The sequence below is a fragment of the Hyalangium sp. genome, from assembly GCF_045802625.1.
Taxonomy (GTDB): Bacteria; Myxococcota; Myxococcia; order Myxococcales; family Myxococcaceae; genus Hyalangium.
Genome location: NZ_JBJMQP010000169.1, coordinates 1 through 48,236, shown reverse-complemented (window position 1 = coordinate 48,236; position 48,236 = coordinate 1). Strand labels below are relative to the sequence as shown.

Below are 48,236 nucleotides of genomic sequence, written 5' to 3'. Positions count from 1 at the left end.
TCTCGGAGCCTGCATCGAGGGCGGCACGGGGATCCGCATCGGCGGAGTCGGGATGCTCGCCTGGGACTGCGGCATCGAGGGCGGCACGGGGATCCGCATCGGCGGAGTGGGCGCCGTCGGAGACAGGAACGGCTGCCGCTGCGCCGGAGTCATGGCGGGAGGCGTCGCCTGGGCCGCGGGCATCGGAGGCGGCACTGGGAGCCGCTGCGCCGGAGCCATGGCCGGAGGCCGCGGGGCCGCACTGGCCTGGGAAGGCATCGGGCTCGGCGGGGGCGGGGGCGGCGCGGCCACACGGGCCGGCGGCTGCGCCGGAGCCACCGCGGGAGTCGGACGCGCGGGCGTCATCCCCGGAGGCGAGGCGGGGCGCGCCAGATCCGAGAAGCTGGGCACCGCGGGCCCGGGGACCGCCGGGGTGCGCTCCGGCGTCTGCCGGCGGTCGATCTGGATGTCCTTGTCGAGCATGCTGGGCACGGCGGGGGGGGCCGGCTTGCTCGCGGCGACGGCGACGGCGGCGCAGGCAGGACACTCGCCCACGGGCGGCAGTTCAGCTCCGCACTTCAGGCACTTGGACAACGGTTCCTCCAGGCAGCGACGGCGGGTGCTACATGTAAGGACGTCCTTGCGCCTGGGGCAAGAAAAGCGCGAGCCCCCGGCGGCTCCTTGGTTGAGGAACCGTCAGGGGCTCACCCCCCTCCGCCACCTGTCCGTTCGGGACAGGACGTGTGGGGCACCTCACACTCAGGCATGGATGCGGCGCCGGCCCGCTGCCCCCACCAGCAGGAGGACGACGATGGCACCAATGACGGACATGATCAGGCCGGACGGGCGCAGATCGAAGAGGCGGCCATCCCTCTCGAAGAGCGAGCCGACGAGGCCGCCCACGAGCGAGCCCACCATGCCCAGCAGCGTGGTGGCGACCAGGCCCATGCTCTGGCGGCCCGGCAGGATGGCGCGAGCGATGAGACCCGCGATGAGACCAATGATGATGAACGCAATGATACCCATGTAGAGGTTCTCCTGTTCGCGGGGGCCGTGTCTGGCCCCGGACGCAGGAAACGTAGGAATGCGGATAGAGGGAGGCACCCTGCGCAAGGCGAGCGCTGGCTCTCCTGGCTGCTATCCGAGTTCTCCATCCAGGTGGGCCATCACCGCGAGCGCGGCCAGGGCCGCCGTCTCCGTGCGGAGGATTCGCGCTCCCAGGCTGACCCCGCGCGCCCCCAGCGCCACGAGCGCCGCCACCTCCTCTCGTGCCAGCCCGCCCTCGGGGCCCACCACCAGCGCCACGGGCGCTTGGGGCGAGCAGGCGCGGAAGGCCTCGCCCAGGGGCACCGCGGTCTCCTCCTCATCCAACACCAGCAGGGTGGTGCCCGGCGCGAGCGCTCGCGCGGCCTCCAGCAGGGGCTGGGGCGTGTGCACCGGGGGCACGTCATTGCGCCGGCACTGGCGCGCGGCCTCCTCGACAATCTTCGTCCACCGCGCGGTGCGCTCCTCGGCGCGCCGGGGCTCCAGCTTCACCACGCTGCGCGCGGTGGCCACGGGGTAGAAGGCGGCGGCGCCCAGCTCGGTGCCCTTCTGCAGCACCCACTCGAGCTTGTCGCCCTTGGGCAGCCCCTGCAGCACACTCACCGCGCGGCGCGGCGGCGCGCTCCGGGCAGGCCCCAGCGAGAGGCGCACCTCCTGCGCGTCCACGCGGGCCACGCGGGCCTCGAAGGCGCGGCCCGTGCCGTCGAACACCTCCAGCAAGGCGCCCTCCGCGAGCCGCAGGACATGCAGCAGGTAGTGGCGGCGATCGCCGGTGAGCACCACCTCGGCGGGAGGAGTCTCCGGGACTGGGGCGAAGAGGCGGACCACGGGGCTTCCCTTCCGGGCAGGCAGGCTGGCTGGTCCCCGAGTTCAGCAGGAAGCCACCGCTCCCACCAGCGTCTCCTCTGGGCCTCCCGCTATGGTAGAGCCCCAGGCCTCATGTCCCTGCTCACCATCGAGTCCACCCGCTCCGGCTTCGTCGAATCCGTCCACCGCGTGTCGGTGGCCGTCACCGACATGGAGGGGAAGCTGGTGGCCTCGGCGGGAGAGCCCGGGCTGGTCACCTTCTGGCGCTCGTCGGCCAAGCCCTTCCAGGCGCTGCCGCTGGTGATGGATGGCGCGGCGGACCGCTGGAGCTTCGGCACCCGGGAGCTGGCGCTGGCGTGTGCCTCGCACTCGAGCGAGCCCGGCCACCGCGAGCTGGCCGAGGCCATGCTGCGCGCCTGCGGCTGCGAGGAGGGGCAGCTGGCCTGCGGGCCGCACCCGCCGCTCAACCCGGCGGTGGCCGAGGAGGTGGCGCGCGGCGGGGTGAAGCTGACGCCGAAGTGGAGCAACTGCTCGGGCAAGCACACGGGGATGTTGGCGCTGGCGCGGCACCACGGCTGGCCCACGGAGGGCTACTCGCGCCTGGACCACCCGGTGCAGGAGCGCATCCTCCAGGAGGTGTGCCGGTGGACGGGCGTGGCTCGTGGCGAGCTGCGCCTGGGCGTGGATGGCTGCACGGCGGTGTGCTTCGGCCTGCCGCTGGCGGCCATGGCCACGGCGTACGCGCGGCTGGGCACCTCGCAGGAGCCGGCGGCGCGGCGGCTGCGCGAGGCCCTGTGGGCGCACCCGGCGCTGGTGGCGGGCACGGGCCGGCTGTGCACGGAGTTGATGACGGCGTGCCGAGGCACGGTGCTGGCCAAGGTGGGCGCCGAGGGTGTCTACAGCGCGGCGCTCCCCACGCTGGGGCTGGGAGTGACGCTCAAGGTGGAGGATGGGGACGGGCGCTGCTCGCCGCCCGCGCTGCTGGCGGTGCTGCGGCAGGTGCTGGCGCGCGCCGGGCAGCCGCTGCCGGTGGAGGGGCTGACGCACCACGTGGAGCCAGTGCTACGCAACACGCGTGGGGAAGTCATCGGTTCCCTCCGCGCCGCGGGCGAGCTGCGGTTCCACTGAGAGCCCCGGGAGCGAGACGATGATCCAGCGCATTTGGACGAGCCGGAAGCCCGGCACTGGGACGACGGTGGCCCGCTTCGAGGCGGCCGCCCGCGACAACGAAGAGCAGGTGCTCGCCGTGGGAGCGCTCCGAGGCGAGCGCCGCGTGGGGTGGGTGCGGCTGGCGCTGATTGGACTGCTGGCGCTGAGCCAGACGGGGATCACCCGCCTGTTCGGCGAGGCGATGATCCTCGATCCCATTCGGATGTGGGTGGGGCGCGTCTACATGGCCTTCGCGGTGGCCACGTTCATCTATCTCATCCGGCAGAAGCCCACCCCGCGGCGCTCCTTCTGGTGGCCGTTCTTCACCATGACGGTGGACATCTGCTTCCTGGTGGCCATGTCCTGGCGCTCGTACCAGCTCAACGGCGTGTTCGATGGGGCCATGTTCACCGCCTGCAGCGCGGTGCTGGTGACCTTCTCGGTGATGCGCTACAGCCGGCTCCACGTGCTGGTGTCCACGATGCTCGGCGCGGCGGGGTACATGCTGCTGTGCTGGGTGACGGGGAATCACTCGGCCGGGCGGGTGAGCTTCGTGCTCGGGTGCTTCATCGCGCTGGGGCTGCTGCTGGCGGAGACGAACCGGGCCGTGCGCGGCATGTTCCTGGAGCTGCGAGGGCTGGACAACCTCTCGCGCTTCCTGCCGCGTCAGGTGGCCGACCGCATCGTCAAGAACGGCGAGACCTCGCTCATGCCGGTGCAGCGCGAGGTGACCATCCTCTTCAGCGATATTCGAGACTTCACCACGCTGAGCGAGACGCTGCCGCCGCAGGTGGTGCTCGCGCTGCTGGATGACTACTTCGGCCACATGACGCACATCGTGCTGGAGCGCCAGGGCATGGTGAACAAGTTCCTCGGGGACGGGATGATGGCGTGCTGGGGCGTGCCGGAGCACACCGAGGACCACGCGGAGCAGGCGATGCGGGCGGCGCTCGACATGCGGGCGAAGCTGGTGGAGCTCAACGCCTGGCGCCGGCAGCGAGGCGAGCCGGAGCTGCGCATCGGCATCGGGCTGCACACGGGCGTGGTGGCGGCGGGGATGCTGGGCGGCACGCGGCAGCACGAGTACACCGTCATCGGCGACGCGGTGAACGTGGCCTCGCGAGTGGAGGGGCTGACGAAGGTGGTGGGGACGGACATCCTCGTCAGCGAGAGCACCTGGAAGCGCTCGGGCGGGCGCTTCCAGGGCGAGCGCGTGGGCGAGGAGCGGGTGAAGGGGCGCCAGGAGGCGGTGGTGCTCTACACGCTGAAGGGCCGGGAGCCGGCGCCCTCGACGGTGTTTCAGGCCGAGCCGACGGGCACCTGAGCCACGTCCACCTCGCGCAGCAGCTCGCGCTTGAAGCCGAGCGCGAACAGCCCGAGGGTGAAGAGGTAGACGGGTTCGACGAAGAAGAGGACCGGGCCGCCGAGGGACAGGCCATGCGTCTTCTTCTCGAAGAGCACGTGGCTGCCGACGACGATGGCGAAGCGGAAGGCCATCACGCCGAAGGCGACGCCGAGCGCGGTGCCGGTGGGAAGCAGGGACACGGCCTGGGCGGCGGCGAACGCCGGCACGAGCAGCAGCGAGGCGAGGAGCCCAGCGGTCCACTCCAGGGTGAGGGAGTAGACGGCGACGGCGAGCACCAGGGCCTGGGCCGCGCTGAGCGACAGCCCGCCCACGTCGAGCCGGGCCCAGGACAGGGGCACGAGCAGGGCGAAGACGAAGAGGTAGCCGCCGAGCAGGTGGGCGGCGCGGCAGACGCCGTTCTCATGGAGCGGCATCCAGGCGCGCATCTTCAGGGCGAAGCTCATGGCAGGGGCTCCCAGCGGCTCAGGCGCGCGAGGCGGAGGGATCGATCTGCGCGGGCTTGACGGAGTAGTCGCCCGTGAGGATGGCGACGAAGAACAGAGGACCCACGAGCGCGTGCACGAGGTTGGTGAAGAACGAGGGAGACTTCTTCTCCCAGACGGCGTGGCCGGCGAGCTGGATAAGCCACCCGCCCGCGGCGATGGCGATGACACCCCACATGGGGATCATGCGGCCGATGGGGAAGCACAGCGCGGCGGCGGCCGAGACGATGAGCCCCAGCTTCAGGTCCGCGCGCAGGTACCAGAGGGTGGCGAGCACCCAGGCGACGATGCCGAGCGTGAGGACGCCGCCGGGGATGAGGGGGACGGAGACGAGCCGGACCCAGTCGAGCATCGCCACGACGTGCAGGACGATGACGGGGATGGCGATCTTGTGGGTGAGGCGGTTGGTGGGGTGGCGGTGGGAGGAGGCGTAGTCGTCGAAGAGGGCCTGGAGGCGGGGATTGAGCATGGCGGGGTCCTCGAAGGAGCCGGTGCGGCGGAAGGAGTGGATGAGACAAAGGTAGGGCAAACCGGGGAGGATTTCCTGGCCGGAGGCGCCAAATTGCTGGCGGAAGACGCCAGGGTTCAGCCGCGGAACTCGCGAGGAGTCATCCCGGTCCAGCGCTTGAAGGCGCGGTCGAAGGTGCTGATCTCGGAGTAGCCGAGGAGGAAGGCCACCTCGCTGATGCCCAGGTGCGGGTCTCTCAGGTACTGGCGAGCCAGCTCGCTACGCACCGCGTCAGCGGCATCCTGGAAGGAGGTGTGGTGCTCGGCGAGGCGGCGCTGGAGGGTGCGAGCGCTGACATGGAGCTGCTTGGCGACGGTCTCCATCTTGGGAGCGCCGTCGCGGAGCGAGGCGCGGATGGCCTCGTGCACGCGCTGGACGAAGCCGGGCGGAGCGGAGTCTCGCGGAGGCGGAGTCCCGGCGGCGCGCTCGAGGACGGAGAGCAGGACGGGGTCCGCGGAGGTCACAGGCAGGTCCAGCGTGGAGGCAGCGAGGGTGAGGACGTTCATGCCGCCGCCGAAGGAGGGGACGACGCCGAAGTGAGCGGTGAGGGGAGCGCAGTCGCGCGGAGCCGGATGGGCGAAGGTGACGGAGAGGGGATTCCACGGCTGCCCGGCGAGCTGGCGGCCGACATGGACGAAGAGGGCGAGGCCGAACTCATTGGCATGGCGGCCATAGGAGAGGGGCTCGCCGGGGACGCCATAGGTGAAGGTGCCGGTGGAGGCGGTCTCCTGGAAGGAGGCGACCATGCGGTCATTGAGGAGCGCCATGTACCGGGCGATCCGATGGAACGTCTCCCGGAGGGTGGAGGAGGCCCGAGCGATGTACTCGACGAGCCCGTAGGTACCGCGCTTGAAGGCCTGGGCGACATGGAGGCCAATGAACGGATCTCCCGAGCGCAGCTCGGCGGCCTCCAGGAAGGCGCGGAGGGTGGAGAGCGGGAGACTGATCTCCGGGACGGACTCGACGTCGGCGGGCAGGGAGAACTCGCGGAGGAGGGGGCTCGGGTCCTGGCCATGAGCGCGCAGCCAGGAGAGGAACGGGCCCACGAGCTGGGTCCGCACGTCCTGGGAGGACTGTCCACCGTTCTGAGAAGTCGACTTCTCCAAGCGAGGACGAGAAGCTACCCGGGAAGGACCTCTGCTAGAAGGCGGGTATGTTCACCTCCGCCATCATCGAGAACTTTCGGGGCGTGGATGCACGAGTCTGGGGGCTGCTGCTCATACTCAGCACGGGCTGCGCCACCACCCTCCGGCAGGCTGTCTTGCAGGATGTGGACGCGAATGCTCACCAGAAGGGTACAGTGGTCGTGCCCGACGGAGTCGCAGCAGATGACGAGCCATCTGTGCGCTGTCCTCCCGGCAAGATCGTGCGCGAAGACTGTCGAGTCACTCCATGCAAGATAACGTGCGAGGAGCCAGGCGATACCAAACGGTAGCGTTGGCCCTTCTCGTAGGGCTCTTGCTGCTCCCCTTGCTACTGCTCCTTTGGAGCGCTCTGCGCCCAATCCCATATCTCGGACAGGGGGCCAGACCCTTCCTCCCGCTCGATCAAGCGCGCGGTCTCCCTACCTACGGGCGGGGCTGCTTGAGACCCGAAGACTGTGATTCCTCGCTGGGATGTCTCGAACTGGAAGGGAAGATGGGGCGTGGCATCTGCCTCAACACGGAGTGCGAGACGGATTCGCAGTGTGGGGCAGGGAAATACTGTCGGACCTTGCGGATTATGGGTGAAGGTCCACCGCTGCGCAGATGCGATGACCAGCAAGGCGGCGCGCGCGCCGAGGGAGAGGTGTGCGCGGTGGGGCTCGGCCTGGAGCCTGATCGATGCGCGACAGGCCTGCTATGTAACAGAGGGTGGTGCGGTCGCCCTTGTCGCATCCAGGGGGCATCGAACTGCCCAGAGGGCTTTTTCTGCCAACAGGGGCTCGATGGCCCCTCGTGCGTCCCTACCTGCGAGAGCCGTGGGTGCCCCGAGGGATTGCAATGCGCTCGTGAGGCCGGGGGAATCTCCGTCTGTGCGCACGTTCGAGGGAACGACTGTCCGGACACGTCATGCCCCGAGGGCTCGCGCTGTACCTTCACCCACCGGCGCTTCACGGCTCGTAGCCTGAGCCTTCGCTTGGAGTGCATCGCCCCTTGCGGTGAGGGATTGCCAGCCTGCCCCTCGGGCCAGGTCTGCGTCGCCGACCGCTGCCATCGTACTTGTGATCCTCAGGGACCCAACACCTGCCATCCCGAGGAGCAGTGCGTCCACCGGGTGGACCTGGGCGTGACGCTGTGCAGCCAGGTCCCTTGAGCCTTCCGGCGTGCATATACTCCAGCCCCTCTTCCCCTTCACGAGCGCTCCTTGATCGAGACCGAGACGGCCCCCCCTGCCACCCAGACGGATGCGCGTTGGTCCTCGCCTCCGCTGTTCGGCCTCCTCGAAATCCAGTTCGGTGCCGCCGTCGGCTTCCTCCAGGTGGCCGTGCCCTACTGGCTGGCCAAGGACGGCATGCCGCTCGCGGACATTGGCGTGCTGTCCGGCACCGCCTTCTCTCCTCATGCGTGGAAGCTGCTCTGGGTGCCGCTCATTGATCTCGGCCCCTGGCGGCGCATCTGGTACGGCGTCTCCACCCTGCTCACCGCGCTGCTCCTCCTGGCGTGCGCGCTCCTTCCCGAGCCCTCCCGGCACCTGGGCGTCTACACCCTGCTGCTCACCCTCTTGCAGGCCGCCGCCACCACCGCACACGCGGCGCTCAATGGCCTCATGGCCACCACCACCCGCCTCGAGGACAAGGGCCGCGCGGGCGGATGGCAGATGGCCGGCAACGTGGGCTCCACCAGCTTGATCGGCGCGCTCGCCATCTGGCTCGCCAGCCAGTTCTCCCGGCAAGTCACGGGCATCGTCCTGGCCACCCTCGTGCTCGCCAGCGGCGTCGGCATCTTCTGGGTCATCGAGCACAAGGGAGAGAAGGTCGAGAACGCCGCTCCCGTGCTGCACATCGCGTGGGCGCGCGTGAAGAGCATCGTGGTGGATCTCTTCCGTACGGCCTTCAGCCGTGATGGCCTCGTCATGCTCGTGCTCTGCCTCATGCCGGTGAGCTGCGGCGCGCTCACCAACCTCTTCAGCGCGATGGCGGGCGCCTACGACGCCCCCGAGAACGTGGTGGAGCTGGTGAATGGCTTGGGCTCGGGCGTGGCCGGGGCCCTCGGCTCGCTGCTGGGCGGATGGATCTCGGACCGGATGAACCGCAAGCTCAACTACGCCCTCATGGGCGGCGCCACGGGGCTGTGCGCCCTCGCCATGGCCGCCGCGCCGATGACTTCGACGACGTATATCTGGGGCGCGCTCGCCTACAGCTTCGTCAACGGCGCGGGCTTCGCGGCCTTCGCTGGCATGGTGCTGGAGATGGTCAGCTCCGGGGTGGCCGTCACCACCAAGTACACGCTCTTCGTCGCGGCCTCGAACTTCGCCATCAGCTATGTCACCGCGCTCGATGGCAACGCCTCGCACTTCTGGCGCGGAGGAGGCGCCCGCGCCAGCATCGAGTTCGATGGCGTCATCACCTTCGCCGGCATCCTGGGCATGGCGCTGCTCTTCCTGATCTTCCTGCGCCGCAAGCCCCAGCCCGCGGCCGCCTGAGCCCGCTCAGCGGTGGAAGTCCAGCCGCACCCACTCGCCCTGCGCCGCGCCGGCCTCGGGGACGAGCCCCTGGGCGCGGTAGGCCGCCTCCACCTCCGCCTTCTGGTGCGCGAGCACCCCCGCCAGCACCAGCCGCTCCTTCACCTTGGGCGCAATCAGCGGCGCCAGGGCGATCAGCGTGTTGGCCAGGATGTTGGCCACCACGAGCTCGAACGGCCCCTTCACCTGGGTCAGCTCCTTGCCGGACAGCTCCAGCTCGGGCGTGCCGTTCACGGCGGCGTTCTCGTGGGCCAACTCCACGGACATCGGATCATTGTCCGTGCCCACCACACGCCCCGCGCCCAGCTTCTTCGCCGCGATGGCGAGCACCCCCGTGCCCGTGCCCACGTCCAGCACGCTCGCGCCCGGGTGCGAGCCCAGGTATGCGTCAATCGCCGCCAGGCACAGCGAGGTGGTGGGGTGGTCCCCAGTGCCGAACGCCATCTTCGGCTCGATGACGATGCGCACCTTGTCCTTGGGCGCCGAGTCCGCCTCCCACGGTGGCCCCACCCACAGCCGTCCCACCTGCACCGACTTGATGAGCGCCTTCCACTCGTTGCTCCAGTCCTGCTGGGGCTTCTCCTCCAGCAGCAGCCGGGCGCCCGGGAAGTCCCCGGCGACCTGCTCCCGAGCCGCCTCGGCGGTGTCCTGCTCCTCGAAGTAGGCGATGACGATGGCCTCGCCGGGGTTGGGGCCTCGCACTCCCGGCATGGGAGGGGCCTCCCGGTCTCGCACCTCGAGGCCCATGGCGCCCGTCTCGTGGAGCAGATCCTGTACAGCCTCCGACTGATCCTCGGGCAACTCGACGGTGAGCGACAGATAGGTCTGGGACATGCGCGCCCTTTAACCCCGGGCGGACTATGGTGGAAGGGCCATGAGACTCCTTGCCCTCGGACCCCTGGCCTGGGTGTTTGCCTGCTCCGGGCCGGCCGCGCCGGACGCCGCGCTCTGTCAGGACGTCATCACCCGCATGTGCCTTGCCCGGCCGTGTCCGGGCGTGAACGAACAGCTGGCCCTCGGGAACAATGACTGCCAGTCCACGCTGCTGGCGCGCACCGGGTGTGGCGCGGAGGAGTTCGCCTTCTCGGAGCCCTCCCGCGATCGCATCCTGAGCTGCCGCCTGCCGCTGGTGCGCCAGAGCACGGATCCGAACCGGGCGCCCGCATGCGAGGACGTGGCCGAGGTGCTGCAGAGCTGTCCGGACGTGATCAACTTCCTGGGAGGGCGCCAGCCATGAGGTGGAAGCAATGGATGGCCGGGGGCCTGGCGCTGGCGGTGGGCTGCGCGCCGATGCAGTCGGAGCGCCGCACGGAGCGAGGCCCGCTGCTGCGCACCTACTCCAAGGAGGTGACGCTCGGGGACCGGACGCTGGCAGCGCAGGTGGAGGCGCGGTGGCCGAAGCTGCTGCTGCACTTCACCACCTCGGAGGTGTGCCGCACCGAGCAGCACGAGGAGTACGTGGAGAACGTCATCACCGAGCGCTACGACTCCTCGGCTGGGCCGGCGATCAGCGCGGGCGCGGCGAACACGGCGGTGGGCGCGGGCCTGCTGCTGGCGCGCCCGCTCTTCTCGGATGCGCCGAAGAGCAAGGAGATCGATCGCAACGGCCACTACGGCGCGTCCTCGCGGGACGCGGCGACGGTGTGGGGCGTGGTGCTGCTGTCGCTCGGGACTCCGGCGCTGGTGATGGGCCTCATCCAGACGCTGCGGGGGGGCGAGGAGAAGCAGACGCGCAAGGCGGACTCGGTGGTGAGCCTGCGCGAGGCGCCCTGCCGTCCCCAGCCGGCCAGCGGCACGGTGGAGTTCGCCGGAGGGCCCGGCGCGCCGCCGGAGCCTCGTCCTCTCACGAATGGCACGTTGGAGCTCACGGCGGACGACGTGCGAGGCATGAGCTTCACGGGAGTGCTTGTGGGCGGCGAGCCGGCGGCCATGAGCGATGAGGATCAGGAGCGGCTGGCGACGTTCAAGCTGTGCAGCCGGGCGCTGGCGGAGCCGCTGGAGCCCGCGGCGCTGGCGAGCGAGGAGCCGGAGCACCTCCAGGCGCTGCGCAGGCGGGTGGCGGCGTGCAAGGTCATCCCGGACGCTCCGGTGGACGAGCGGCTGAAGGTGCTGGATGCGGCGCTGAGCGCGCGAGGCGAGCAGCTGGAGCCCGCCGACACGCCGAGCGTGAACTCGTTCGAGGAGGCGGTGGCGGCCTACAAGCCAACGCTCACGCTCGCGGCGGACAGCCCGGACCTGGACAAGCTCCAGGAGCCCGAGTCGTTGGTGGGGCGGGCGGTGCTGCTGCGCGGAGTGCTGGAGCGGCGCGAGGAGCAGAACATCGCCGTGGTGCAGGTGGGCGACACGCGCGTGCTGGTGTTCGTGGCGCCGGACAGGCTGTGGGCGCAGGACTTCCCGAGAGGCTCGCGCGTGGAGCTGGTGGGCGTGGTGATGGGGCGGCAGAAGCTCGGGGCGCTGGAGGCGCCGCTGGTACGCGCCGTGTGGATGCGCACCGCGCTCTGAACTCCGCGGCCTGGCTCAGCGGGCCCTGGCCACGGTCAGCTCCGCGGCCTGCTCACCGGCCTTCATGGGCAGCTCCAGCGTGAAGGTGGCGCCCTGCCCGGGACCGGGGCTGACGCAGGACAGCCGCCCCTTCAGCTCCGTGGCGGCCAGGGCGCTGCTGTGCAGGCCAAAGCCGTGCCCATCCTTCTTGGTAGTAAAGCCCTGGCTGAAGATGCGCGGCAGGTGCTCCGGGGCAATGCCGGCGCCGTTGTCCGCCACCTCGATGATCAGGCGCTGGCTGTCAGGCGTCGCGCGGACGCGGATGCTCAGGCGCTTGTCCTCCCGGCCCGCCTCGAGCAGGGCGTACCGGGCATTGCTCAGCAGGTTCACGAGGATCTGCAGCAGCTTGTGCCGGTCCACGAGGATGGGAAGGGCCTGGGCGTAGTCGCGCTCGATGTGGATGCCCGCCCCCTCGATGGAGTGGGAGTGCAGGCGCAGCGCCTCGTCGATGAGCTGGGGCACGGGCAGCCGCTCCACGGTGCCCACGGTGCGCGCGTGCTCCTGCTGCATGTTGACGATGGACTTGATGTGCTCGATGCCCTTGTTGAGCGACTGCATCTCCTGGAGCAGCGCCTGCTGCTCCTCCCCCATCTGCTGGGAGAGGACCTTGAGGTAGGCCAGGAGCTGGCAGCCCTTGGAGTCCGAGGCGAGGAAGGCGCCGAGGTTCGGGCCTTGCTGCTCCATCAGCTCGACGGTCTGGACGAGCCGGGCCACCCGCGGCTTGCGCAGCGTGTCGGCGATGAGCTGGGCCGAGACGTTCACGCTGTTGAGGGTATTGCCCACGTTGTGGAGCACGCCGGTGGCCACCTCGGCCATGCCGGCCTGACGGGAGATGTCCACCAGGGTGCGGTGCAGCTCCGCCAGCCGGGTCTCGGCCTCTTTGCGCGCGGTGATGTCGCGGGAGAAGATCGTCACCCCGGTGATGCGGCCGTCCGCGCCGCGGATGGGGTTGAAGCTGGTCTCCATGGTGGCGTTCTTGTCACTGAACCGGAGCTCCTCCTCGAAGCGCAGGCGCCCTCCGGCGAGGATGCTGGCGAAGCGCTCGTCCCAGATCTTCCTGCGCTCGGGGGTCGTGCTTCGGAAAAAGGATTGCCCGGGGGCGATCTCCTGGCCGAAGAGCCTGAAGAAGGCATGCTTCGCCGCGGTGTTCGAGGTCACCAGCCGCCCCTCCAGATCGAGCGAGCACACCAGATCATCCGTGCTCTCGATGAGGCTGAGCAGCTTGCCCTCGCTCTCGCTCAGGCTGCGCAACGTCTGCCGGTGGGCGGCCTCGGACTCAGCGTGCGCGGTGCTGTAGAGCGCGCCCAGCGCCCAGCTCCCCAGCACACAGAGGGCGGCGAAGCCGTTCAGCATCCAGTAATGCGCGGCGGGGTAGGGCAGGGCCTCGGGGGTGGCGGCGGGGTGGAGGAGGGGCACGGCCACGCCCAGCACGGCGCTCAGGAAGAGCGCGAACGGCAGGCTCCGCCGAGGCCCCAGCAGATAGAGCGCGAGCAAGGGGCTCAGCATGATCGCCGCATGCGGGGTGCGGGTGGGCTCGTTGCGGAAGAGGGAGATGACGAGCTCCAGCGTCAACACCGAGCAGAGGAGCCAGGCGGGCAGGGAGGACGAGCTCGCCCGGCGCAGCAACACCAGCGTGGCCAGCAGCGCTCCAACCATGACGAGACTCATCAGGTCCGTCAGCAAGGGGCGCGCCATCATCCGGCCATAGGCGAGATCCAGCAGGCTGAGCAGCAGCAGGAAGAGGGTGGCGCCCATGAGCACCCGGTAGCGGGCGAGCTCCGCGGAGGCGTTCTGAGGCAGTTGCTTCGAGAGCAGCGAGTCGAGCCACGCCAGGAGCCAGGGGCCGAGCCAGGGAGAAGGGGGAGAGGGCTCTTGCTGCGCCTGGATGCCAGGATGTTCCAACACCGCGGCTCGAACTGACATGACGGCCCCCCCGACGGAGTGCGTGTCATCCTAACGGGGCTGAGACACCCACCCTGCGGCCCCGCGGGGCAGGTGAAGTGCCTGCCAATCAACCTTCGGTGGTATGGCTCCCGGGCACGATGGCAAGGAAGAGGCAGCAGTCAGAGGAGGGCTTCACGGGTGGGATGGATACGTTCCTGCGCTCGGTGACGCTCCTGCGCGAGGGCGTGCCGGACCTGGGGAAGTACCCGTTCAGCATCCCGGCGGTCCGAGGGCTGGAGACCCTGGAGCTGCACCCTCGAGTGACATTCTTCGTGGGCGAGAACGGGAGCGGGAAGTCCACGCTGGTGGAGGGCATCGCGGTGGCGGCGGGCTTCAACGCGGAGGGCGGGAGCCGGAACTTCAACTTCGCCACGAGGAGATCCGAGTCCGAGCTGCACAAGCACCTGCGGCTCTCGCGAGGGACGCGCCGGCCGAAGACGGGCTACTTCCTGAGGGCCGAGAGCTTCTTCAACGTCGCGACGGAGATCGAGAACAACCCGGACGCGATGTCGAGTCATGGGGGCATCCACCACCACGAGGTGTCGCACGGCGAGGCCTTCCTGGCGCTGGTGCAGAACCGCTTCTGGGCCAATGGGCTCTACATCCTGGACGAGCCGGAGGCAGCGCTCTCGCCGCAGCGCCAGCTCGCGCTGCTGCGCGCGATTCATGATCTGGTGCGGAGCTCCTGCCAGTTCGTGATCTCGACGCACTCGCCGCTGCTGCTGGCCTATCCGAACGCGCGCATCTACCACCTCTCGGAGCAGGGGCTCACGGAGGTGGCCTACGAGCAGACGGAGCACTACTCGCTCACGCGGGACTTCCTGCTGAACCGGGAGGCCTACCTCCGCCGGCTGCTGGAGGAGTAGCTTGGACTGCGCTCGATCAATTTCCGGGCTCGTGCCAGCACTGTGTCGATCTGCTGCTGCAATCCAGGATGGATCTTCTTGCCACGCATCTTGCGCTCGAAGTCTGCAATGAGTGCAGCGGTCTTGCGCACTCCTGCGAGAGAACCCTTGCTGGCCTGCGCTGACCAGGCACAGACCAACCCTGCTTTTCGAACGCGGTCTGGGCCTCTTGGAGGATGCACTTCTCGAGCTGCTTGTACGCCTGGACCTTTTCAGGAATGGCTGCCTCCAGGAGCGAGAGGGTAAGCTGATCACGCTCCTGGACACAGCGCATGAATCACTGTTCCGAGTCCTTCGTTAGAGCCCGGGGCATGGCATCGGGGTTAGGCGTCGGGGAACCCGTGAGGACCCAGGGAGCCCCAGCGCTGGCGGGCCAGCTCCAGAACTCGGCGGTTCTCGGGAACTTGCTGCAGGAAGTGCTGGCGGGCCATGGGCTCGGAGATATCCTCGGCGCGCACGCGCAGGTATCGCAGGCATTCGCGGAGAGCCGCGTCGCCCTCTGAGGCGTCATCGACAGCGAAGCAGGCCTCGGCCAGCGCCAGGTGCAGGGCCACCCCGCAGGCACCGCTGCCACCCAGCTGCTCCAACTCCTGCACTCCGAGCCGTGCTACCTCCCGCGCCTCTGTGGCTCGCCCTTGCGCGAGCAGCGCGGCCACAAGGCAGGGGCGAGTAAACACCTTGTAGGGAAGGAAAGTGGACAGCAGCTCACACGCCTCACGTGCCCGGGCTTCGGCTTCGGCCACACTGCCGCTGGCCAGACTCAACTGGGCCAGCGCCGTATACGCTTGGCCTCGTTGCAGATGAGAGAAGATCGCGGAGGCAGGCCACTCGAGCGCGAGCGTACGCGCCTCCTCCTGCAGGGCAGGCTCCGGGCTGGCCGCCAGCGCCAGGAGCAGATGGACCTGGGCAAAGATGATGGGGAAGCGTTCGCCGATTTGCTGGGCGGTGGCCAAGCTCTCGCGTAGCTTCGAGACGCCGAGCGCCATCTCTCCCAGCACCACATGGAGCATCCCCACCATGGTCTGAGCGCCAATCCAGGTGCGCGAGCCGATCTCTTCGAAGGCCGCTACGGCCTGCTCGGCCTCCGCGAGCGCCCGCCACGGACTGCCCGCCAGATAGTATTCGAAGGAAGCCTTGAGCAGTCCCTGCCAGCCACGGATTAGGGGATCATGTGCCGCATCGCGAGCGGCCAGTTGGGTCATCCGCGAGATGAACGCCAGCGCCTGCTGCCGTGCACCGAACGTGATGGTCATCATGGTCAAGCCGTACAGCGCTAGGATGTAGTGCCCCAGGGCGCCCGGATCAGGCGAGGTGCGCAAGAGGAACTGGGCCAGCTCGGCCACATACTGTTGCTGCCCGGTGAAGGCGGCACTCGCAATCAAGCTGCCAATCAGCATGCACCAGGAGTGGCTGCCTGCTGGCAGCTCGGAAAGCACGGGGCCGCCCAGCGCGCAGCACCGTTCATGCTCATCCATCCAGAAAGCGATGGACGCCTGGAGCGCACGCAGCCGGGTCAGCACCGTACCGCTGGCGCCGCAGGCCAAGGCTGTCTCCACGCACCGCAGCGCTCCCGTGGGATCATCTCGATAGAAGAGCTGCTCGGCCACCTGAGCGTAGCATCGGGCGGCCTGCTCCAGTTCCCCGCCCAATTGGTAGTGCTCGGCGAGCACCTTCAAGTCAGGCTCACCGCGCTGCTCCAGCCAAGTTCCGGCCAGCCGATGGCCCAAGCGTCTGGGCTCCTCCGGCAGCAGGCCATAGGCCGCGTCCCTCAGCAGAGCGTGGCGGAAGCGGTACTCAGCCTCGGAGGGAAAGCGGCTGGCCGGCTGTGGCTCGATGATCTCCAGCGCCACGAGCCGCTGCAGGTGCAGCGGGAGCTCCTGCCGCAACTCCGCGGAGTGAAGCGCGGTCAGGCCGTCAGCCCAGAAGGAGCGGCCGAAGATGCTGCCGGCCAGCAACACCTGCCGGGCGCCGGCATCCAGCCGCAGGATGCGAGACTGGAGCATGGCCAGCACGGACTCCGGCAAGGAGTGCTCCCGGCCCTCGGCCACGAGACGGATCAGCTCTTCGAGAAAGAGCGCATTGCCGGCCGCCTGTTCGATAATACGCTGGGTGGTGGACTCGGAGAGCCGTGGACCCAGCGCCTCCTGGGCCAGCCGGGCGCAGGCCTTCTTGCTTAGCCCTCGCAGTGAGAACTCTTGCAGGTAGGGTGCCCATAAGCCGGGGAAAAGCTCCTTGGCTTCGGGCCGTGCCAGGGCCAGCGCCATCAGGGGGTGCTCGGCCAGCTCACGAAGCGCCTCATCCACACGCTTGACGGTGAGCGCGTCGCCCCAGTGTAGGTCCTCGAGCACTAGCAGCACGGGACCGCGAGCGCACTCCGCCTGAAGGAAGGTCACCAGGGCCCGGCTCACCTGAGTGCCCATGAGCAGCGGCTCGGCGCGGGCGGCGCGCAGGCGAGCACTGGCCGTGTCGGACAGGGGCACGCCGCACAGCTCGCTCAGGAACTCGATGACATCCTGTGCCTTCTCTGCGGGCACATGGCGCCCCAGGCGCTCCGCCAGCTTGGATTGGCGCACCTCCAGGGGCTCGCCATCCAAAATGTCACACAGTCGGCGCAAGGCTTGGCCCAGCAATCCCCCAGCGACTCCGGCGCTCATCGGATCGCCACGCCCCATCAGCACCAGGGGCTGGGGCGAGCGCCGCTCCAGGCGGCGGAGGAACTCGTGGCGCAGGCGGGACTTGCCCATGCCCGCTGGAGCGGTGACGAGCACGGCCCGGGCTGAGGGCTCCTCGGCGCACGAGGTGAAGAGCAGCTCCAGCATGGAGAGTTCCTGCTCCCGGCCCACGCAAGGGGTGGGGCGGCCCAGCAGCGGGCGGGAGTCATCCGAGCCCGCCTGCTGCCCGTGGAGCAAGAAGGTGCCCGACTCGGGGCGGCTGAGCTGGAAGCTGGAGCCCAGCAGCCCCGCGGTGGTCTCGTCGAGCAGGACCTGGCCCGAGGCGTCGGGCCACTGCTCGTGCTGGCGCAGGAGCTGTCCGGCGCGCTCCATGGCCTCGCCCACCGGCAGGTGCTTCTGAAGGGTGCCGCGGCCAGTGGTGAGCACCACGAAGGCTTCCGGCCAGCTCTCCTTGATCAGCAGGGCGCAGCGTGCGGCCAGGGCGGCCTGATCGCTGGCGGTGCCGCGCTCGGGCACGAGGGTGGTCACCAGCGAGCCATCGGCCAGCAACTCCGTGCGGCCGCCATACGGCGCGAGCATGCTCTGCAGCGAGTCGCGCAGCGCTCCGCGGGGGAGCAGCGCCATCGTGGCATCGTGAGAAGCTGCGGCTCGCGGCGAGGCCAGCAGGACGCTGATGAGCTGCTGCTCGGAGCCCGGCGAGAGAGCAGTGGACTGGGGCTCGGTGGTCAGCAGGTGTGGGGGCTCGGAGAGCGTTCCGGGCTCGGACAGCAGGGCCAACAGGGCGCCGGCATCCGGGAGGCGGGACTGCGGAGCCTTTGCTAGCAGCCGCTCCACCAAGGCATGGAGCCACTCGGGCAGTTCCGGGCGCAGTGTACGCAGCGACGGAGGCTGAGCGAAGAGGATCTTCGCCAGCACGGCGGCGAAGTGCGGAGCGGAGAAGGGCGCCCTGCCGGTGAGGCACTCGTAAAGGACACAGCCCAGCGAGAACACGTCCACTGCGGGAGTGAGCGCGCCCTCGCTTGAGGCCTGCTCGGGCGCCATGTAACCCAGAGTCCCGAGCACGGCCCGGCTACCCGTCATGCCCAGCGAGGTTTGCTGATGGCGCGCCAAGCCGAAGTCCAGCACCACGACAGCGTTGGGATCTCCCGCGCGCAGGAAGAGGTTGGAGGGCTTGAGATCGCGGTGGAGGATGCCGCGCTGGTGGACGGCCGCCAGCGCTTGCGTCGCACGGTGTATCAGGCCGAGTGTCTCCGAGAGGGAGAGGGGCTGACGCGCCAGGCGCTGTGAGAGATCTTCCCCCTCCAGCCATTCCATGGCCAGGAAGGGCTGGCCTTGAGCGGTGAGCCCGTGGGCCACGTGAGAGACGATGCCGGGGTGCTGCAACTCCACCAGGAGCGAGGCCTCACGCGTGAAGCGCTGAAGGGCTTCGGTGTTGTGCGCAGGGTGCAGCAGCTTGAGGGCCACGCTCTTGCTGGAGAGAGAGTCTCGGGCGCGGTAGACGACCCCCATGCCGCCACGGCCTGCCAGGCGCTCCACGGTGAAGCGGTCGGCGATGAGGGTGCCCTCCAGCAAATCGCCCGGTGAAGGCGGGCTGGAAGGCGGCACGAGCTGTTTCAGGGGACTGTCCATAGAGCGGCCTGACGCTGCCAGGGGAATGATACCTGGGTTTCCACTCCCAGTGATCCTACCCGGGTACGCGCCAGGCGCCCGGTGGCTCACGGCCCCACGGAGGACAGCACGCTGTGATCAAAGTCGATGACCTGGCGGGCCACCTCGCGCACCGCCTCCGCCGTCACCCCGGCGATGTTGTCCGAGTAGTGCAGGAAGTTCTCCAGCTCCATCCCGTAGCACTTGTCGAGCGCCAGCAGCGCCGCGCGCGAGGCGTTTCGCTGCAGGCCGATCTCGTTCGTGCCGATCAGGTGCTGCTTGGCCCGCTCCAGCTCCGCGTCCGACACGCGCTCCTCGCGCACCCTCGCCAGCTCCGTCCGGATGCCCGCCAGCGCGTCGTTCACCTTCTCCGGGCTGGTGCCGATGTACGCCGCGAAGTAGCCCGGATCCACGCCCTCGATGGTGAAGCTGCTCACGCTGTAGGCCATGGAGCGCTTGTCCCGCAGCTCCACGAAGAGCCGCCCGCCCTGGCCGGACAGGATCATCGACAGCACCTCCAGCGCGTGCCGTCGCGGATCATTCAGCCGCATGCCCATGAACCCGTACACCAGATGTGACTGCGCCCGAGCCAGCACCCGCTTCTCCTGCCGAGGCTGCTCCGGAGGCGGATCCGCCTGCAGCACCGGCGCCGGCTTCGCGCTGCCTCGCGGCTTGTCGAAGTACTCCCGCGCCAGCGCCATCACCTCCTCCACCTTCACGTCTCCCACCACGGACAGCACCAGCTGCGACGGATCCATGTACGCCGCGTGGTAGGCGCGCAGCGCCTCGGGCCCCAGCGCCTCCACCGAGCCGTGCTCCCCGAGCGCGGGCATCCGGTACGGGTGCGCCCGGTACAGCGTCCGGCTGAACAAGTCGAAGGCCAGCCCGGATGGCTTGTCCTCGCGGGTGAGGATGTCCTGCAACAGCAGGCGCCGCTCGCGAGCCACTTCTGCCTCGGGGAAGGAGGGCTCGAGCACGCAGTCGGCGAAGAGGCGGAAGCCCGGCTCGAAGTGGCGAGAGAGGAACTCCCCGCGCACCCCCACCGAGTTGCGCCCGCCTACTCCGGACAGCGAGCCCGCGTAGGCGTCCGTGAGCTGGGTGATCTCCTCCGCGTCCCGCGTGCGCGTGCCTCGCGAGAGGCTGCGGCCCAAGAGCGTCGTCAGCCCGTTGGTGGCCGCCGTCTCGTAGCGCAGCCCTCCGGCGAACACCGCGCGCACCGCGAACAGGGGTACACCGTGCTCCGGGCGCACCAGCACGCGCGCGCCCGAGGGCAGCGTCTCCTGGATGATCTCCCCCGTGCCCGAGCGCGAGGGCACCACGCGCATGGGCACGTCATTGGCGGGCCGGCGCACCCGCCGCTCGGGCCGCACGGTGGGGGCCTCGTGGGCCACCGCGTGGAGGATCTCCTCGGCCTGGGCCTGGGTGAAGCCCGAGCCCTGGGGCAACAGCCCCGTGAGCACCGCCCGGTCGAAGCGCAGGTAGCGCTCGGCCACGTCCCGCACATCCTCGGGGGTGAGGCGGGCCACCGTCTGGTAGTAGCGCTCCTCCGCCTCCAGCCCGTCCATGGAGGACTGGTAGTAGCCCATCTTCCGCGCCACGCCCTGCACCGTCTCGCGCTGGTAGACGGCCTCGGCCTCGATGAGGGACTTCACCGTGGCCAGCTCGTCGGCGGACACAGGCTGGGCGCGCAGCTCGGCCAGCACCCGCGCCGACTCCTCCAGCGCCCGGGCCAGGTTCGCCGACGGCAGGGTGAGCGAGGCGCTGAACAGGCCCGGATCCCTCGGCGTGTACGCGGAGGCCTGGACCTCGTTGACGAGGTTGAGCTTGCGCTTGACCTCCACCGCCAGCCGGGACGCATCCCCCTGGCCCGCCAGCATCGCCAGCACGTCCAGCGCGGGCACGTCCGGGTGCGCCGAATGGGGGATGAGGAAGCTCAGGTGGAGGTGGGCCTCCTTTACGTCATCCTCACGCAGCATCAGCCGGCGGCCCGAGGCTGCCGGCTCGTCGGCGCGCGGCGCCAGGCCCTCGAAGGGCCGGCCCCAGTCCCCACCAAAAATCTCATCCACCCAGGTGCGCACCTCCGCCTCGCGCAGGTCCCCCACCACCGAGAGCACCAGGTTCTTCGGCGAGTAGTAGCGGTGGTAGAACTCCAGCATCTTCTCCCGGCTGAAGCTGCGGACGCTCTCCTCGGTGCCGATGACGGGCTTCCGGTACGGGTGCACCTGGTAGGCCGTGGCGAACAAGTCCCTCGAGGCGCGTCGGCCCGGAGTGTCCTGGCTGCGCTTTATCTCCTCGCACACCACCTCGATTTCCCGCGCCAGCTCGTCCTTGTCGAACGCCGAGTGCCGCACTGCGTCGCCGAGAATATCCAACCCCATGCGGGCGAACTGGCTGGCGATGACGATGTGGTAGACCGTCTGGTCGAAGGACGTCCAGGCGTTGATCTCCCCGCCGTGGGCCTCCACGTCCCGGGCAATCTCTCCGGGCCCCCGGCGCTCGGTGCCCTTGAAGAGCATGTGCTCGTGGAGGTGGGCCAGGCCCGCCTGGTCCGGGCGCTCGTCGGCGCTGCCGACTTTCACCCAGACCTGGAAGGCCGCGACCTTGGCGGCGTGCTGTTCCTCGAAGACGACGGTGAGCCCGTTGGGGAGCGCGTAGCGGAGGGGCATAAGAGGCGTCCGAAGCTGGCACCGGCCCTGCACGGAAGCAAGACGGAGCGTGAGGTTTCCCTACTGCCTAACGCCCCCGACGCTCCCGAGCGAGCCGGAAGCACGTCCGGGCTCCGGCCAGAGGGGCAGGCGCTAATCCAGCGGGTGTATCTTGGAGAACACCCCCAACGGGCGATAACCTGCGCGGGACATGGCACCGCCTGAAGAGCTGGATCCGCTCGCGGACCTGCGTGAGAGCTTGGATGACGGTCCCCCCGCGTCCGCACCCGTGGTGAATAAGCCCGCGCCCGCGGCACCTCCGCCCCTGCCGCCCCGAAGGAATGTCGCCGCCGCCACGGCTCCGGCGCCCATCCCCAGCGGCAGCCAGGCCGGGTACACCTCGCCCCTGAGCAAGAGCGGGCCTGTGGCGCCCATTCCCAGCGGGAGCCAGGCGGGTGTGGCCTCGCCCGTGGCCAAGAGCACGCGTCCGCTCGGCGCGGGAGATCCCTTCGGTGAGCCTGCCGAGCCCCGCATGCCCATGGGGGCCGCGCCGGAGGAGAAGCTCGAGTTCTTCCGCCAGGTGCTCAAGCAGAAGACGGAGACGCTGGCCCGGGCGCGCTCGCTGTACTCGGAGAAGGACTCGGAGCTGTCCGCGCTGCGCCAGTCCGTGACGCAGCTCACCAAGGAGCTCACGGACGCGAAGAAGGACCTCACGGACGCTCGGGGGCAGCTCGGCGGGCTGAAGGATCTGCCGCAGAAGCTGGCCCAGGTGACGGAGGCCCAGGCTCGCCACGAGAAGCGCGCGGCGGCCGCCGAGGCGAAGCTGTCGGAGCTCCAGGGCGAGCTCGAGGCGGTGGAGTCGGACCGCAAGGATCTGGCTCGCGCGCTGGCGGACGTGGAGGCGGAGCTGCCTCGGCTCCAGGAGGATCTGCGAGCCGAGCGGGAGGCTCGCGCCTCCCTGGCCGAGGAGCTGATCGGCGCGAAGGAGGCCCTCTCGCTGGCGCAGGACCGCGTGGCGGACCTGGCGGCGGAGAAGTCCGAGGCCCAGGGCACGATGGAGGCCGTCCAGGAGCAGTTCCAGGCCGCGCTGGCGGACGTGGAGCGGCTCACCGGAGAGCTCGAGGCGGTCAACACCGAGCACCAGTCCCTGTCCACCGAGCGCGAGGAGCTGTCGCTGCGCAACAGCCAGCTCGAGACGGCGCTGGCCGAGGCCAACGGCAACCTGAGCGCGCTGGAGAGCGAGAGCGAGTGGTCTCGCAGCTCGCTCGAGGAGGCGCAGTCGCGCGCCCAGCTCATGGAGGCGGAGCGGGACGAGGCCCGCTCGGAGCTGGCCACGGCGCGGCAGCAGGTGGAGACGCTCGAGGGCGAGAAAGTCTCGCTCAGGACTCGGATCGCCGAGCTCGAGCGGACCCTGGCCCTCAAGGACGCGGATCTGGTGGGAGTGCGCGCGGCGCTCTCGGCGCGCACCTCCGAGGCGGGATCGCTCATCGGCCGCGCGGAGGTGGCCGAGGGGCAGGTGGCCACGCTCAAGGATCGCGTGCAGGAGCTGGACGCGGAGGTGGCCGCGCTCACCGAGCGGGCCCAGTCCGCGGAGGTGGAGGTGTCCTCGCTCCGGGGCTCCCTGGAGGCCAGCGAGGCCGAGCAGGTGGCGCTGCGAGACCGGATCGATGCGGACGCGGCGGCGCTCTCGGACACGGCGCGCAACGCCGAGGCCCAGGCGGAGGAGCTGACCTCGGCGCTGGCGACGGTGCGGGCCGAGCGCGATCAGGCCATTGGGGAGATGGACACGTTGCAGGCGACGCTGAACAGCGTGCAGGCGACGCTCCAGTCGACGCAGGCCACGCTCCAGACGACTCAGGCCACGCTGCAGACGACACAGGCCACGCTCCAGGCCACGCAGACGGAGAAGGCCAGCCTGGCCGCGCGGGCGACGGCGCTGGAGAAGGGCGGGGCGCAGCGCGACACGCAGGTGGCCGAGCTGAACGCGAAGCTGGAGGCGGCGCGCGCGGAGGCGGAGGACAAGTCGTCGCGGCTGGCCCAGCGGGTGAAGATGCTGGAAGGAGCGCTGGAGACGGCGCGGAGCGAGGCCGAGGCCGCGGTGAAGAAGGCGGCCAACCAGCAGGCGGCGGCCGAGAACACCCTGCGCACGCAGAAGAAGCAGCAGGAGGCCGAGACAGCCAAGGTGCGCGCGGCGCTGGAGCAGAAGCTGGCGCAGGCGGAGGCGGCGCTGCAGTCGGAGCGGGGTGGGCAGGGAGCGCTCGGGCAGAAGCTGGCGCAGCTGGAGGCCACGCTGCAGTCCGAGCAGGCCGAGCGCACCAGCCTGGAGCAGCGGCTGGCCGAGCTGGAGTCGTCGCTGCAAGCGGAGCAGGCCCAGCGCCAGAGCCTGGAGCAGGAGCTGGAGCAGGCGCGTGCCACCCCGGCGGCCCCGGCGGCAGGAGGGGCTCCCGCGGAGCTGATTGCCGAGCGCGACAAGCTCAAGGCGGACATCACGGCCATGAAGAAGAAGCTGGTTCAGGCCGAGTCCGCCATCGAGGCGGCAGCCACCTACAAGGCGAAATTGGCCCGCCTGGAGGCGCAGTTGAAGGGTGGCAAGAAGTAGCAACCACCCTCTATGCCGTTCTCCGCTCCCATCGATGCCTGGACCGGGATGCCGGCGGCCCGCTTCGGGCTGTACCTGCACTTCCCCTACTGCCTGGCGAAGTGCCCGTACTGCGACTTCGCCGTGGCCGTGGCGCGTCAGGTGCCGGAGGAGCGCTACGCCCACGCGGTGCTGAAGGAGCTGGACGCTCGGCTGGCGGCCACGCCGGAGCTTCGGAAGCGGACGCTGGAGTCCATCTTCCTTGGCGGCGGCACGCCCTCGCTGTGGCACCCGAAGTGGGTGGCGCTGGTGCTGGAGGGCATCGCCTCAAGGCTGCCGGTGGCGCCCGGAGCGGAGGTGTCGCTGGAGGCCAACCCGGAGCTGGCGGACGCGGAGCGCTTCGCGGGCTTCCAGGCCGCGGGGGTGAACCGGCTCTCGCTGGGCGTGCAGTCCTTCCAGCCGGAGACGCTGAAGGCGCTCGGCAGGGCGCATGACGCGCAGGGCGCGGAGGCGGCGTTCCGGATGGCGCGGCGTGCGGGCTTCGAGGTGGTCTCCATGGACTTCATCTATGGAGTCCACGGGCAGACACGCGAGCAGGTGGAGGCGGACGCGCGGCGGGCGGTGGCGCTGGAGCCCGAGCACCTGTCCACCTACGCGCTGACGCTGGAGCGCGAGGTGCTGGCGGAGGACACCCCACTGGCCAAGCGCCTGGCGCGCGGAGAGGTGGCGCTGCCTCAGGACGAGGAGGTGGTGGCCATGGCCGCCACGCTGCGCGAGGTGTACGCCGCGCACGGCCTGAGCCGGTACGAGATCTCCAACCACGCGCGAGCGGGCTACAGCTCGCGGCACAACGCGCTGTACTGGACGGGCGGCGAGTATCTGGCGCTGGGAGTGGGCGCCTCGGGGATGCTGCACACGCCCTCGCCCCACCGGTACGTGAACCTGCGCAGCACGGAGGCGTACTTGAAGGCGGTGGAGCAGGGCACCCTGCCCGAGGCGAGCCGCGAGGCGCTGGGCCCGGAGGAGCTCTTCGAGGAGCGGCTGGCGATGGGGCTGCGGCTGCGCTCGGGCGTGGACTGGGAGGCGGTGTGCACCGCCTACGGCCAGGACCCGGAGCCACGGCGCGCGGAGGTGGCGCGGTTGGTGGAGCACGGCCTGGCGGAGCTGCGCGGGGCGCGCCTGGTGTTGACGGAGACGGGCGCGGATCTGCACAGCGCCATCTGCGCGCGGCTCATCTGAGCTGAAGCGGCCCCACGTGGCGCGCGGCGAGAGCTTCCGGTTAGCATCCCAGGCTGCTCGATAGGAGTCGTCCCATGCCCGGCGATATTGGTCGTGAACTCGCGGAGCTGCTCCACCCTGTCGCTCCCGAGAAGTTCCTGACGGAGTACTGGGAGAAGCAGGCGCTCCACATCCGCGGCACACCCGAGAAGTTCGCTGGGCTGTTCGACCAGGAGCGCTTCGATCGGGCCATCCTGCACGCCAACTACGACAAGCGGGCGCCCTCCTCCTTCGGCATCCGCGCCTTCTGGCGCAACCGCCATGGCCTGTATGCCGCCATCGAGATCGGCCCTCACCAGGTGAGAGAGGCGTTCGCCTCCCGCACCACCATCTGCGTCAACGACATCTCCGCGGGGGACGAGGGCCTGGCGCGGTTCGCCGCCCACATCAAGCGCCAGCTCAACCTCGCCACCCCCATCCACTTCAGCTGCTACCTGTCTCCGGAAGGCGAGGGCCTGGACACCCACTACGACGCGCGCCACGCGACCATCATCCAGATCTCGGGCCGCAAGCTGTGGCGGTACTCGCGCCTGCCGGCGATGCACTACCCGGCGCGCAACGCCATCGTCGAACAAGATGGCCGCGTCCGGTATGCCGACAACAAGCCCGTCAAGGACGTGCCCACCCCGGACGAGAGCCAGTTCGAGGAGGTGATGATGGAGCCCGGCGATGTGCTGTATCTGCCGCCGGGCTGCTGGCACAACGCCAAGGCCAGCGGAGAGCCCTCGCTCGCGCTGACCATGTCATGCTCGACCTCGGGCTTCATGAGCATCCTCGTGCCGGAGCTCGAGCGCGTGCTGCAGCAGAAGGTGGAGTGGCGCGCCCTGGTGCCCGCCTCCCTCACCGCGCTGGCTCCGGAGGCTGGCGTGCCAGCGGAGGCCCGGCGCTTCATCTCCGCGCGTCTGACCGAGCTGCAGGAGCTGTTGGGCAAGCTGGCCAGCGATGAGACCGAGATCGAGCGCCTCTGGCGCCGCGCCTCCGGTGCCAGCCCGGTCCTCGCGGTGGCGGGTCAGCCACCCACCTCCCCGTTGAAGCCCGAGGATGTGCTGGTGCGCACGGAGCCCTATCCGCTCGCGTATGGAACCCGGCCGGGCCCAGGCGGAGTGGCCGCCGTGTATGTCTATGGCAACAGCACCGAGCTGGCCTTCTCCGGAGAGGCGTTGCCGCTGGTGAAGGGCCTCGCCACGCGCGAGCGCTTCAAGGTGGCCGATGTCGAGGCATGGGCGGGCCTCGGCCTGGAGCGGAGCCTGGAGGTGCTCAAGGCGTTGATGAGCCGAGGCCTGCTGCGCCGGGAGACGGAGCCCGCGACTCCCCCGCGGACCGAGTCCGCCGCCGAGCACCTCTGAGCAGGCGGAGGGCTGCACCCGCCCGGCCGCCGCCCACTACGGCAAGCCTCCCCGGTTGAGCAGCCCCTGGGGATCCAGCTCTCGGCGCAGCGCGCGCAGGCGCTCGTAGGCGCCGCCGTACACCTGGTGCATCTGCTCCGGCGTCAGCTCATTGCTGCCATAGAGGTACGGGCGGCCACCCAGCTCCAGGCACCGCGCCAGGAAGTCCTGGTGCGAGGCGCGCGCCCGGGCCGCCTTGTCATCCTCTCCTGGCTCGATGCGGTAGTAGATGCCAATGCCATACAGCCGCGGCGCCGTGCCGATGGACCGGATGTCGAAGGGCCACCGCGTCCTGCCTCGCCGCAGGCACAGCATGCGCACCATGCAGTTCTTGTCCCAGAGCCGCTCGCGCGGGAGCGACTCCAGGTACTTCACGAAGGCGCGCAGCCCCTCGAGCTCGAAGCAGTAGTCGCTCCAGTACTGCCGCGGGCGCGCCGCCGGATCCTCGGCGATCGTCCGGGCCTGGATGAAGTAGGTGGGCCGGGCCAGCATGTGCACCCGGTCCTTCACCAGCTGCCTCGGCGGCCCGGCGATGGGCGTGGCCTCGGCCGTCTCCACGTCCTCGTGGCTGGTGCCGAAGACGCTCATGACCGCCCCGTTCTTCTGCTGGCCGAAGAAGTGATCTGGCGTCTTCTCCTCCCACTCCGCCGTCCAGGCGATGGCCTCCACCATCTCCGAGAACGAGGCGAAGTGGTTGAGCTGGATCCGCACCACGGGGCGGTAGGGCAGCGTCCGCATGACGACCTGCTCGATGATGCCCACCTGCCCGAAGCCTCCCAGCGCGTACTGGAACAGCTCCGCGTTCTCCTGCTCGGAGCACCAGCGCGCCGAGCCGTCCGGTAAGATCAGCCGCAGCCGCTCCACCTGATCCAGGTGCGCGCCGTACTGGAGCGAGCGGGCGCCGTAGCCCGCCACCGACAGCGTGCCTCCCACCGCCGTGGCCATGTGGTCCGTGAGCACGGGCGCGGTGCGGCCGGCGAGGTTGAGCGCGGCCTCGAGCTCTCCCCAGCGCGTCCGCGTGGTGACGGTGGCCCGGCCGTCCTCCTCGACCACCACGTGCGGATCCCCGCCGCTGTTGTCGATCACGATGCCGCCCTCGCAGAGCGACTGCGCCCGGCACGAGTGGCCCGCCCCCCGGACGCTGACGGGCACGCCTCGCTCGCGCGCCACCCGCAAGGTGTGGACGAGATCCTCCTCGCACAGGGCCTTCACCACCGCCACGGGCATCTTCTGGACGGTCCGGCCGAAGTCGAAGCTGTATGGCGTCAGCTCCTCGCGCGAGCTCAGCACGGGCTGCCGCACCCCCGCGCCCAGCGCCCCTGCCAGCGAGTCATCCCGTGCCCTCATGTCTTGCCGCTCCGCGCATGCGCCCGTGGCGCCGCGCCTCATTCCGTCCGCATCGCCTCGACGGGATCCAGCTTCGCCGCGCGGGCGGCGGGATAGATGCCGAACAGCAGCCCCACCAGCGAGCTCGTCAGCAGGGCCACGCCCGCCACCCAGGGCTGTACCACCGAGGGCAGGCCGGTGACCCACTTCACGCCGAACACCAGCCCATAGCCCAGCCCCAGCCCCACCAGCCCGCCCACCAGCGCCAGCAGCGTCGCCTCGATGGCGAACTGCGTCAGGATGTGCAGGCGCTTGGCCCCCAGCGCCTTGCGCACGCCGATCTCCGAGGTCCGCTCCGTGACCGAGACCAGCATGATGTTGAGGATGCCAATGCCGCCCACCAGCAGCGACAGCAGGCACACGCTGGCGCCCGTGGCCGAGACGGCCATGGAGATCTGATTGAAGGTGCGCGTGCTGGCCTCGTTGGTGGTCAGCGCGTACGGGTCCTCCTTGCCCGGAGGAATGTGGTGCCGCGTGCGCAGCACCAGGGCCACCTCTTCCTGGGCCTGGACGAAGGACTGCGCGTCCTGCGTCTGGACGTTGATCTCCAGGTACTGGATGTTGCCGTACAGCTGCCGCAGCGTGCCCAGGGGGATGATGACCTGGTTGTCCAGGTTCACCATGCCCACCATGCTGCCCTGGCGCTGCGTGAGCCCCACCACGGTCAGCGACTGGTTCTTGACGCGGATGACCTGCCCCAGCGGCTCCTGGTGCGGGAAGAGCTGATCCGCCACGGTGGCGCCGAGCACCGCCACCTTGCGCGCGTCCAGCTCCTCGGCCTCGGAGAAGAAGCGCCCCGAGGCGAGCGTCGTCCCGTGCGTGTCGATCCACTCCGCCGTGCCGCCCACCAGCAGCACGTTGGGCGGAGTCGCGTTCTCCGCGGAGGAGATCTTCTGGTTCGTCATGTACTGGGTGGCCGACACCGCGCCGCTGGAGGGGCTGAGCTCGCGGATGGCCCGCATGTCCTCCAGGGTGAGCTCGTCACCGAGCTGCTGGCGGGTGTCTCCGAGCGTCACGCCCTGCTGGGGCAGGGAGATCTCGAACGTGTTCACCCCCAGGTACATCATGTCCTGGTTTACCTTGCGCTTCATCCCCTCGATGACGCCCATCATCCCCACCGTCGTCGTCACGCCGATGATGATGCCCAGCACCGTCAGCAGGGAGTGCACCGGGTTTCCCCAGAAGGTGCTCAAGGCCAGACGGAGGCTGTTGAGGAGGAACTGCATGCGCTAGTTATTCATGACGGAGCGCTTCCACGGGGTCAAGCCGGGCGGCGCGCGCCGCGGGCCAGATGCCGGACAGCAGGCCCACGAAGGCGGCGAAGCCCACCCCGAAGAGCACCGTGAGGGGCCGGACCGCCGCCTCCAGCGGGGACACCGCCGCCACCGTCTTGGCCGCCCCCAGGCCCACCGCCGTGCCCACCGCGCCGCCCACCGCGGACAGCACCACCGCCTCCAGCAGGAACTGCAGGATGATGGTGCGCCGCCGGGCGCCCATGGCCCGCCGCACGCCGATCTCCCGCGTCCGCTCGCGCACGGTGACGAGCATGATGTTCATGATGCCCACGCCGCCCACCAGCAGCGTCAGCAGCCCCAGGCCCAGCACGGCCCCGTACAGCGCGCCGGTGAGCTTCTTGTACAGGTCCATCAGCTGCTCGGGCCGGCTGATGGCGAAGTCGTCCGGGCGATCCGTGGGGATGTCGCGGGCGCGGCGCAGGATGCCCAGCAGCTCGTCCTCGGCGGCGCCCACGTTCTCCGGCGTGTCCACCCCGACGATGATCTGCATCGAGCGCTTCTTGCCGTAGCGCGACAGCAGCGTCTTGTAGGGGATGAGCACCGAGCGATCGAAGTTGATCACCAGCGCCTTGCCCCGGGGCGCCAGCGTGCCGATGACGCGGAAGGGGAAGCCGTCCAGCTGCACGGTGGCGTCCGCGGCCACGCCGTCGGGGAAGAGCGTGCTCACCACATCCGAGCCCAGCACCACCACGGGCAGGGCGTTGCTGTCGTCCACCTGGGAGAGGAACCGCCCGCTCTGCAGCGTGTAGCCGGAGACGTCCAGGTACTCCTCGGTGGCCGCGACGGCCATGACCGAGGGCAGGTGCACCTCGCGGAAGGACACCTCGGTCTGCAGCGTGGTGAACGGCGCCACGGTGGTGGCGTAGGAGGACTGCCTGCGGATGGCCTCCACCTGCTTGAAGTCGAAGTCCTTGCGGTGGCGCACCTCCCACCCGCCACCGCCAAAGGCTTGCTTGGAGATGAAGAGGGTGTTGGAGCCCATGGCGGCCAGGTGGTGGGCGAACAGCGCGTCCAGGCCCTGGATGATGCCGACGATGGCCAGCAGCGTCGCCACGCCAATGGCGATGCCCGAGGTCGTCAGCAGCGTGCGCAGCTTGTGAGCCCTCAACGAGAAGAGCGCGATCCGGCTCCCCTCGATGAAGTCCACCCGGAGGCTCATGGGGCTCTCGTCACGTGCTCGTCGATACCTGGCATCGCCAACCTCGCTCGGACCGGGACAGGGCGCCAACAGACCCACTGAGTCGGGCAGTCAGGGTAGCACTCGGCTTGAGAGTGCGGCAAGGATGCGGCAGGCTGGTGGGCGACCGGGGGTTCGGGCCTTGCGCTTCCTCTTCAGTGCGTTGACCTCGCATGGCTCCCTGGGGCCTGCCGTCTCCATCGCCGAGCAGCTGCGCCAGCGCGGGCACGAGGTGGCCTTCGTCACCGGGCCCGCGATGGCCCCCTGGCTGGAGAAGGTGGGGATGCGGCGCATCCCCCGCGGCCCTCAGGACGGGCCCAGCTTCACGGTCGAGCACTCCGCCAACCCGCTGGATCAGGCCCGGCAGGTGAAGCACTTCGAGCATGCGATGAAGGAGTTTCCCCCGGACGTGCTCGTGGGGCACGCCATGGCCTTCGGGGCCGTGCTCACGGGGGCGCGCCACCAGATTCCCACGGCCGTCATCGGCCTGGCAGCCAACATCCTCCCCACGGAGGCCTATCAGCGGAAGCTGCCCGCGGAGCTGCGCGCCTACCAGGTCGTCCGGCTTCACGGCCTGCAGACCTACGAGGAGTTCATCCCGGAGCGCTATGGCCGGCTGATGGAGTCCTACAACATCTGCACGGAGATCTTCTGGCTGCCGAAGCGCGAGGTGCCGCCCGAGCAGACGCCGCTGCTGGGAGATCTGCACCTGCTACAGAGCGTGCCGGAGCTGGAGGGGGAGGTGGAGCTGCTGCAGCCCCAGACGCACCTGGTGGGCAGCTGCGCGTGGGACTTCCCCAGCGCGGATCCGCAGCTGGAGCGGTGGCTGGCCAAGGCGCGCGAGTCGGGCGAGCCCATCCTCTATACGCAGCCGGGCCGCGTCTTCAATTCTCCGGGGTTCTGGCGCCCCATGTGCGAGGCGCTCGGGAACCGGCCCGTGCGCGTGGTGGCCTCCACGGGCCGCATGGATGGTGAGCTGGGCGAGGTGCCGCCCAACTTCTACGTGCGCTCGCATGTGCCTCAGGCGTTGGTGCTGCCGCACGCCCACGGTGTCATCTCCAGCGCTACGACCACGGGTGTACTGGGCGCGCTCACTCGGGGCCTGCCGCTGCTGCTGGTGCCCGGCGGCGGCGGCGGGGAGCAGTCGGACTTGACGCTGCGCTGCCTGTTGGCCGGCGTCGCGCTTCACCTCCACCCCACCGAGGTGTCCGCCGCGAACTTTGGCCAGAAGGTGGAGGAGTTGCTCTCCAGCGACTCGCTGCGGCGCAATGCCCGCCGGCTCCAGGAGCGCTTCACCCAGGCCCCGGGCAGCGCTGGCGCCGCGACGCTCCTGGAGCGGCTCGGCCAGGAGCGCCGACCCATTCTCCGAGAATCCACGGTTCCCGCCGTCCTCTCGGTGGCCTGAGTCTCCAGGCCTCGCAGCTTTGCCAACAGGAGTCATAAGATTTTGCACTTCGGACTTGTACTCCTTGTGAAATGATCCGTAACCTGGGCCTGCCCGGAAGTAGAGCAAGCAAGCTGTCGCCAGGGCGCAATCGCAGCAGCTCACCCCCGCAGTGCAAGGAGTACCCCCATGTCGAACAAGACCGATATCATCCGCGCGTGGAAGGATGAGGAGTTCCGCAGCCAGCTGTCCGAGTCTGAGAAGGACATGATCCCGGCGAACCCCGCGGGCATCCTCGAGCTGACTGACGAAGCGCTCGAGACCGGCGCACTTGTTATTGCGCCCTCCAGCTGCGACTGGTGCAGCTGCTAGTTGCTGCTCCAGCAGGGGTGGTTCCCCCGCTCGTCATGGGGAGGTAGCATCCCGGAGCAATGATGGAAGCGCTGCGGCTCATCGCGGCGCCTTCATCGCCCCTACCGAAGGCGCCTCCTCCCTCTGCCATGAACGTCCCAGGCAAGTCGTTTTTCCGAGCAGGAGCGCTGGAGCGGTTCATTCAAGGGCGGGCTCGCCTCATTCTCCCGGCGTTCGTCTCTCCCCGGGGCTTCGTGCTGTTGTGGCTGGTGTTGTCCCTGGTGCTCGCCGCGGGTGCGCTGGCTTGGAGCGCCCAGGTGCCTCGCTTCGAGGCTGGAGTGGCGGTGGTTGTCGAGGCCGCCCAGGCGCGAGTGGAGGACGCCGGAGAGGCACCGTTGCTGCTGGCCTTCCTTCCTCCCGCGACGTTGCCGCGCCTGAAGGCCGGAGAGCCCTTGTTCCTCCAGGGCCGCCCTGGCGTCGTGGCGGACTCCTCGACCATTCTCTCGGTAGGCCCGCAGGTGCTGAGCCCCGCGGCCGCGAAGGCTCGCTTCGGGCTGGAGCTGCCGCCTCAGGCGCTCTCGGGCCCCTCGGCCGTGGTGGTGGCCCGGTTCCAGCCTGGCGCCGCGGTGGGCAAGGCCACGGACTACCTGGGCACCGTCTACCCCGTGAACGTTCGTGTTGGCACCCGGCGGCTGCTGTGGCTGCTGCCCTTCCTGGACAAACTCCATCCGGAGTAGGAGCCCATGAGCACCCCCGCGGAGCCCGCTCAGACTTCCCCCGCCGCCAGCACACCGCCGGGTGGGCTCTTCCAGCGCTTCATGAGGATGATCTGGCCCCTCGTCCTCTGGTTCCGCCGCCGGCGCGTGCCGGTCATCCTCCAGCTCAGCACCCGCGAGTGCAGCGGCGCGTGCCTGGCGATGGTCCTGTCGTATTACGGCCGCAAGACGAGCGCGAGCGACTGCCGCGAGTGCTTCGACGTGGGCCGGGATGGAGCCAGCGCGCTCACCATCGCCCGAGCGGCGCGCACCCACGGCCTCATCGCCAAGCGCTACTCCGTCACGCTCTCCAACTTCCACCGCATCCCCCTGCCGGCCATCGTCTTCTGGAACTTCAACCACTTCATCGTCGTGGAGCGGTGGGGCCCGAAGTTCGTGGACGTGGTGGATCCCGGGCTCGGCCGGCGCCGCCTGACGATGGCCGAGTTCGACGAGGGCTTCACCGGCCTGGCGATGTCGTTCGAGCCCAGCATCGACTTCCAGCGCCGCAAGAGCGTGGGGGTGCCGGCCTGGCGCACCGCGCTGGCGTACATGCTGAGCACGCCCGGGTTCGGCGGCCTGCTGGGGCAGATCTTCCTCACCTCGCTGGTGATGCAGGGCGTGGGCCTGTCCCTGCCGCTGCTCACCCAGGTGATCGTCGACCGCATCCTGCCGTTCCGCGTGGTTGATCTGATGACGGTGCTGGGCCTGGGGCTGGCCGTGCTGGTGGCGGCCCAGGGCGTGACGAGCTACCTGCGCTCGGCGGTGATGATCTACCTGTATGCGCGGTTGGACTCGCGGATGATGCTGGGGCTGTTCGGGCACCTGCTCACGCTGCCGCTGCGCTTCTTCCAGCAGCGCTCCACGGGAGATCTGCTCACCCGGCTGGGCAGCAACGTGGCCATCCGCGAGGCGCTCACCAGCCGTACGCTGTCGGTGATTCTGGACGCGCTGCTGGTGCTCATCTACTTCGCCATCCTGATGGTGCAGGCGCCGCTGTTCGGCGTGCTGGCGGTGGCCATTGGCGCGCTGCAGGTGGTGGTGCTGCTGTCCACCAACCGGCGCGTGCACGGCCTCACCCAGGAGAGCCTGCTGGCGCAGGCCGAGTCGCAGAACTACCTGACCGAGGCGCTCATCGGCGTGGCCACGCTCAAGGCCTCGGGCGCCGAGCACCGGGTGCTGGACCACTGGTCCAACCTGCTGATGCGGCACCTGAACGTGACGGTGCGCAAGAACCACCTGTCCGCGGTGCTGGACTCGTCGCTGCTGACGCTGCGCACGCTGGCGCCGCTGCTGCTGCTGTGGATTGGCGCGCGGCAGGTGCTCAACGGGGAGATGACGCTGGGCACCATGCTGGCGCTCAACGCGCTGGCCACCGCGTGCCTCCAGCCGTTGGCCTCGCTGGCCACCACCGGCCAGCAGATCCAGATGGTGGGCGCGCACCTCACCCGGCTGATGGACATCGTCCAGGCGGACCCCGAGCAGGATCTCCAGAAGGTGCAGGCGGCGCCCACGCTCACCGGGCGCGTGGAGCTGCGCGACGTCAGCTTCCGGTACGACGCGGACGCCCCCCTGGTGCTGGATGGCATCTCGCTGGCCATCCAGCCGGGGCAGAAGGTGGCGCTGGTGGGCCGCAGCGGCTCGGGCAAGACGACGCTGGCCATGCTCCTGCTGGGCCTGCACGAGCCGACCTCGGGGGAGATCCTCTATGACGGGCTCCCCCTGCAGCAGCTGGATCACGTCACGCTGCGCAGCCAGTTCGGCGCGGTGATGCAGGAGCCCTTCCTCTTCAGCGGCTCGCTGCGGGAGAACATCACCTTCAGCGATCCGGCCGTGCCGCTGGATGAGGTAGCCGAGGCGGCCCGGCTGGCCGTCGTCCACGACGACATCGAGCGGATGCCGATGGGCTACGAGACGGTCATCTCCGGCTCGGGCGGCTCGGGGCTGTCGGGCGGGCAGCGGCAGCGCATCGCCGTGGCGCGGGCGCTGGTGCGCAAGCCTGTCATCCTCCTGCTGGACGAGGCCACCAGCCAGCTGGACGTGCTCACCGAGAGCCAGCTGGACCAGAACCTGAACGGGCTGTCCTGCACGCGGATCCTCATCGCCCACCGGCTGAGCACCGTGCGCAACGCGGACCTCATCCTGGTGCTGGATCAAGGCAAGCTGGTGGAGAGCGGGACGCACGAGGAGCTGGTGGCCCGGGGCGGCCACTACATGGAGCTCATCCGCAAGCAGATGGAGGGGATGCCCACGCAGGAGGGACCGGGCTTCCAGGCACCCCAGCGCCTCATCGGCTAGGCACGGCCAGGACACGGAGAGACGATGCGCCTTTCGATGGAGCAGTACCTGCGACTCGCCGTGCCGTTCACGCCGCCGGAGCTCTTCTCGCCCCAGGCCCTGGAGCCCATCCTCGCCCTCTCACGGAGGCTGCCGGCCTGCTCGAGCAGCGGCTTCGAGGTCCGCCTGGGGGAGGAGGCGCCGGTGGCGGACTTCCTGGTGAACCTGCTGCCCACGGACGGCACCCGCACGGCCTTCGCGGGCCGCCACCCGGATGCGCCCCTGGACGAGGAGTTTCTGGGGAGCGAGGTCTGGCAGCGGGTGCGGGACTTCTGCCAGAGCTGGGAGAGCCCGGGCTCCGCCTTGCACTCCCAGGTGCGGGACATGTGGCTGGAGTTCGACTTGAAGGAGCTGGGCGCGGGTGTCCCCATCCCCGGCGTCTTCTTCGGAGCCAACACCGAGTCCGGGGAGCTGCTCGGCACGGTGGAGCGCTCGCTGGCCCTGCTGCGCACGCCGGGGCATGGGCGCTTGCCTCCGGGGCTGTTGCGCTGCGTGGAGCTGCTGCCCAAGCCCCCGCGAATCGAGCAGTTGGGGATGATGTTCTCCCGGCAGTCGGACGAGCTGCGCCTGTGTATCCGCGGCCTCTCGCCCCATGGCATGGGCGAGTTCCTGGCACGCGCGGGTTGGGGCGGACGCCCCGAGGAATTGCAAGCCGTCATCGAGGACGCACGGCCCTTCGTGGATGAATTCACGCTGGACATCGACGTGGGAGAAGGGGTGCTGCCCAAGATTGGCCTGGAGTGCATCCTGGATCGAGACACGCACCCGGATCGCTGGCGCCGGTGGCTGGATCACCTGGTGGCTCGGCACCTGTGCACGCCACGCAAGCGTGATGGGGTGCTGGCGTGGATTGGCCTGTCCACCCAGCGGACCCAGGCGGAGCTGTGGCCCGAGAACCTGGTCCGCGCCAGCCAGCGCACCCCAGGGCTGCTCAGCGGCTTCCAGCGCCGGGTGAATCACTTGAAGCTCGTCCACCAACCGGGCCAGCCCCTCCAGGTGAAGGCCTACCTGGCGTTCCGACACATGTGGGTGCGCCCGTCTTCCAGCGCGCGCTCCGCTTGACGCAACCGCTGCCAGCCGCGGCCCCGCGGTTCGCGCTCGCCAGCCGAGCAGAGGTCTCACCATGTCTCAGTCGCAGCCCCGTCTCGCCTGGTACCAGGCCCTCACCCTCGCCGAGCGGATTGCCTCGCTGCGGGCCCACCCGGACTCGAGCGGTCCGGTGGACATGGAGCGCGCTCAGCGCCGGCTCAAGCGTTGGCGGGAGAAACCGCCGCTGTCGGACGAGCGGCTGTTCACCCTGCGCCTGAGCTCCTTGGGCATCACCCAGGACGAGCTGCTGCGGCTGCTGGGCGAGCCCGTCGAGGCGCTCCGGGCGCGCGTGCCGGTGCCCCCTCGCTGGATGCTGGAGGTGGAGGAGGCGCTGTCCCGGCCGCTGTCGGGCCCGGCCTTGCCCTATCCCCCGGAGGTGCAGCGCGATCCGAACGCGCGGCTGTTGATCGCCGCCGAGCCCTTCCTTCGCCAGGGGCTGGAGCGCCTGCAGGTAGGCATGACCGAGCTGGCCTCCACCGCCGGGGCCGTGCCCTTCGAGCCCGAGACGGCCGGGGCGCTGCTCTTCGCGTCGCTGCCCTCGGAAGTCTTGGCGATGATCACCCGGACCCTGGCGCTGGAGCTCCACGTGGCCCGGCTCGAGGAGAAGCTGCAGGGAGAGACACCCCAGGAGCGCTTCCAGAGCTTCGTGCAGCGCCTGGAGTCGCGCGAGGCGCTCGAGGCGCTCCACCTGGAGTACCCGTTGCTGGCGCGTCAGCTGGTGACGAAGGTGGGCCTGTGGGTGGACAACAGCCTGGAGTTCCTACGGCGGCTGTGCGCGGACTGGGAGGACATCCGCCGCGTGCTCAGCCCCGGGCAGGAGCCGGGCAAGCTGGCGGCGGCGCGGGCCAGCATGGGAGATGTGCACCGGCGAGGACACTCGGTGATGAGCGTCCGGTTCTCCTCGGGCTTCAAGCTCGTCTACAAGCCGAGATCGCTCGCCACGGACGTGCACTTCCAGGCGCTGCTCGAGTGGGTGAACGCGCACGGTCCGAAGACGCCGTTCCAGCTCACCCGGCGCGTGGATCGCCCGGGCTATGGCTGGGTGGAGTTCGTGGAGGCCGCCACCTGCACCTCGGAAGATCAGGTGCGCCGCTTCTACCGGCGTCAGGGCGGCTACCTGGCCCTGCTGTACGTGCTGGAGGGCGCCGACTTCCACTTCGAGAACATCATCGCCGCCGGGGAGCACCCGGTGCTGGTGGATCTGGAGTCGCTGCTGCACCCGACGCTGCGCGTGGCGGATCCGGTGCTGAAGGGCCAGCGCGAGGCGGAGCTGTTCGACTCGGTGCTGCGCATCGGCATGCTCCCGCAGCGGGCGTGGGAGGATCAGCGCTTCGCGGGCGTGGACATCAGCGGCCTGGGCAACCCCGAGGGCAACTCCGGGCGCCGGCAGGCCCCGGCGATGGAGGGTGCCGGCACCGATCAGGTCTTCTTCACCCGCCGGCCCGGCCGCTTCCGCCGCGGGCTCAACCTGCCCACCCTCAACGGCGCCGACGTGGAGCTGCTCCAGTACCACGAGGCCGTCGTGGAGGGCTTCTCCGAGCTGTACACGCTCCTCTTGGGGAAGCGCGAGGAGCTGCTCGGCGAGCACGGCCCGCTGCGCGGCCTGGTGGACGCCGAGGTGCGCGTGCTGCTGCGGCCCACGTTCATCTACAAGGCCATGCTCATCGAGTGCAATCACCCGGATCTGCTGCGCAACGCGCTGGATCGGGATCGCTTCCTCGAGCGGCTGTGGCTGTACCAGGACCGGCTGCCGTACGTGACGCAGGTGAGCCACGCGGAGCGCCAGGCCATCGAGCGCGGAGACGTGCCCCTGTTCTCCACGTACCCCAACAGCACGAGCGTCTGGGGCGAGCCGGGCGAGGAGATCGCCAACGTCTTCCCGGAGACGGGCCTGCAGCGGATGCTCAAGCGGGTGGCGCGGCTGAGCCAGGCGGATCTGGAGAGGCAGACGTGGCTCATCCGCGCCTCCTTCACCACGCTGGCCATGAACGCCGAGCCGCTCCGGCTGGCCGGGTACACGCCCGAGGAGCCTCGGCGGCCCGCCACGCGCGAGCGCCTGCTGGAGGCCGCGCGCGCCGTGGGAGACCGGCTGGAGGCGCTGGCGGTGCGCGATGGGCAGGCGTGCTCCTGGTTTGGTGTCTCGCTCGGGTGGGATCGCCGCTGGCGGCTGATGCCGCTGGGGTTGGACCTGTACGGCGGGCTGCCGGGGGTGGCGCTCTTCCTGGCCTGGCTGGGTGAGCTGACGGGCCAGGCGCGTTACACCGAGCTGGCCCAGGGCGCCGTGCGGACCATGGGACAGAAGCACGAGGATCCGCGCAGCCAGCTGGCCGCGGTGGGCGGCTTTCTCGGGTGGGGCGGGACGAGCTACGTCTATACCCAGCTGGGCAAGCTCTGGAAGCGGCCGGACCTGCTCGACCGGGCGGAGACCTGCATTCCCTTGCTGGAGGCGTTGATTCCCCAGGATGACTCCTTCGACGTGCTGGGGGGCTCGGCGGGAGCCATCCTCGCGCTGGCGGCGTTGCACCGCGGCGTGCCCTCGGGGCGGGCGGTGGCGGCGGCGCGCCGCTGTGGTGAGCAGCTGCTGGCCCATGCCAAGAAGCAGGAGCACGGCCTGGGGTGGGTCTCCCGGATAGAGCCCAACGCCGCGCTCACGGGCTTCTCCCACGGCGCGGCGGGCATTGCCTGCGCGCTGCTGGAGGTGGGCGCGCTCACGGGCGAGGCGCGGTTCCACGAGGCGGCCCACGAGGCGCTGAGCTACGAGCGCTCGCTCTTCTCCGCGGAGAAGGGGAACTGGCCGGACTTGCGCGGCAGCAAGGAGACTCCGCAGTACAAGTCCTCCTGGTGCCATGGCTCCACGGGCATCGGGCTGGCGCGGCTGGCCTCGCTGCGGCACAAGGATGATGCGCAGGTGCGGCAGGAGATCGCCGTGGCGCTGGCGGACACACGGGCCGTGGGCCTGGGCCGGGACCACTCGCTGTGCCACGGGGACCTGGGGAGCCTGGAGCTGCTCCTGGCGGCCCGCGAGGCGCAGGGGCAGAGCGGGCCAGACGCCGAGCTGGAGCGCTGGACTGGCATCGTGCTCGACAGCATCGAGCGGCACGGCTGGCTCTCCGGTGCGCCGCTGGGAGTGGAGACGCCCGGGTTCATGGTGGGCTTGGCGGGCATCGGCTACGAGCTGCTGCGTCTGGCCGAGCCCGGGCGGGTGCCCTCGGTGGTGGTGCTCGGCTCCTTGCCCTGAGACGGGGCAGGCCTGAGGCTTTGGGAGGCCAGCTCCCGGGCGGACATGGTAAGGGAGGCCCCGCTTTCGTCATGCGCCTGCTCGGCCGGGGACCGCGAACATGAGCACTTGGATGTTGTGGATGATCCTCTCGCTTGTCACCGGGAGGCCGCTGCTGTCACTGGCGCTGGTGGTGGTGGCGGTGTGGGCGATGGACCGGTACACGCTCCAGGTCCTGCCCAGGCCGCTGCGCTTCCTGAACCGCTGGCGGCGCGCGGGGCAGCTCGAGCGGATGCTGCTGGCCAACACGCATGATCGCCGGGCGCGCTTCGAGCTGGCGGAGCTGCGCGTGGGGCTGGGCCGGTACGCGGCGGCCGTGGAGCTGCTCAAGCCCAACCTGGAGGCGGGGGACGAGGACACGGACACGCTCTTCCTGCTCGGGGTGGCGTACCTCGGCGCCGGAGAGTCGGCCAAGGGCGAGCTGCTGCTGAACGAGGCGGAGAAGCTGAGCCCCGACTACCGCATGGGCGCCATCGAGCTGGAGCGCGGGCGGCTGCGGCTGGCGCGCGGGGACGCGAAGGGCGCGCTCGAGCCGCTGGAGCGCTTCGTGGAGAGCCGGCACGGCACCGTCGAGGGCCGGGTGCTGCTGGCGAAGGCGCTGAACAAGGTGGGACGGGACGCGGACGCGGCGCTGATGCGCGATGACGCCTGGAAGGAGTACGTGGCCGCGCCGGGCTTCCAGCGCCGCCGGGAGCGGATGTGGGCCTGGCGTGCTCGCCCGAGCCGTCCCCTCCTGTACGCGGCCATTGCCGTGGCGGTGCTGGCGCTGGGCTACCAGGCGCTGAGCCGTATCCGGCCGCCCATGGCTCCCTCCGCCAACCCCTATGCCGCGGGAACGGACGAGGACGGAGAGTAGGAGGAACTCCCCCTGTCTTTTCCAGCCAATCCGGGGTTCAATTCGACACCTTTCCGAGGTCACTGATGTTCCCCGCCCCAGCCCATGTGCTCCGCCAGCGAGAGGGGACGCTCGCGGAGACGCCGCTGCCCCTGCTGCTGCACGCGCTGGCCATGGAGGAGCGCACGTGCACGCTGGAGCTGAAGGCGCGCCAGCGGGAGAAGCGCATCACCTTCGAGGAGGGCGCGCCGGTGGGGTGCGTCTCGAACCTGCTGCACGAGACGCTGGGCAAGTTCCTGGTGGAGAAGGGGAAGCTGAGCGAGGCGGACTACCAGAAGACGCTCTCGGAGAGCATCCAGACGGGGCAGGAGATCGGCGCGCTGCTGGTGCAGAAGGGGTTGATCAGCCCGTTCGACTTGTACAAGCAGCTGCAGGCGAACCTGGGGTTGAGCCTGCTGGACTGCTTCCGGTGGACGGAGGCGCGCTACAAGCTGATCGCGGACGTGGAGGCGCCGAGCACGAGCGTGCGGACGAACACGGCGCAGCTCATCCTCACGGGCGTGGCGAACATGATGCCGTTCGACGCGGTGGCCACGCACTTCACCTTCACGGATGACCGGCGCTTCGCGCAGGTGCCGGGGGTGGAGGGGCCGAAGCTGTCGGCGAAGGACGCGCGGCTGTTCCAGGCGCTGCGGACCCGGCCCACCTTCTCGGAGCTGCTGCAGCGCACAGGCTATGACACGGAGTCGGCGCTGCGCCGGCTGTATGCGCTGTGCATCGTGGGCGTGGCGGACTTCGCGGACGCGGTGAACGAGCGGGTGGCGGCGGCTCCGGCGCAGCCGGCCGTGGCAGTGATGGAGCCCGAGCCCGCGGCTCCGGCGGGGCCCACGGGGACGCCGTTCTCGGACGAGGACGAGGCCGCGCGCAACGCGCTGATGAGCGCCTTCATGTCGCACCGGAGCCAGGATCCATTCGCGCTGCTGGCGGTGCCGGAGGACGCGCAGGCCCTGGCGCTGCGCAAGGCCTTCCTGGGGTTGGCGGACAAGTTCAGCCCGCTGCGCTTCAACACGCCGGACCTGAAGGAGAAGGCGGAGGTGCTGCTGGCGGCGTACGCGCGGGCGTTCGGAGTGCTGCTGGAGCCGGACCTGGCGGCGCTGTGGCGCAAGCGGAGGGCGGCGGCGCGGGAGAAGGAGCGCGGGGCGACGGGGCGGCCCTCGACGCAGGAGCAGTTCCGGATCAAAACGGAGCTGCTGGACGGGCGCACCCAGTTCGAGCAGGGCAAGCAGCGGCTGGAGGGGCGCAACTTCGCGGGAGCCTTCGAGTATTTCGAGTACGCGTGCGACATCGAGCCGCGGCCGCTGCACCTGGCCTACCGGGCGTGGGCGCGCTACCTCCTGAAGCCGGAGGCGCACGGCAAGCTGGCGCTGCAGGAGCTGAGCGAGGTGCTGCGCCAGGAGCCGGCGCTGGAAGAGGGCTGGTTCTTCTACGGCGAGGTGAGCCGTGGGGAGAGCCAGTGGGCCCAGGCCGAGGACGCGTACCGCCGGGCCTTCAAGCTGAACCCGAAGAACCGCCGCTATGTGGATCTGATCCAGGAGACGATCAAGCACGCGAAGCGGTGAGCGGCTTCCCTGGGAACCTCTGAACTTACGGTCCTCCCGGAGTGCCCCCATCGGTATCTCCAAGGCCGGCATCAGGCCGGTTCCAGCGGGCATCAAACTCAGGGGAGATGCCGGGCCTGGCGGGAGGCCCCCAGACGCCAGCGTCGAGGCCCAGCGGCTCGGCGGAGTCCTCGGGTTCACCGCCAAGGATGCGCCGGAGAATGCGGCCATCGGTGCTGATGGCGTATTTCGCCTCGGAATCCATCGCGGGATAAGGGTAGCCGCAGTACGCGTTGTCTTCGTAGATGTAGACAAGAATGATGTCGCCTTCGCGAAGAAGGCGGTAACGCTGCGCTTCTTGCCTGTACTCGCAAGGCCGGTTCTTGCCTTCTGGCGGCAGGTAGTCATTCGCGGCGATCATGAGGGCTCGCAGCAGGACTCCATCCAGTTCCAGTGCGTCGCCCTGGCCCACCGTGATGGAAGGGCCCTCGAGGAGGCGTGAGAAGCGGATGGACGTGTCGTTCCCTACGGGCACGGGGGCCGGAGAGGGGCTCCGCACACAACTCAAGAGACTGGACGCGATCAAGAGACACAGGGGATTGATCCGCATGGGCGCATGCTCCGTGAGGAGAGTTCACTCCGCATCCAGGCGGTAGTGTGTCTCGTCGATCCAGGTGACGGTGCCGATCTTTCGAGGACGCCATGTCCCCTCGGTCTGAATCCATTGCGACAACTCCCGCGTCTCCGGGGTGTATTGATAGAAGCCGTCGCACGTCGGGTGCGAAGGGTCGGCGGACTTCGAGTAGAAGGCGATGATGGCGATGGGAATCTTTCCCTCCCGGGTGTCCACGACCCACTCATGCTCGTTGGCGAGCGCGATGATCTGGCGCATATCCTGAAGGCTCAGCGGACTGCCGAACGGATGATTGTGGAGGGCGAAGATGTATTTGAGGCTTCCAGGTGGGTAGCGCGGATCGCTCACGGAGCCGGGGAGCCTGCAGGTTCTCCTCCCCTTCACGATGTCGCCCGGGTCCGACTGATCCGTGAGCATGCTCAGCTCATACTTGTCATCCGGCGTGTAGTACGCTCAGGCGCAGTACTCGCTGGCGACGCGCAGGGCCATGTCACGATCCTGGATGTGGCTGACCGTGGCGTGGGGCTTGGAGAGAATCAGTGGGCATGCGGCGATCAGCGCGTCCGAGAAGGAGTCGAAAGGGCCGAAGCCGGCCATCGGGCCTGGAAGGCTCTGCAGGGGTGGGGCACCCGGCGCGGGCCTCACGACGCCGGGGATGGGCTGGGGCGCGCAGCTCAGGGCAAGCAGCAACAGGGAGCGCAGCGCTCCCCTCATGCTGAGCAATATGTGGCTGGAGTGGCGCATGGATACAGGGGGATGACGTTATCATCCAACTGGCGCGGCCCCGCGCTCCTGGTCTTCCGGAACGCGGGGCCGCTGTTCATCTACCGGCGAGGACTACGAGCGCTGTACAGCCTTCGGCAGGACCTGGGGCGCCGGCACCGGCGGCACCTTGCCCACCATGTCCATCATCGCCTCGAGCAGCAGGTTCGCCTGAGCCACGGGAATGAGGCGGAACTCCATCATGGACTCGCCCTTGTACTTGCGCAGCTGCACCCGCACCGGCGAGCCCCGAGGGAAGCGCTGGGTGACGGCCGCGCGGTACGCATCCACCAGCGCCCGATCCTCGGGCGGGAAGGGCGTGGCGGGGGTGGCCTCGCGCAGGTGCTGCAAGGCCTGGCGCATGTCCGCCACGCTGCAGTCGGCGAAGAGCTTGGGCTGCACCTCGCCCTGCTTGTCCGGCACCAGGATGAAGGTGCCGCCCGGCTCCTCCAGGTTCACCTCGATCTTCGCGGCGTCCTTGTAGCTGAACAGCAAGCGCAGGCGGGAGAGGCCGTACTGGGTGCAGACCTCCTGCTTGAAGGAGCGCGCCACCAGGCCGTAGTCCAGCAAGGCCGTGCGAGAGATCTCCTGGATGTTGTCGCAGATGAAGTCCAGCGGGCTCTTGTAGTCCGAGCCCTCCAGCAGCTTGCTGTCCACCAGGTAGTTGTAGAGCAGGCCCATGAGGACGTGGTTGCGCGTCTCGTCCTTGGACAACTGGCGCATGGTCTCCAGCGCCTGCTCTGCGCTCAGCCCCTCGTACGGATTCGGTACTGCATTCGGCTTCGACATATGGCTACGTTTTCCCCCCTGAAGGGCCGCACGGAAACGTGCTGCGGACCGGCCGGTTTGGGGGAACCGGCTGGGCGGGCGTAAAGCAGGAGACAGGCCAACGTCTCGCGGCAGGAAAATCAGGCACTTGCGTGGGGGTACCGTCCACGAAACGAGACTGAACAGTCCACGATCGGAGACAAGGCATATTTGTGGACCGCCAAGTCCCTGATTTTCCGAGGGAATTTTGAAGGTGAGGTGCTTTACACCCGTCCACGGAGCGAGACTGGCGTAGGAACTGGGCTCGCTGCCGCTCCCTTACGGCAGTCCGAACGTTCGGACCATCGTAGTAGTTGCGGCCGTACCCCCCTACGGGAGTCCGGTCGTTCGGACCCTCGTCGTCGGCCGTGAGGCACGCCTCGCTGGCCAGAACGACTTGGGCTCGCTGGCGGAGTGCTCCTCGCTCAATGCAGTGAGAGGGCTGGCCGAGGGCTTGGGCTATCGTGTGCGGCCGCCGCTGCTTCGCGGAGCGGCCTGCTCGCCATGACGGACTCTGCCTCGCGCTCCACTGTCACTTCGGATCCTGCCCTCGCCGAGCTTCGGGAGGCGTATGAATCCGGCAAGCTGGTCATCTTCGCTGGGGCCGGGGTCTCGGCCGCCGCTGGCCTCCCGGGGTGGAAGCGGCTCGTGGAGCTGCTGTCCGAGCGGGCCCGGGCCCGAGGCGTGGCGGACGCTGTGCTTCAGGAGATCGCCGAGCTGACGGCCGCACGCCAGTTCATTGACGCGCTCTCGGCCCTCAAGGACTGCCTCGGCGCACCGGACTTCTGCACCGTCATCGAGCGCCACCTGGATGACCGGCTCTTCAAGGAGCCGGAGGTGGTTCGAGCCATTGCAGCGCTCGCCCCTCGTCTGCGCGCCGTGCTCACCACCAACATCGACCATCTCTTCGAGAGAGCCTTTGGCGGGCGCTGGCCCATGCTCCCTCGGGCCACGGGAGACATCGTCCAGCGCGATCACTTCATCCTCAAGCTGCACGGGACCTTGATTGACCGCTCGAGCTGGGTCTTCACTCGCGAGGAATATGACCGGGCCTCATTCGCGGACCCGGCGCTGCGAGACGCCTTCACGGCCTTCTTCCACGCCCACCACCTGCTCTTTGTGGGCTACGGCCTGGCCGATGACGACTTTGATCTGCACCTGGCTCGGGTGAGGGCCTTCGCGGGAGCTCAACCTCCGCGCCACTTTGCGCTCGTCTCCGCGGACACCGTCAAGCCGCACCGCCGCAAGAAGATGGAAGCGGCGGGCATCCGCCTCATTGCCTACGAGAACCCGGACGGCAAGCACACCGCCGTGGTGGAGTTCTTGCGCGAGCTCGAGCGCCCTGCGGCGGCTGCGGCGCCGAGCACTTCTACCGCCAGCGCAGCGCTTGAGTTTGACGAGGTGATGAGGCTCATCCGGGAGGAGGGCTATGAGGTGTCCACGTCCCCGTTCGGAGACTCGCGGCGGGACCGGAAGCAATCAGGCCACCCAAGGGATACCCCCGACGCAGCAGGGGATGGCTCGCGCGCGCACGAGCTGGAGGACTCCCGGGAGCTGAATTTCCTCTTGCGCGTCCTCCGCTCACTGGATGTGCCCACATTCTGGAGACTCTGGCTGCGCCCGCTCGCGCAGGGGAACAAGCCCGAGGACTCAGGCGTGGCTGCCGCCCTCGCGCTGCCGGAGCAGGGGGGCTTCGGGCTCTACTTGCCCGCCAGAGGGTTGGGCTCTTCGGCGGGATGGCTCTCCGGACTCGCCACGAAGCTGCGCGCCCATGGCGGCGCCGTGTACCTCGCGGATCGGCGGACTCCGGAGACATCGCATGCGCCGGGCCTGGAGCCCCTGGGGCTGCGCGAGGTGCTGGCAAAGCGGCTGGACGCACTGCTGCGCTCCCACGCCCAGCGGTGCTTCGCGAATTGGAGTGCGGAAGCCGAGCGAGGCTTCGTCGCGGCTCGGGCGCGGGTCCACCCCACGGGACAGGTGCTCCCCGTGTCCGAGGCGCTCGATCAGGCGTTGGCCTCTCCTGGGAAGGTGCTGGTGCTCGGGGACTTTGGGACGGGCAAGTCCACCCACCTGCGGCGCCTCGCCGCCTTCATGGCCCGGGCCTTCCTGGAGGGCACTGCCGGGGCCCCCGCCCCCGTGCACTTGCCTCTGGGAGGCTCCGGAGCGGAGTTACACGAGCTCGTCTCCCGGCACTTGCCGGAGCTGGACACAGACGCGCTGCGGCTGGCCGTGGAGCTGGGCTTGGTGGTTCCCCTGTTCGACGGGCTGGACGAGGCCCGCCTGGAGCCTGACGAGGTGGAAGGCTCCGTGGACATGCTCCTGGCGAACTTCCCGGGCCCGGAGGCGCGGGCGGTGCTGACCTCGCGCAAGACGCTCTTTCCGGACCTGGCACGCTTCATCGGCCAGCGCCGCGAGGGAGCCGGGCTGGCCATTCTCGAGCTGGAGGAGCTCAACTCCTCCGAGGTGGCCGACTTCGTGCGGCGGCGCACGGCCTCAGCGGAGGAGAAGGCACTCGTGCTGGAGAAGATCCGGCGCACCCACGATCTGACGAGCCTGTCCAAGCGTCCCTTCCTGCTGGAGCTGATCCTGAAGAGCCAGGAGCGGCTCACCAGCGGGGAGATGACCCCGGCCCGGCTCTATGCCCTGGCGGTGGAGGACTGGCTGGACAGCCGCAAGGCAGGTGAGCGCCGGGTGCTCCGCGAGCAGCGGCTCGCGTTTGCCCGCGGCCTGGCGCGCGCCTTGTTCAGCCGGGGAGAGGACACGGCCGCGCACCGGACGGTGACGGCGTTCGTGCTCGAGGTGCTCGGCGACGGGTACACGGGGCTGAACGCGGACGAGGCGGCGCAGGAGGTGCGCACCGCGGTCTTCCTCGCGCACGATGAAGAGAGGGGCGGCTTCCTGTTCGCCCACAAGTCCTTCCTCGAGTACTTCCTGGCGGTGGACATCGCCATGCGGTTGAGGGACGCGCGGGAGGATGCGCTGGAACTGCCGCGGCTCACGCCGGAGGTGGTGTCGTTCCTGGCGGGGCTGCCGGACTGGGAGGAGCGGCGCGAGCAACTGCGCTGGCTGCTCCTCCGGCAGCCTCTCGGCGGCAAGCACCGCGAGGGCGTGCGGGAGAACGCGCTGCTGGCGCTCTACCTGGCGGCGCGGGAGCGCGTGGGCGGTGGGGAGGCGCTGGGACTGGCATTGGAGGCGGAGCTTCCGGAGAAGGCTGACCTGGCGGGGGCGAAGCTCTCGGGGCTGGAATTGCCCTGGGTGGCACTCCCGGGAGCGGACCTGACAGGGGCGGATCTCTCGGAGGCGCGGCTGCTCATGGCGGATCTGCGGGGAGCGCGGCTGGACCGGGCCAACCTTGCCCACGCCACCCTGGATGGCGCGTTGCTGGGAGGAGCGAGGCTGGTGGAGGCGGATCTTTTCGGAGCCTCCCTGGTGGATGCGGCCGTCGCCGGTGTGCACTGGGAGGCAGCGAAGCGCGAGGCGCTGATCGATCTGTTCACCGAGCCCACGCAGCGAGGAGCCTGGGAACCCAGTGCCCCAGTGCCCAAGGCCGTCCTCCACACGCGAAGCGGGCCGGTGAACACCATGGCCTGGTCTCCAGATCGCAGGCGTCTCGTGTCCGGCGGGGCTGATGGGACGGTGAGGGTGTGGGACGCCAGCAGCGGGAAGGCGTTGCACGTGCTGGAGGGGCACAAGAGAGGGGTGAGTACGGTGGCGTATTCGCCGGACGGAGCGCGGGTGGCGTCCGGCGGGGATGATGGGACGGTGAGGGTGTGGGACGCCAGCAGCGGGAAGGCGTTGCACGTGCTGGAGGGGCACCAGGGCTGGGTGAGGACGGTGGCGTATTCGCCGGACGGAGCGCGGGTGGCGTCCGGCGGGGATGATGGGACGGTGAGGGTGTGGGACGCCAGCAGCGGGAAGGCGTTGCACGTGCTGGAGGGGCACCAGGGCTGGGTGAG

General features: G+C 69.6%; 34 protein-coding genes and 1 pseudogene. 18 read left to right on the top strand and 17 right to left on the bottom strand.

Annotated features, from left to right (window positions below; translation table 11 throughout):
• The 3 genes and pseudogenes from ACJ8AT_RS30115 to ACJ8AT_RS30105 all read right to left on the bottom strand — a co-directional run.
• Nucleotides 1-573 (bottom strand): annotated as a pseudogene (locus tag ACJ8AT_RS30115) (hypothetical protein); the annotation flags it as partial.
• 165 nt (nt 574-738) lie between these two features.
• Complete coding sequence (locus ACJ8AT_RS30110) at nt 739-1,005, bottom strand: GlsB/YeaQ/YmgE family stress response membrane protein (protein ID WP_407741378.1); 267 nt, start codon at nt 1,003-1,005, stop codon at nt 739-741.
• A gap of 111 nt (nt 1,006-1,116) precedes the next feature.
• Nucleotides 1,117-1,851, bottom strand: coding sequence for a 16S rRNA (uracil(1498)-N(3))-methyltransferase (locus ACJ8AT_RS30105; RefSeq protein ID WP_407741377.1), 735 nt, complete (start codon nt 1,849-1,851; stop codon nt 1,117-1,119).
• Between the two features lie 111 nt (nt 1,852-1,962).
• On the opposite strand from ACJ8AT_RS30105, the gene ACJ8AT_RS30100 reads away from it, so the two are divergent.
• Both ACJ8AT_RS30100 and ACJ8AT_RS30095 read left to right on the top strand, forming a co-directional pair.
• Nucleotides 1,963-2,958, top strand: coding sequence for an asparaginase (locus ACJ8AT_RS30100; RefSeq protein WP_407741376.1), 996 nt, complete (start codon nt 1,963-1,965; stop codon nt 2,956-2,958).
• 19 nt (nt 2,959-2,977) lie between these two features.
• Entirely contained in the window at nt 2,978-4,303 is a 1,326-nt protein-coding gene (locus ACJ8AT_RS30095; RefSeq protein WP_407741375.1) for an adenylate/guanylate cyclase domain-containing protein, read from the top strand.
• On the opposite strand, the gene ACJ8AT_RS30090 is transcribed toward ACJ8AT_RS30095, so the two are convergent.
• The 3 genes from ACJ8AT_RS30090 to ACJ8AT_RS30080 form a co-directional block, all read right to left on the bottom strand.
• Nucleotides 4,279-4,788, bottom strand: coding sequence for a hypothetical protein (locus tag ACJ8AT_RS30090; RefSeq protein ID WP_407741374.1), 510 nt, complete (start codon nt 4,786-4,788; stop codon nt 4,279-4,281). The two genes, ACJ8AT_RS30095 and ACJ8AT_RS30090, sit on opposite strands and share 25 nt — an antisense overlap.
• Before the next feature lie 19 nt (nt 4,789-4,807).
• Complete coding sequence (locus ACJ8AT_RS30085; RefSeq protein ID WP_407741373.1) at nt 4,808-5,296, bottom strand: DUF962 domain-containing protein; 489 nt, start codon at nt 5,294-5,296, stop codon at nt 4,808-4,810.
• A 116-nt stretch (nt 5,297-5,412) separates the two neighbouring features.
• Nucleotides 5,413-6,441 carry an AraC family transcriptional regulator gene (locus ACJ8AT_RS30080; protein WP_407741372.1) on the bottom strand — a complete coding sequence of 343 codons (1,029 nt, stop codon included), beginning with the start codon at nt 6,439-6,441 and terminating at the stop codon, nt 5,413-5,415.
• A 1,240-nt stretch (nt 6,442-7,681) separates the two neighbouring features.
• Between ACJ8AT_RS30080 and ACJ8AT_RS30075 the strand changes: the two genes are divergently transcribed.
• Entirely contained in the window at nt 7,682-8,959 is a 1,278-nt protein-coding gene (locus ACJ8AT_RS30075; RefSeq protein WP_407741371.1) for an MFS transporter, read from the top strand.
• 6 nt (nt 8,960-8,965) lie between these two features.
• Here ACJ8AT_RS30075 and ACJ8AT_RS30070 read toward each other — a convergent pair whose 3' ends face one another.
• On the bottom strand, nt 8,966-9,832 hold the full coding sequence (locus ACJ8AT_RS30070) for a 50S ribosomal protein L11 methyltransferase (protein ID WP_407741370.1): 867 nt from the start codon (nt 9,830-9,832) through the stop codon (nt 8,966-8,968).
• Between the two features lie 40 nt (nt 9,833-9,872).
• On the opposite strand from ACJ8AT_RS30070, the gene ACJ8AT_RS30065 reads away from it, so the two are divergent.
• Complete coding sequence (locus tag ACJ8AT_RS30065) at nt 9,873-10,235, top strand: hypothetical protein (RefSeq protein WP_407741369.1); 363 nt, start codon at nt 9,873-9,875, stop codon at nt 10,233-10,235.
• Nucleotides 10,232-11,500, top strand: coding sequence for a hypothetical protein (locus tag ACJ8AT_RS30060; RefSeq protein WP_407741368.1), 1,269 nt, complete (start codon nt 10,232-10,234; stop codon nt 11,498-11,500). Before ACJ8AT_RS30065 ends, ACJ8AT_RS30060 begins: the two co-directional genes overlap by 4 nt.
• Before the next feature lie 15 nt (nt 11,501-11,515).
• Here the strand turns inward: ACJ8AT_RS30060 and ACJ8AT_RS30055 are convergent, their stop codons facing one another.
• Entirely contained in the window at nt 11,516-13,462 is a 1,947-nt protein-coding gene (locus tag ACJ8AT_RS30055; protein WP_407741367.1) for an ATP-binding protein, read from the bottom strand.
• 164 nt (nt 13,463-13,626) lie between these two features.
• Between ACJ8AT_RS30055 and ACJ8AT_RS30050 the strand changes: the two genes are divergently transcribed.
• Entirely contained in the window at nt 13,627-14,349 is a 723-nt protein-coding gene (locus ACJ8AT_RS30050; protein ID WP_407741366.1) for an AAA family ATPase, read from the top strand.
• Nucleotides 14,350-14,711: 362 nt separating this feature from the next.
• Here ACJ8AT_RS30050 and ACJ8AT_RS30045 read toward each other — a convergent pair whose 3' ends face one another.
• Both ACJ8AT_RS30045 and ACJ8AT_RS30040 read right to left on the bottom strand, forming a co-directional pair.
• Entirely contained in the window at nt 14,712-18,689 is a 3,978-nt protein-coding gene (locus ACJ8AT_RS30045) for a serine/threonine-protein kinase PknK (protein WP_407741365.1), read from the bottom strand.
• A gap of 86 nt (nt 18,690-18,775) precedes the next feature.
• Nucleotides 18,776-21,373, bottom strand: coding sequence for a M16 family metallopeptidase (locus ACJ8AT_RS30040; RefSeq protein WP_407741364.1), 2,598 nt, complete (start codon nt 21,371-21,373; stop codon nt 18,776-18,778).
• A gap of 190 nt (nt 21,374-21,563) precedes the next feature.
• Between ACJ8AT_RS30040 and ACJ8AT_RS30035 the strand changes: the two genes are divergently transcribed.
• The 3 genes from ACJ8AT_RS30035 (at nt 21,564) to ACJ8AT_RS30025 (ending at nt 26,554) form a co-directional block, all read left to right on the top strand.
• Nucleotides 21,564-23,951 carry a gliding motility protein gene (locus tag ACJ8AT_RS30035; RefSeq protein ID WP_407741363.1) on the top strand — a complete coding sequence of 796 codons (2,388 nt, stop codon included), beginning with the start codon at nt 21,564-21,566 and terminating at the stop codon, nt 23,949-23,951.
• 12 nt (nt 23,952-23,963) lie between these two features.
• A complete protein-coding gene (hemW, locus tag ACJ8AT_RS30030; RefSeq protein WP_407741362.1) occupies nt 23,964-25,169 on the top strand; it encodes a radical SAM family heme chaperone HemW in 1,206 nt (401 codons plus the stop codon).
• A gap of 74 nt (nt 25,170-25,243) precedes the next feature.
• Nucleotides 25,244-26,554: a JmjC domain-containing protein gene (locus tag ACJ8AT_RS30025; RefSeq protein ID WP_407741361.1), complete on the top strand. Its 1,311-nt coding sequence runs from the start codon at nt 25,244-25,246 to the stop codon at nt 26,552-26,554.
• Nucleotides 26,555-26,590: 36 nt separating this feature from the next.
• Here the strand turns inward: ACJ8AT_RS30025 and ACJ8AT_RS30020 are convergent, their stop codons facing one another.
• Genes ACJ8AT_RS30020 through ACJ8AT_RS30010 form a run of 3 tightly spaced genes read right to left on the bottom strand, consistent with a single transcriptional unit; the run spans nt 26,591 to nt 30,433 of the window.
• A complete protein-coding gene (locus ACJ8AT_RS30020) occupies nt 26,591-27,940 on the bottom strand; it encodes an FAD-binding oxidoreductase (protein WP_407741360.1) in 1,350 nt (449 codons plus the stop codon).
• 38 nt (nt 27,941-27,978) lie between these two features.
• Nucleotides 27,979-29,205 carry an ABC transporter permease gene (locus tag ACJ8AT_RS30015; protein ID WP_407741359.1) on the bottom strand — a complete coding sequence of 409 codons (1,227 nt, stop codon included), beginning with the start codon at nt 29,203-29,205 and terminating at the stop codon, nt 27,979-27,981.
• A 7-nt stretch (nt 29,206-29,212) separates the two neighbouring features.
• Nucleotides 29,213-30,433 (bottom strand): ABC transporter permease, encoded by a 1,221-nt coding sequence (locus tag ACJ8AT_RS30010; protein ID WP_407741358.1) that lies wholly within the window; start codon nt 30,431-30,433, stop codon nt 29,213-29,215.
• 160 nt (nt 30,434-30,593) lie between these two features.
• On the opposite strand from ACJ8AT_RS30010, the gene ACJ8AT_RS30005 reads away from it, so the two are divergent.
• The 8 genes from ACJ8AT_RS30005 to ACJ8AT_RS29970 all read left to right on the top strand — a co-directional run bounded on the left by ACJ8AT_RS30005 (nt 30,594) and on the right by ACJ8AT_RS29970 (nt 42,098).
• Nucleotides 30,594-31,856, top strand: coding sequence for a glycosyltransferase (locus ACJ8AT_RS30005; RefSeq protein WP_407741357.1), 1,263 nt, complete (start codon nt 30,594-30,596; stop codon nt 31,854-31,856).
• Nucleotides 31,857-32,024: 168 nt separating this feature from the next.
• The gene (locus ACJ8AT_RS30000) at nt 32,025-32,207 is read left to right on the top strand and encodes a mersacidin/lichenicidin family type 2 lantibiotic (protein WP_407741356.1); all 183 of its coding nucleotides are present in this window, start codon (nt 32,025-32,027) and stop codon (nt 32,205-32,207) included.
• Nucleotides 32,208-32,335: 128 nt separating this feature from the next.
• Complete coding sequence (locus ACJ8AT_RS29995) at nt 32,336-32,923, top strand: hypothetical protein (protein WP_407741355.1); 588 nt, start codon at nt 32,336-32,338, stop codon at nt 32,921-32,923.
• 6 nt (nt 32,924-32,929) lie between these two features.
• A complete protein-coding gene (locus ACJ8AT_RS29990; protein ID WP_407741354.1) occupies nt 32,930-35,239 on the top strand; it encodes a peptidase domain-containing ABC transporter in 2,310 nt (769 codons plus the stop codon).
• 24 nt (nt 35,240-35,263) lie between these two features.
• A complete protein-coding gene (locus tag ACJ8AT_RS29985) occupies nt 35,264-36,340 on the top strand; it encodes a hypothetical protein (protein ID WP_407741353.1) in 1,077 nt (358 codons plus the stop codon).
• A gap of 61 nt (nt 36,341-36,401) precedes the next feature.
• Nucleotides 36,402-39,605 (top strand): type 2 lanthipeptide synthetase LanM family protein, encoded by a 3,204-nt coding sequence (locus tag ACJ8AT_RS29980; RefSeq protein ID WP_407741352.1) that lies wholly within the window; start codon nt 36,402-36,404, stop codon nt 39,603-39,605.
• 100 nt (nt 39,606-39,705) lie between these two features.
• Nucleotides 39,706-40,500: a hypothetical protein gene (locus ACJ8AT_RS29975; RefSeq protein WP_407741351.1), complete on the top strand. Its 795-nt coding sequence runs from the start codon at nt 39,706-39,708 to the stop codon at nt 40,498-40,500.
• Nucleotides 40,501-40,565: 65 nt separating this feature from the next.
• Nucleotides 40,566-42,098: a tetratricopeptide repeat protein gene (locus ACJ8AT_RS29970; protein ID WP_407741350.1), complete on the top strand. Its 1,533-nt coding sequence runs from the start codon at nt 40,566-40,568 to the stop codon at nt 42,096-42,098.
• Nucleotides 42,099-42,123: 25 nt separating this feature from the next.
• On the opposite strand, the gene ACJ8AT_RS29965 is transcribed toward ACJ8AT_RS29970, so the two are convergent.
• From ACJ8AT_RS29965 to ACJ8AT_RS29950, 4 genes are all read right to left on the bottom strand, one after another.
• The gene (locus tag ACJ8AT_RS29965; RefSeq protein ID WP_407741349.1) at nt 42,124-42,498 is read right to left on the bottom strand and encodes a hypothetical protein; all 375 of its coding nucleotides are present in this window, start codon (nt 42,496-42,498) and stop codon (nt 42,124-42,126) included.
• A gap of 213 nt (nt 42,499-42,711) precedes the next feature.
• Nucleotides 42,712-42,969 (bottom strand): hypothetical protein, encoded by a 258-nt coding sequence (locus tag ACJ8AT_RS29960; RefSeq protein WP_407741348.1) that lies wholly within the window; start codon nt 42,967-42,969, stop codon nt 42,712-42,714.
• Between the two features lie 195 nt (nt 42,970-43,164).
• Nucleotides 43,165-43,425 carry a hypothetical protein gene (locus tag ACJ8AT_RS29955; RefSeq protein WP_407741347.1) on the bottom strand — a complete coding sequence of 87 codons (261 nt, stop codon included), beginning with the start codon at nt 43,423-43,425 and terminating at the stop codon, nt 43,165-43,167.
• A gap of 123 nt (nt 43,426-43,548) precedes the next feature.
• On the bottom strand, nt 43,549-44,262 hold the full coding sequence (locus ACJ8AT_RS29950) for a hypothetical protein (protein ID WP_407741346.1): 714 nt from the start codon (nt 44,260-44,262) through the stop codon (nt 43,549-43,551).
• 522 nt (nt 44,263-44,784) lie between these two features.
• Here ACJ8AT_RS29950 and ACJ8AT_RS29945 point away from each other — a divergent pair.
• Nucleotides 44,785-48,236, top strand: a 3,452-nt coding sequence (locus ACJ8AT_RS29945) for an SIR2 family protein (protein WP_407741345.1), incomplete at its 3' end; no start/stop codon positions are given.

Excerpts from the sequence above, each read along its gene's own strand:
- ACJ8AT_RS30110 (WP_407741378.1), bottom strand. The coding sequence starts at position 1,005 with ATGGGTATCATTGCGTTCATCATCATTGGTCTCATCGCGGGTCTCATC.
- ACJ8AT_RS30100 (WP_407741376.1), top strand. The coding sequence starts at position 1,963 with ATGTCCCTGCTCACCATCGAGTCCACCCGCTCCGGCTTCGTCGAATCC.
- ACJ8AT_RS30095 (WP_407741375.1), top strand. The coding sequence starts at position 2,978 with ATGATCCAGCGCATTTGGACGAGCCGGAAGCCCGGCACTGGGACGACG.
- ACJ8AT_RS30090 (WP_407741374.1), bottom strand. The coding sequence starts at position 4,788 with ATGAGCTTCGCCCTGAAGATGCGCGCCTGGATGCCGCTCCATGAGAAC.
- ACJ8AT_RS30085 (WP_407741373.1), bottom strand. The coding sequence starts at position 5,296 with ATGCTCAATCCCCGCCTCCAGGCCCTCTTCGACGACTACGCCTCCTCC.
- ACJ8AT_RS30070 (WP_407741370.1), bottom strand. The coding sequence starts at position 9,832 with ATGTCCCAGACCTATCTGTCGCTCACCGTCGAGTTGCCCGAGGATCAG.
- ACJ8AT_RS30065 (WP_407741369.1), top strand. The coding sequence starts at position 9,873 with ATGAGACTCCTTGCCCTCGGACCCCTGGCCTGGGTGTTTGCCTGCTCC.
- ACJ8AT_RS30060 (WP_407741368.1), top strand. The coding sequence starts at position 10,232 with ATGAGGTGGAAGCAATGGATGGCCGGGGGCCTGGCGCTGGCGGTGGGC.
- ACJ8AT_RS30055 (WP_407741367.1), bottom strand. The coding sequence starts at position 13,462 with ATGTCAGTTCGAGCCGCGGTGTTGGAACATCCTGGCATCCAGGCGCAG.
- ACJ8AT_RS30050 (WP_407741366.1), top strand. The coding sequence starts at position 13,627 with ATGGATACGTTCCTGCGCTCGGTGACGCTCCTGCGCGAGGGCGTGCCG.
- ACJ8AT_RS30045 (WP_407741365.1), bottom strand. The coding sequence starts at position 18,689 with ATGGACAGTCCCCTGAAACAGCTCGTGCCGCCTTCCAGCCCGCCTTCA.
- ACJ8AT_RS30040 (WP_407741364.1), bottom strand. The coding sequence starts at position 21,373 with ATGCCCCTCCGCTACGCGCTCCCCAACGGGCTCACCGTCGTCTTCGAG.
- ACJ8AT_RS30035 (WP_407741363.1), top strand. The coding sequence starts at position 21,564 with ATGGCACCGCCTGAAGAGCTGGATCCGCTCGCGGACCTGCGTGAGAGC.
- hemW (WP_407741362.1), top strand. The coding sequence starts at position 23,964 with ATGCCGTTCTCCGCTCCCATCGATGCCTGGACCGGGATGCCGGCGGCC.
- ACJ8AT_RS30025 (WP_407741361.1), top strand. The coding sequence starts at position 25,244 with ATGCCCGGCGATATTGGTCGTGAACTCGCGGAGCTGCTCCACCCTGTC.
- ACJ8AT_RS30020 (WP_407741360.1), bottom strand. The coding sequence starts at position 27,940 with ATGAGGGCACGGGATGACTCGCTGGCAGGGGCGCTGGGCGCGGGGGTG.
- ACJ8AT_RS30015 (WP_407741359.1), bottom strand. The coding sequence starts at position 29,205 with ATGCAGTTCCTCCTCAACAGCCTCCGTCTGGCCTTGAGCACCTTCTGG.
- ACJ8AT_RS30010 (WP_407741358.1), bottom strand. The coding sequence starts at position 30,433 with ATGAGCCTCCGGGTGGACTTCATCGAGGGGAGCCGGATCGCGCTCTTC.
- ACJ8AT_RS30000 (WP_407741356.1), top strand. The coding sequence starts at position 32,025 with ATGTCGAACAAGACCGATATCATCCGCGCGTGGAAGGATGAGGAGTTC.
- ACJ8AT_RS29995 (WP_407741355.1), top strand. The coding sequence starts at position 32,336 with ATGAACGTCCCAGGCAAGTCGTTTTTCCGAGCAGGAGCGCTGGAGCGG.
- ACJ8AT_RS29990 (WP_407741354.1), top strand. The coding sequence starts at position 32,930 with ATGAGCACCCCCGCGGAGCCCGCTCAGACTTCCCCCGCCGCCAGCACA.
- ACJ8AT_RS29985 (WP_407741353.1), top strand. The coding sequence starts at position 35,264 with ATGCGCCTTTCGATGGAGCAGTACCTGCGACTCGCCGTGCCGTTCACG.
- ACJ8AT_RS29980 (WP_407741352.1), top strand. The coding sequence starts at position 36,402 with ATGTCTCAGTCGCAGCCCCGTCTCGCCTGGTACCAGGCCCTCACCCTC.
- ACJ8AT_RS29975 (WP_407741351.1), top strand. The coding sequence starts at position 39,706 with ATGAGCACTTGGATGTTGTGGATGATCCTCTCGCTTGTCACCGGGAGG.
- ACJ8AT_RS29970 (WP_407741350.1), top strand. The coding sequence starts at position 40,566 with ATGTTCCCCGCCCCAGCCCATGTGCTCCGCCAGCGAGAGGGGACGCTC.
- ACJ8AT_RS29965 (WP_407741349.1), bottom strand. The coding sequence starts at position 42,498 with ATGATCGCCGCGAATGACTACCTGCCGCCAGAAGGCAAGAACCGGCCT.
- ACJ8AT_RS29960 (WP_407741348.1), bottom strand. The coding sequence starts at position 42,969 with ATGCGCCAGATCATCGCGCTCGCCAACGAGCATGAGTGGGTCGTGGAC.
- ACJ8AT_RS29955 (WP_407741347.1), bottom strand. The coding sequence starts at position 43,425 with ATGAGGGGAGCGCTGCGCTCCCTGTTGCTGCTTGCCCTGAGCTGCGCG.
- ACJ8AT_RS29950 (WP_407741346.1), bottom strand. The coding sequence starts at position 44,262 with ATGTCGAAGCCGAATGCAGTACCGAATCCGTACGAGGGGCTGAGCGCA.